Source organism: Nostoc sp. LPT, assembly GCF_017115165.1.
Taxonomy (GTDB): domain Bacteria; phylum Cyanobacteriota; class Cyanobacteriia; order Cyanobacteriales; family Nostocaceae; genus Nostoc.
Genome location: NZ_JABXKF010000145.1, coordinates 1 through 57,671, shown reverse-complemented (window position 1 = coordinate 57,671; position 57,671 = coordinate 1). Strand labels below are relative to the sequence as shown.

General features: G+C 42.3%; 47 protein-coding genes (1 of these 47 running past the window's edge). 21 read left to right on the top strand and 26 right to left on the bottom strand.

The genetic code is table 11. The features are described from left to right. Window positions 1-190: the 3' portion of a DUF2330 domain-containing protein gene (locus HWQ58_RS27695; protein ID WP_292870093.1), read on the top strand. The gene continues 1,187 nt to the left of window position 1, outside the view; only the last 190 of its 1,377 coding nucleotides appear in the window; its start codon lies off the left edge, out of view; it ends in the stop codon at window positions 188-190. A gap of 396 nt (window positions 191-586) precedes the next feature. Here HWQ58_RS27695 and HWQ58_RS27690 read toward each other — a convergent pair whose 3' ends face one another. Beyond that, window positions 587-793 carry a diacylglycerol kinase gene (locus HWQ58_RS27690; RefSeq protein ID WP_292870537.1) on the bottom strand — a complete coding sequence of 69 codons (207 nt, stop codon included), beginning with the start codon at window positions 791-793 and terminating at the stop codon, window positions 587-589. Between the two features lie 15 nt (window positions 794-808). Next, the gene (locus HWQ58_RS27685; protein ID WP_292870090.1) at window positions 809-1,003 is read right to left on the bottom strand and encodes a hypothetical protein; all 195 of its coding nucleotides are present in this window, start codon (window positions 1,001-1,003) and stop codon (window positions 809-811) included. A gap of 406 nt (window positions 1,004-1,409) precedes the next feature. Between HWQ58_RS27685 and HWQ58_RS27680 the strand changes: the two genes are divergently transcribed. The 6 genes from HWQ58_RS27680 to HWQ58_RS27655 all read left to right on the top strand — a co-directional run bounded on the left by HWQ58_RS27680 (window position 1,410) and on the right by HWQ58_RS27655 (window position 10,238). Then, window positions 1,410-1,565 (top strand): hypothetical protein, encoded by a 156-nt coding sequence (locus tag HWQ58_RS27680; protein WP_292870087.1) that lies wholly within the window; start codon window positions 1,410-1,412, stop codon window positions 1,563-1,565. Between the two features lie 70 nt (window positions 1,566-1,635). After that, window positions 1,636-2,286 carry a sigma-70 family RNA polymerase sigma factor gene (locus tag HWQ58_RS27675; protein ID WP_292870084.1) on the top strand — a complete coding sequence of 217 codons (651 nt, stop codon included), beginning with the start codon at window positions 1,636-1,638 and terminating at the stop codon, window positions 2,284-2,286. Between the two features lie 446 nt (window positions 2,287-2,732). After that, entirely contained in the window at window positions 2,733-5,462 is a 2,730-nt protein-coding gene (locus HWQ58_RS27670) for a CHAT domain-containing protein (RefSeq protein ID WP_292870081.1), read from the top strand. A 279-nt stretch (window positions 5,463-5,741) separates the two neighbouring features. Next, on the top strand, window positions 5,742-6,710 hold the full coding sequence (locus HWQ58_RS27665; RefSeq protein WP_292870078.1) for a DUF1822 family protein: 969 nt from the start codon (window positions 5,742-5,744) through the stop codon (window positions 6,708-6,710). 184 nt (window positions 6,711-6,894) lie between these two features. After that, a complete protein-coding gene (locus tag HWQ58_RS27660) occupies window positions 6,895-9,321 on the top strand; it encodes a CHASE2 domain-containing protein (RefSeq protein WP_292870075.1) in 2,427 nt (808 codons plus the stop codon). 116 nt (window positions 9,322-9,437) lie between these two features. Continuing rightward, the gene (locus HWQ58_RS27655) at window positions 9,438-10,238 is read left to right on the top strand and encodes a DUF928 domain-containing protein (protein WP_292870072.1); all 801 of its coding nucleotides are present in this window, start codon (window positions 9,438-9,440) and stop codon (window positions 10,236-10,238) included. Window positions 10,239-10,316: 78 nt separating this feature from the next. Here the strand turns inward: HWQ58_RS27655 and HWQ58_RS27650 are convergent, their stop codons facing one another. Continuing rightward, a complete protein-coding gene (locus HWQ58_RS27650) occupies window positions 10,317-12,422 on the bottom strand; it encodes a M3 family metallopeptidase (protein WP_292870069.1) in 2,106 nt (701 codons plus the stop codon). A gap of 436 nt (window positions 12,423-12,858) precedes the next feature. Between HWQ58_RS27650 and HWQ58_RS27645 the strand changes: the two genes are divergently transcribed. Further along, window positions 12,859-13,533, top strand: a complete 675-nt coding sequence (locus HWQ58_RS27645) for a Uma2 family endonuclease (protein WP_292870066.1) — start codon at window positions 12,859-12,861, stop codon at window positions 13,531-13,533. A gap of 281 nt (window positions 13,534-13,814) precedes the next feature. Continuing rightward, window positions 13,815-14,771 carry a hypothetical protein gene (locus HWQ58_RS27640; RefSeq protein WP_292870063.1) on the top strand — a complete coding sequence of 319 codons (957 nt, stop codon included), beginning with the start codon at window positions 13,815-13,817 and terminating at the stop codon, window positions 14,769-14,771. 322 nt (window positions 14,772-15,093) lie between these two features. On the opposite strand, the gene HWQ58_RS27635 is transcribed toward HWQ58_RS27640, so the two are convergent. The 9 genes from HWQ58_RS27635 to HWQ58_RS27595 form a co-directional block, all read right to left on the bottom strand. Then, window positions 15,094-16,914 carry an ABC transporter ATP-binding protein gene (locus HWQ58_RS27635; protein WP_292870060.1) on the bottom strand — a complete coding sequence of 607 codons (1,821 nt, stop codon included), beginning with the start codon at window positions 16,912-16,914 and terminating at the stop codon, window positions 15,094-15,096. Between the two features lie 87 nt (window positions 16,915-17,001). Beyond that, complete coding sequence (locus HWQ58_RS27630; protein WP_292870057.1) at window positions 17,002-17,802, bottom strand: DUF6816 family protein; 801 nt, start codon at window positions 17,800-17,802, stop codon at window positions 17,002-17,004. 400 nt (window positions 17,803-18,202) lie between these two features. Further along, a complete protein-coding gene (locus HWQ58_RS27625) occupies window positions 18,203-19,033 on the bottom strand; it encodes a peptidylprolyl isomerase (RefSeq protein ID WP_292870054.1) in 831 nt (276 codons plus the stop codon). A gap of 213 nt (window positions 19,034-19,246) precedes the next feature. Continuing rightward, the gene (locus HWQ58_RS27620; protein ID WP_292870051.1) at window positions 19,247-20,263 is read right to left on the bottom strand and encodes an aldo/keto reductase; all 1,017 of its coding nucleotides are present in this window, start codon (window positions 20,261-20,263) and stop codon (window positions 19,247-19,249) included. Then, the gene (locus HWQ58_RS27615; protein ID WP_292870048.1) at window positions 20,263-21,363 is read right to left on the bottom strand and encodes a T3SS effector HopA1 family protein; all 1,101 of its coding nucleotides are present in this window, start codon (window positions 21,361-21,363) and stop codon (window positions 20,263-20,265) included. The genes HWQ58_RS27620 and HWQ58_RS27615 overlap by 1 nt, the downstream gene beginning before the upstream one ends. Window positions 21,364-21,389: 26 nt before the next feature. Continuing rightward, window positions 21,390-22,571: an aminoglycoside phosphotransferase family protein gene (locus HWQ58_RS27610; RefSeq protein ID WP_292870045.1), complete on the bottom strand. Its 1,182-nt coding sequence runs from the start codon at window positions 22,569-22,571 to the stop codon at window positions 21,390-21,392. A gap of 186 nt (window positions 22,572-22,757) precedes the next feature. Beyond that, window positions 22,758-22,982 carry a hypothetical protein gene (locus HWQ58_RS27605; protein ID WP_292870042.1) on the bottom strand — a complete coding sequence of 75 codons (225 nt, stop codon included), beginning with the start codon at window positions 22,980-22,982 and terminating at the stop codon, window positions 22,758-22,760. Window positions 22,983-23,166: 184 nt separating this feature from the next. Then, window positions 23,167-23,397, bottom strand: a complete 231-nt coding sequence (locus HWQ58_RS27600; RefSeq protein ID WP_292870039.1) for a hypothetical protein — start codon at window positions 23,395-23,397, stop codon at window positions 23,167-23,169. Window positions 23,398-23,602: 205 nt separating this feature from the next. Further along, window positions 23,603-23,788, bottom strand: coding sequence for a hypothetical protein (locus HWQ58_RS27595; RefSeq protein WP_292870036.1), 186 nt, complete (start codon window positions 23,786-23,788; stop codon window positions 23,603-23,605). 459 nt (window positions 23,789-24,247) lie between these two features. Here HWQ58_RS27595 and HWQ58_RS27590 point away from each other — a divergent pair, with 459 nt between their 5' ends. From HWQ58_RS27590 to HWQ58_RS27575, 4 genes are all read left to right on the top strand, one after another. After that, complete coding sequence (locus tag HWQ58_RS27590; RefSeq protein WP_292870033.1) at window positions 24,248-24,808, top strand: helix-turn-helix domain-containing protein; 561 nt, start codon at window positions 24,248-24,250, stop codon at window positions 24,806-24,808. An 18-nt stretch (window positions 24,809-24,826) separates the two neighbouring features. Then, window positions 24,827-27,931, top strand: coding sequence for a peptidase domain-containing ABC transporter (locus tag HWQ58_RS27585; protein ID WP_292870030.1), 3,105 nt, complete (start codon window positions 24,827-24,829; stop codon window positions 27,929-27,931). An 88-nt stretch (window positions 27,932-28,019) separates the two neighbouring features. Continuing rightward, a complete protein-coding gene (locus HWQ58_RS27580) occupies window positions 28,020-29,426 on the top strand; it encodes an HlyD family type I secretion periplasmic adaptor subunit (protein ID WP_292870027.1) in 1,407 nt (468 codons plus the stop codon). Window positions 29,427-29,519: 93 nt separating this feature from the next. Further along, a complete protein-coding gene (locus tag HWQ58_RS27575; RefSeq protein ID WP_292870024.1) occupies window positions 29,520-30,266 on the top strand; it encodes a peptidylprolyl isomerase in 747 nt (248 codons plus the stop codon). A gap of 96 nt (window positions 30,267-30,362) precedes the next feature. Here the strand turns inward: HWQ58_RS27575 and HWQ58_RS27570 are convergent, their stop codons facing one another. The 5 genes from HWQ58_RS27570 to ffh form a co-directional block, all read right to left on the bottom strand. Further along, on the bottom strand, window positions 30,363-30,767 hold the full coding sequence (locus HWQ58_RS27570) for a ChuX/HutX family heme-like substrate-binding protein (RefSeq protein WP_292870021.1): 405 nt from the start codon (window positions 30,765-30,767) through the stop codon (window positions 30,363-30,365). A 126-nt stretch (window positions 30,768-30,893) separates the two neighbouring features. Then, on the bottom strand, window positions 30,894-31,847 hold the full coding sequence (locus HWQ58_RS27565; RefSeq protein ID WP_292870018.1) for a PhoH family protein: 954 nt from the start codon (window positions 31,845-31,847) through the stop codon (window positions 30,894-30,896). Between the two features lie 407 nt (window positions 31,848-32,254). Continuing rightward, window positions 32,255-32,689 (bottom strand): KH domain-containing protein, encoded by a 435-nt coding sequence (locus HWQ58_RS27560; protein ID WP_104906786.1) that lies wholly within the window; start codon window positions 32,687-32,689, stop codon window positions 32,255-32,257. Next, complete coding sequence (rpsP, locus tag HWQ58_RS27555) at window positions 32,652-32,912, bottom strand: 30S ribosomal protein S16 (RefSeq protein ID WP_292783039.1); 261 nt, start codon at window positions 32,910-32,912, stop codon at window positions 32,652-32,654. Before rpsP ends, HWQ58_RS27560 begins: the two co-directional genes overlap by 38 nt. A gap of 286 nt (window positions 32,913-33,198) precedes the next feature. After that, on the bottom strand, window positions 33,199-34,662 hold the full coding sequence (ffh, locus tag HWQ58_RS27550; protein ID WP_292870015.1) for a signal recognition particle protein: 1,464 nt from the start codon (window positions 34,660-34,662) through the stop codon (window positions 33,199-33,201). Window positions 34,663-35,117: 455 nt separating this feature from the next. Between ffh and HWQ58_RS27545 the strand changes: the two genes are divergently transcribed. After that, window positions 35,118-35,348 carry a DsbA family protein gene (locus HWQ58_RS27545; RefSeq protein WP_292870012.1) on the top strand — a complete coding sequence of 77 codons (231 nt, stop codon included), beginning with the start codon at window positions 35,118-35,120 and terminating at the stop codon, window positions 35,346-35,348. Between the two features lie 431 nt (window positions 35,349-35,779). After that, window positions 35,780-37,918 carry a peptidase domain-containing ABC transporter gene (locus HWQ58_RS27540; RefSeq protein ID WP_292870534.1) on the top strand — a complete coding sequence of 713 codons (2,139 nt, stop codon included), beginning with the start codon at window positions 35,780-35,782 and terminating at the stop codon, window positions 37,916-37,918. Window positions 37,919-38,001: 83 nt separating this feature from the next. Here the strand turns inward: HWQ58_RS27540 and HWQ58_RS27535 are convergent, their stop codons facing one another. The 6 genes from HWQ58_RS27535 to metH form a co-directional block, all read right to left on the bottom strand. Continuing rightward, window positions 38,002-39,570, bottom strand: coding sequence for an HlyD family efflux transporter periplasmic adaptor subunit (locus HWQ58_RS27535; protein ID WP_292870009.1), 1,569 nt, complete (start codon window positions 39,568-39,570; stop codon window positions 38,002-38,004). A 172-nt stretch (window positions 39,571-39,742) separates the two neighbouring features. Next, complete coding sequence (locus tag HWQ58_RS27530; RefSeq protein WP_292870006.1) at window positions 39,743-40,018, bottom strand: hypothetical protein; 276 nt, start codon at window positions 40,016-40,018, stop codon at window positions 39,743-39,745. 1,040 nt (window positions 40,019-41,058) lie between these two features. Next, complete coding sequence (rpmB, locus tag HWQ58_RS27525) at window positions 41,059-41,295, bottom strand: 50S ribosomal protein L28 (protein ID WP_292870003.1); 237 nt, start codon at window positions 41,293-41,295, stop codon at window positions 41,059-41,061. 156 nt (window positions 41,296-41,451) lie between these two features. Beyond that, entirely contained in the window at window positions 41,452-43,440 is a 1,989-nt protein-coding gene (gene htpG / locus HWQ58_RS27520; RefSeq protein ID WP_292870000.1) for a molecular chaperone HtpG, read from the bottom strand. A 222-nt stretch (window positions 43,441-43,662) separates the two neighbouring features. Next, window positions 43,663-44,304 (bottom strand): methyltransferase domain-containing protein, encoded by a 642-nt coding sequence (locus HWQ58_RS27515; RefSeq protein WP_292869997.1) that lies wholly within the window; start codon window positions 44,302-44,304, stop codon window positions 43,663-43,665. Between the two features lie 354 nt (window positions 44,305-44,658). Then, window positions 44,659-48,180 carry a methionine synthase gene (metH, locus tag HWQ58_RS27510; protein WP_292869994.1) on the bottom strand — a complete coding sequence of 1,174 codons (3,522 nt, stop codon included), beginning with the start codon at window positions 48,178-48,180 and terminating at the stop codon, window positions 44,659-44,661. 418 nt (window positions 48,181-48,598) lie between these two features. Between metH and HWQ58_RS27505 the strand changes: the two genes are divergently transcribed. Next, window positions 48,599-49,228 (top strand): DUF4126 domain-containing protein, encoded by a 630-nt coding sequence (locus HWQ58_RS27505; protein WP_292869991.1) that lies wholly within the window; start codon window positions 48,599-48,601, stop codon window positions 49,226-49,228. Between the two features lie 63 nt (window positions 49,229-49,291). On the opposite strand, the gene HWQ58_RS27500 is transcribed toward HWQ58_RS27505, so the two are convergent. Together HWQ58_RS27500 and HWQ58_RS27495 are read right to left on the bottom strand one after the other, a co-directional pair. Then, window positions 49,292-49,381, bottom strand: coding sequence for a nuclease A inhibitor family protein (locus HWQ58_RS27500; RefSeq protein WP_292870531.1), 90 nt, complete (start codon window positions 49,379-49,381; stop codon window positions 49,292-49,294). 427 nt (window positions 49,382-49,808) lie between these two features. Then, window positions 49,809-50,525, bottom strand: a complete 717-nt coding sequence (locus tag HWQ58_RS27495) for a GUN4 domain-containing protein (RefSeq protein WP_292869988.1) — start codon at window positions 50,523-50,525, stop codon at window positions 49,809-49,811. Window positions 50,526-51,177: 652 nt separating this feature from the next. Between HWQ58_RS27495 and HWQ58_RS27490 the strand changes: the two genes are divergently transcribed. From HWQ58_RS27490 to HWQ58_RS27475, 4 genes are all read left to right on the top strand, one after another. Beyond that, the gene (locus tag HWQ58_RS27490) at window positions 51,178-52,383 is read left to right on the top strand and encodes a leucine-rich repeat domain-containing protein (protein ID WP_292869985.1); all 1,206 of its coding nucleotides are present in this window, start codon (window positions 51,178-51,180) and stop codon (window positions 52,381-52,383) included. 36 nt (window positions 52,384-52,419) lie between these two features. Then, window positions 52,420-52,545, top strand: a complete 126-nt coding sequence (locus HWQ58_RS27485) for a hypothetical protein (protein WP_292869982.1) — start codon at window positions 52,420-52,422, stop codon at window positions 52,543-52,545. 132 nt (window positions 52,546-52,677) lie between these two features. Next, entirely contained in the window at window positions 52,678-53,556 is an 879-nt protein-coding gene (locus tag HWQ58_RS27480; protein ID WP_292869979.1) for a peptidoglycan recognition family protein, read from the top strand. A gap of 275 nt (window positions 53,557-53,831) precedes the next feature. Further along, complete coding sequence (locus tag HWQ58_RS27475; RefSeq protein WP_292869976.1) at window positions 53,832-55,088, top strand: FAD-dependent hydroxylase; 1,257 nt, start codon at window positions 53,832-53,834, stop codon at window positions 55,086-55,088. Window positions 55,089-55,123: 35 nt separating this feature from the next. On the opposite strand, the gene HWQ58_RS27470 is transcribed toward HWQ58_RS27475, so the two are convergent. After that, window positions 55,124-56,647: a site-2 protease family protein gene (locus tag HWQ58_RS27470; protein WP_292870528.1), complete on the bottom strand. Its 1,524-nt coding sequence runs from the start codon at window positions 56,645-56,647 to the stop codon at window positions 55,124-55,126. Between the two features lie 193 nt (window positions 56,648-56,840). On the opposite strand from HWQ58_RS27470, the gene HWQ58_RS27465 reads away from it, so the two are divergent. Further along, window positions 56,841-57,572 (top strand): MBL fold metallo-hydrolase, encoded by a 732-nt coding sequence (locus HWQ58_RS27465; protein WP_292869973.1) that lies wholly within the window; start codon window positions 56,841-56,843, stop codon window positions 57,570-57,572. Window positions 57,573-57,671 lie beyond the last annotated feature (99 nt).

The window sequence follows — 57,671 nt, the reverse complement described above, 5'->3', positions numbered from 1 at the left end:
GGAACTCAAATGTCAGGCTGGTAGACAATATAAGCAGTCTTTACCCAAACGTTTTGAACAAGAGGCGCAAACTCTAGCTAAACTAACCAACTGGAAAATCCAAGATATTCGCAACAAAATGAAGTTGAGTGTAGGTAATTTGCGGTATTCTTGGTGGGAAAATGTCCTCTCCTGGCTGGGATTATATTAAGTAGGGTGGGGAGTAAGATTAATTCAAAAAATCAAATCTGATAATTTCCTTTTCTTACTTTTTATTAGCTAATATCGTGTCCGGTTAAACACTTATAATATATGTAGGTTGGGTTAAGGAACGAAACCCAACATTTTATCCTTGTTCACGTTGGGTAACACTTAAGTTCAAACGCCACTTGCTTCTCCCTTGGCGCTAGCCTCTCCCTTTGGGAGAAGGGGAGACGCTCTTGCTAGCTTGCTTCTCCGTAGGAGTACAAGCAGGTGTTCCCGGACAACGCAGTGGCTCCCCAACCTACATTGATAGATTTTATTAAAAGTAATCACCCGAACTTGATATAATAAGTCTTAGGATATTGTTGAAAATACTCCTCACACTATCTCGAATAATTGATAGTCAAATTTTTAGCAATTGCCAAAGGTGACTTGCTTCAAGAATGAGTGTGACAGCCCACACAAAGATACTGATGCCAGCTGCGGCGGCGGCAATATCCTTAATCATCCCAATCCGGATATCCTCTCGTTCTTCCACAAAATCACATAAGATTTCGATCGCACTGTTAAATAATTCGGCAACCAGCATCATCCCCGTTGCTAGTAAAATCAGAGTGACATCAACTCATTGCCGAAAGAAAAATGAGAAGCCTAGAACTGGAACTGATAAAACAAGTTTGTAGGCAACGCTAAAGTCAGAGATAACAGCGACATAAAGACCTGTGAGAATAATCTTGAGCTTTTGGATGGGATGATAACCCAGTATGCGGTCTTTTTTATATTTTTTGCGATCGCTCATAGTTTTGTAACGAGAACACATATATTTCACTTTCAAACTATTGTGTCAGAAGTCAGACGTTTACTAGTGTAGTAATACTTGCGAAATAACTGTTTTATAGTAAGTAAGTCGGTACAATAAAACCAAACTGTGTGAAGAAAAGTAAAGAAGCCTCAAACTCTTTCTCCCCAAGCTTTGAGCTCCCAGCAAGAACTGCCTTATCCCAACAATAATTATTTACGCCGACCTACTTAATCTGCCGGAAAAATTCTGATTTTTATCTAGTAGTGAACTCCTTACCCTGAATGTACTTATAGGGTAGAGATGAATCAATTCAAAATTCACGCATTCAAAATTCAAACATTTTATACAGCCACCCACAAGGGGCAAGGTTTTGAACAAGTGCTTTTTTCATAAAAGCGGTAAATTGAGTGTATCACCAAGCTCTATGAGCAAACGTGGTGAGTTTGAGAACCTGAGCAATCAGGATATTAAGGCGCTCGGTGTCTTAAGAATCTCCGTCGCTGAAGCCAGGAAAGTGTCAAATCTCCCAATAGTTTATGCCCGTTCCCCACTTCCTTTTAAAAAAGATCCAGTATCTTAAGGAAAGGTAATTCTTCAGGTGTTGTTATACGCAATACTAAGATATTCTTGCTTTCTTCGCCAAGATTGTCATGGTTCAATTCGATGAACAGCTACGCCGCTTAGTTACAGAAGCCTGTAGACACCAACATGGAAGCCCTCAGCGTCAGAAGCTGCTCACGCAAATTATTCGCTTGACAGCAAGTAGACTCTGGAGGGAAACTACTCCCTACTATCAAGACGCACTACAACAAACTTGGTTGTATTTCTGTCGCAATGTTTGTGAAGGTAGGACAGGCCAAACCTACGATCCCAATTATGGCAGTGTGATCACCTGGCTGAATGCTTACCTAAAACGGAGACTACAAGACTTTTACCTTAACCAGAACCGAGAACAAGCCACAACAGTCCCTCTGAGAATTCGTCAGTCTACATCCGGTGGAACAAGTGAAACTATCGATCCTGTAGATAACCTACCGGCTAGCCCCCAAGCACCTCCGATTTTGGAAGACTTGGAGATATGGGCGAAGACAGATTCGGATGGGGAACTGCGCGGTACTTACATTAAAGGGCGTCCAGATGTGAATTGTCAGGTGTTAATTCTCAAACGCTTACCCCCAGAAGTTAGCTGGAAAGATTTATCTGAGGAATTTGGGTTGTCAATTCCGACATTAAGCAGTTTTTATCAACGCCAATGTTTACCGCGTTTGCGTAAGTTTGCAGAATTGGAGGGATTATTGTGATCGGTGCTGATAGCGAATAGCTAGGGTTGAGCCAGTGCTGAGTCAGAAGTAGTACCGCAAACATAATGCGGAAAGTAGAGACACAATTAGGCTTGTGCCTAGTCAAGGTCTGTAGGCAAGTTTTGACCCTTGCTACCAGGTTTCGTATCTGGGAAACCAAAACTAAAAAGCAGAACGGGACAGCAATAGATGCTCGCGTGTAGCAACAGTTTAGAATCCATTCGGCTTTAGCCAGGAGAGAGGTCAAGCAGCACTATTTCGGTGGGTTTTTGTTTAAGGTTTGCGATCGCCTTTTAACCATACTTTGCTAATCAAGTTTCACAGCGATCGCAACAAATAAGAAGATTGTGGAAGCTCAAAGATTGGTGAGGGATGGGAATGGTAACATTACCCTGTTAACCTAATAGTTGATCCTATGTGTTTCTGGTTATCACCTACCTCTCGTCATGCTTATGGCTAAAACAACTAGGATTTTTGGCGCGAATTCTCTAAAGTTTAAAAGCAGGGGTCGGGAAACGGCAAGGACGCGCTGGCTCACCCCCCTAGCTCGCTTTTTACGTTTGCCTTTGTACTTCTTGGTCGCTTTGCTATGCATTGTCGGTTCACCAGTACTAGCAAAAGTTCCTAGCTCAATCAATTCTTCATCCCAATTGCCAATAAACAGTCTGATATCGCTGGCTGTGCCCACTGATGCCGCCTCACTCCTACAGCAGGGCAAAGCTTTATACAGTAATGGCAACTTTGGCAAAGCTATAGAAGTGTTACAACAGGCTGTCCAAATATATAAGCAACAAGGGGAGAGCCTTGCATTAGCAGTGGCACTGAGTAATCTTTCCCTAGCTTACCAGCAACTCGGTGCATGGAGTCAGGCGCAGCAGGCAATTAGAGAAAGCTTAAATTTACTCCAAAGAGCGGATAAAAACCAAAATCTGCAAATATTTGCCCAATCATTAGATATTCAAGGTCGTCTGCAATTGGCAATGGGACAGTCTGAGGCGGCTTTGGCAACTTGGCAGCAGACAGAAGAAATTTACAAACAAGCAGATGATAAAAGTGGCATGGTGCGATCGCTAATCAATCAAGCACAAGCGTGGCGCAGCCAAGGATTTTACCCGCGGGCGATCAAAACACTCGATCGAATAAGTCAGACGTTAAAATCTCAACCCGATTCTATAGAAAAGACAGTGAGTTTGCGATCGCTCGGTGATGCCCTTTTGGTATTGGGCGATTTGAAAAAGTCACGCCGAGCATTAGAAGAAAGTCTGATAATTGCTCAAAATCTACAATCAAGCACTGATATTGGGGCTAGTCTGTTCAGCTTGGGAAATAATGCCCGTAAACAAAACCAAAAGGAACAGGCGATCACCTATTATCAACAAACAGTCGCAGTATCTCCCTCACCTCTAACAAAAGTTCAAGCACAACTCAATCACCTGGGACTACTGATTAAAGATAAAGAATGGGCAAAGGTTCAAACTTTTTTGCCATTAATTGAGTCTCAACTCGACCAACTCCCACTCAGCCGTGCGAGTATTTACGCCCATGTTAATTTTTCACAAAGTTTAGCAAAAGTCAAGAGTGGGATATTGCAAGCGTCTAGTCAGAATCTTTACTCAGGATTAAGTACAAAAGACTCAGCAAAATTACTCGCTAGTGCCATCCAGCAATCACGCAGTTTAGGAGACAAGCGGGCAGAGGCTTATGCTCTAAAGAGTTTAGGCGGCTTGTACGAACAAACCAGACAGTGGTCAGAAGCGCAAAACCTGACCAGACAAGGATTAGCTTTGGCACAGAGTAGCAATGCACCAGAAATTACCTATAGCTTGGAGTGGCAGTTAGGTAGATTGCTTTGGGCACAAAAAAATATTAATGGTGCGATCGCCGCTTATGATGCTGCTGTAGATACTCTTGAGTCTCTCCGCAGAGATTTAGTAGTCAATAAAGATGTAGTCAACCAGGATGTACAATTTGACTTCCGCGACAGTGTAGAACCCGTCTACCGCGAGTCAGTAGAGTTACTGCTGCAATCTCAAAAAGGAAAACCAAATGAAAAAATATTGGAGAAAGCACGCCAGCGGATTGAAGCACTCCAACTAGCAGAATTAGACGACTTCTTTCAGGAAGCTTGTCTGCAAGGTCAGAAAGTAGCCCTCGATCAAGTAGTAGACAAAGATAATACCAAGGCTGCCATCCTTTATCCAATTATTCTTCGTGACGAACTCCAGGTAATTGTCAAAATTCCTAAACAACCTCTGCAAAGCTACAGTACCAAGATTTCCCAAAAAGAAGTAGAGAAACTCTTAATAGAACTGCGAAGAAATCTTGTCGATCCAACTGCTACTAAGATCGTCCAAACCCAATCGCAAGAAGTTTACAGCTGGCTGCTTAAACCCATTGAGTCACAACTGCAAAAAAGTGGCGTCGATACGTTAGTGTTCGTCCTAGATGTCCCATTACGCAATTTACCAATGGCAGCTCTCTACGATGGTAAACAATACTTGGTAGAGAAATATGCGATCGCCCTGAGCGTCGGTCTACAACTCCTCGACCCAAAACCGCTGATCAAACAGCAGCTTAGAGCGCTAACCGCAGGACTGACTCAGCCGCCACCAGGATTTCCCAAGTTTGCACCATTGCTGGCGATCAAATCTGAATTTGACGGTATTGCTAAAGCAGGAGTTTCGACAACCAGCTTACTGGATGGAGATTTTAAAAAAAAGAATTTGGAAAGTGAAATTGATGCTGTTTCATTCAACATAGTGCATTTGGCAACCCACGGTCAGTTTAGTTCCCGCCTTGAAGACACTTTTATTTTAGATTTCGATGGTCAGATCAATGTCAAAGATTTTGATACTCTCTTCCGCAGTCAGGGTAAAACCGTAGTAGAATTATTAGTTTTGAGTGCTTGCCAGACAGCAACAGGAGACAACCGTGCAGCACTCGGTCTAGCAGGAGCATCTGTCCGAGCTGGGGCGGGTAGTACTATAGCTTCCCTGTGGCAGATTGATGATCAATCAACAGCGATGTTTGTTAGTGCCTTCTATCGAGAACTCAAGAGTGGCAAAATCACCAAAGCCGAAGCAGTCCACCGCGCCCAGCTACAACTACTGAAACATCCCAACTACAGATCGCCAAGCTTTTGGTCTGCCTATGTATTGATTGGTAATTGGTTGTGATTTGAGGAGCCAATCTTCCTAATTGATTGCTCAAAATTTGGCAAACTATCTGCTAGTTGATAAGCCGCTTTTAGCAGCTTGAAGCTATCTTGATAAAAGTATAAATACTCAAAAACTTTATTTCCTATATCATCTTAATATACAATCTTTTAATTTTATGGGATATTTTTACCTAATCGCCAGTCCCAATTTTCTTTTTCCAGTATTCAATTTTGTGGCATAAATTTATTGCATTCGGGTGATATATACATAGCAGCATTGAACCCTAGAAATTGACTTATGAATAACTCCACCTATCAGCTAGACGATTTCGCTTTGATATTGCCGATTTCCCAAACAGCTCGCATAACTGCCCAGCAATTTGCTAACCAGCAGCCAAATCCTGAAAAAGCAGAGCAAGTCCGGCTGAATACTTTAGCTGTATGGGTGGTGAATGATTACTTACAGATGATGGATATTCCTACCGATCTTCAAGCTAGTGACAGTTGGAACCCGATTGTGCGCCTTTGTGGGGATGTCGCTGATTTACAAGTGCCCTCAATTGGCCGTCTGGAGTGTCGCCCCGTGCATTTGCATCAGCAGATATGTTCTATTCCTCCAGAAACTTGGGAAGAACGGGTGGGTTATTTAATAGTTCAATTTGATGAATCGCTCGAAGAAGCAAGGCTGCTTGGTTTTATCCCTAGTGTGGCAACTGAAACACTGCCTTTAGGGCAACTGCAACCATTGGAAACGTTTATTGACCACATCTGGCAACTGCGCCAATCCCCAGTTAATTCATTAGTGAATTTGAGTCAGTGGTTTGCTGGTATATTTGAGACGGGCTGGGAGACTATTGAATCGCTGTGGAACGTACCGGAACTCAGACCAACTTATGCCTTTCGTGGTATTGAAACTTTAGAACTAGATGTTCTCAAACAACCAGAATCAATTACTAAACGGGCAAAAGTGATTGATTTAGGTATCCAAATCCACAACCAACCTGTGATGTTGATTGTGGAAATTAGTCCCGAAAAAGATCAACAAACTAGTATTCATCTCCAATTGCACGCCACTGGAAATCAAATCTACTTGCCACCAGGAGTTCATCTCACTGTTATAGATAGTTCAGGAGCAATATTTCTCGACGCTCAATCTAGAAAATCAGACAACTACATTCAGTTACAGTTTCGTGGTGAACCTACAGAGCAATTTAGTGTTAGGGTAGCCTTGGATAATACCAGTATTACCGAATATTTCCGAATTTGAAATATGTAGCTATCTTCCTTCTTTGTCGGGAATTTATTAAGTGATAATTCATTAATTAAAGATTAAAAATTAAAAATCCAAGCCAGCTTTTGGGGATTTTGAAAAAAAATCTGTAGACACTTGTGAAGCTTGCGATCGGACATTAGAACAGGGCACGATCTTGCACAGGGAAATAGCGACGGTTATGGGTAAATTAGTGGCGATCAAATTTGGAGAGGGTAGTTTTGAGCAGGGGTTTGCTGTCACCCTCCAAATTGGTGAAGAACACGAGCGTGCTGCAACAGAAATCACTGGGAGGCTACCTTCATTCCCGGAAATGCCGCTCTATTATAGTCATTGGCAGTCTAGTTATCGGCAGATAGGCAATCGTTATCGCCTCCATGCTGACCAAATGCAGGTGACGAATGTATCGATGGTTCAAGACTGCGAAAACGCTTCTCATATTTTGCGGGCACGCTTTAATACCTGGCTGCGAGCAGAGGAGTTTCGCCCTTTGAGGGAAAAATGGTTAGAAAGATTATCGTCCAGCGACGAAGTACGGGTGATTCTGCAAACAGAAAATAGCCAATTGCAGCTATTACCCTGGCATCTGTGGGACTTGTTAGAACGCTATCCCAAAGCTGAAATTGCCCTTTCTTCACCATCCTACGATCGCATTCACAAGCCAGGCGCTCTCAATCAATTAGTCAACATTTTGGCAATTGTGGGGAATAGTAAGGGGATTGACACCCAAGCCGATCAAGCTTTACTGCAACAGTGTAGTAACGCAGAGGTGAGCTTTTTAGTAGAACCACAACGTAAGGACTTGACTGAGCATCTCTGGGGAAAAAACTGGGATATTCTTTTCTTTGCTGGACACAGTTCCAGTCACGGAAATGGAGAAAGCGGACGAATTTACCTAAATAGAACTGATAGTCTTACGATTGGCGAGTTAAAGTACGCTCTCAGAAAAGCTATTGAAAATGGTTTGCAATTAGCTATATTCAACTCCTGTGATGGATTGGGATTGGCGCGAGAATTGGCTGATTTGCAAATTCCTCAAATGATCATCATGCGCGAACCTGTCCCAGACCAGGTTGCAAAGGAGTTTTTAAAGTATTTTCTCCAAGGCTTTGCCGGTGGTGAGTCTTTATATCAAGCGGTACGCCAAGCGCGAGAACGCTTGCAAGGACTTGAGGATAGATTTCCTTGTGCAACTTGGCTACCAGTGATTTGCCAAAATCCGGCGCAGATACCACCGACTTGGGATGAATTAAGGTCTGCAAAATCTGAAGATGAAGATGAAGTAAATTTACCTTTATCTAACAGACGCAGATTTAAAAGAATTTTGTTATTCAGCTTGGCAGTTACAGCTTTGGTTTGTGGCGTGAGATTGGTGGGATTGCTGGAAAACCTAGAGATTCCAGCCTTTGACCTGATGATGCGATCGCGCCCCGCAGAAGGACTCGACCCCCGACTGTTGATCATCACAATTGACGATGAGGATCTGGCGACTCAAAGACAAAATAACGAGTCCTTGATCGGAGCTTCTATTTCCGAAAAATCTCTCAATAAACTCTTAGCAAAACTGAATCAATACCAACCCCGTGCGATCGGCTTAGATATCTACCGTGATTTTAAGGCCAAACAGCCAGATTTAATTACTCGTCTTCAGAAAACTCAGAACTTGATTGGCGTATGCAAGGGGAGTGATAACACAGTAAATATTAAAGGTACTAAGCCACCGCCAGAAATCCCCCCAGGAAATCTGGGATTCAGTGACTTTATTTACGATCGCGATGGAGTTATTCGTCGGCATCTTCTGTTCATGAATCAGGAGACGACATCATTGTGTTCTGCTCCATATTCCTTCAGTTTACAACTAGCATCCCTTTATCTGCGCCCTTTAGGAATTCAAACAAAGTTCACCCCTGAAGGAAATTTGCAGTTGGGTAAGACTATTTTTCCGAATCTGAAGTCTCGTACTGGTGGCTATCAAAATATTGATGCTAATAGCGGTCAAATCTTACTCAACTATCGTTCTTCAAAAGAAATAGCCGAACAGGTAAAGCTAACGCAATTTTTATCATCTAGTTCAATTAACCCCAACGCCATCAAAGACCGGATTGTTCTCATTGGTGTGACTGCAAAGGGGGATTCTCCAGACACTTGGCCTACACCTTATGGCATTCCTTTAGATGAGCAAATGCCAGGAGTACTGGTACAAGCTCACATGGTCAGCCAGATCCTTGGTGCAGTCCAGGATGGGCGACCTTTGCTGCGCGCTTGGTCATGGTGGGCGGAGGTCGCCTGGATTTGGGGCTGGTCTTTAATTGGAGGAGTCTTGGCTTGGCGCAGGCTTTCCTTACCCTGGTTGGCATTGGCAATCGGTGTTACTTCTAGCGTTTTGTATGTACTTTGCTTTGGTCTGTTAATTTCGGGTGCTTGGGTGCCTTTCGTCCCGTCGGCTTTATCACTGGTAGCTATGGGGGGTTTGATGTCAATTTATAATAATTCAAAAATAAAAGTGCGGGTGGGAAATGGGGAAGAAGCAAGGGGGCAGGGGGCAGGGAAGCAGGGAAGCAGGGAAGCAGGGGAGCAGGGGGAGATGAGGGGGAGCAGGGGGAGATGAGGGAGAATTATTGAATAAATCTCTCCCTTATCTCCCCCCTCTTCCTTGTCTACCTTGTCTCTTCTCAATGCCCAATCTAAAATCTAAAATCTAAAATCCTATGAGGTCAGGTTTCTATGAATTCAAATTTACAACCGATAAAACTGTTTTTAGTAGTAGCTTTTAGTTGTACAAATTTATTAGTTAACCTGATTCCAGTACTGGCGAAACCAACCCCTAATCGCTCTAATACTAAAACGAACCCTGCTCAAACTACAACCTTTACTCAACCTCCAATTCCACCTGGCTCCCCTCCTGGGGGTCGCGTTCGTGGTGGAGCAAAGCGCGGGGAACCTGCATGTCCTACATCTAAAATTGACTTGACTGCTTTAGTACCCTTTACTCAGGAAGCTAACTCAGTGATTAATGTCTGGGGACAAACAACAGTAGAACATCCAAGTTGGTTTTTCTATGTGCCATATACTAAAGATTCGCCATATACAGTTGAATTTGTGCTGCAAGATCCAGACGCTAACGAGGTATACAAAAAAGCGATCGCTTTATCGGATAAGCCAGGAGTTATCCGTGTTTCTTTGCCTAACACTGCTCCCGGTTTAGCAGTAGATAAACAATACCGTTGGTTTTTCACCATTAACTGTGACAAGCAAAAGAACTCGCCTCCAAGTTTTGTTGAAGGGGTAATAAAACGAGTTAATCTGAGTCAACCAACACTCAAAGAAATAGAAACGGCAGAACCTATAAAGCGCTATGCTATCTATGCCCAAAATGGGATCTGGTACGAGGCACTGACGACGTTGGCTGAACTGCGTCAAAAAAATCCTCAAGATGCAGCCCTGAAAGCAGAGTGGCGAAATTTGTTAGGTAGCATCCGCTTAGATGATGTTGCCGAAGAACCCATTCTTCCAGGAACACCTTAAACTAGGAAAATAATATTTAGTTAAGCAAAAATTTTGATGTAGAGAGGTTGCAATACAACATCTCTACAAAGGTGTTGTTTAGTTTGCAGCAGCACTTACTAAACCATTGTGCCTGAGCAAAGCGATCGTACTTGGTTTGCGACCCCGGAAAGTTTTAAACACCTCCATTGGATGCTTGCTACCACCGAGTGCTAGCACTGTATCCCGATAACGCCGACCTGTAGCTTTTATAGCTTCTTCATTTTCAAGCCCAGCTTCTTCAAAAGCGGCAAAAGCATCAGCACTAAGTACTTCAGCCCATTTGTAACTGTAGTAGCCTGCTGCATAACCACCCTCAAAAATGTGCCCAAAAGAACATAAAATTGAATCTTCTGGAAGTGGTGGTAAAATAGTAGTAGTCTTGGCTATGCGATGACGCACATCTGCTGGAGTTTCATTGCTACCGGAACGATAGCGGTAGTGTAGTTCTAAATCAATACTGCTAAGGTGAATTTGGCGTAACATACCAGTACCACTCATATAATTACGCGCCGCTAGCAGCTTTTGATAATAATGCTCTGGCAGGGCTTCTCCAGTTTCGTAATGTTTAGCCATGCCAAACAAAGTGGGTCGCTCATAACACCAGTTTTCCATAAACTGACTGGGTAGTTCCACTGCATCCCATTCCACATTATTAATACCTGCGGCTCCAGCATAGTCAACCTTGGTGAGCATGTGGTGCAATCCATGACCAAACTCGTGGAACAAAGTCTCTACTTCATAGAAAGTCATCAAACTTGGCTTGCCATCTACTGGAGGAGTTTGGTTGCATATCAAATAAGCCACAGGCAACCGGATGGCAGTTGCACCATTTTCAGTTTTAGCACGATTGATGCATACATCCATCCAAGCACCACCGCGTTTTTCTGCTGGACGGCTATAGGGGTCTAAGTAAAAGTAAGCGATGGGAGAACCAGTTTCATCGGCTATTTGGAAATAACGGACATCCTCATGCCATACTGGGGCTTGACCATCGGCAGGGGTAACAGTAACACCAAATAGCCGCTTAACAAGCCCAAACAAGCCATCTAGCACTTGGGGAAGGGGAAAATAGGGACGTAATTCTTCAGCGGTAAAGGCAAATTTTGCTTCTCGTTGGCGTTCTGCCCAAAAGCTGATGTCCCAATGTTTTAAATCCTGATATTCTTCTCCATAAGATGCAGCAAAAGCTTGGAGTTCTTTTAAGTCTTTGACAGCAGCATCATAACTGGCCTGGCGTAGTTCTTCTAATAGTGCTTCGACTGCCTCAACATTAGGAGCCATTTTACTTGCAAGGCTTAACTCGGCAAAACTCTTAAAGCCAAGTATATCGGCAAGTTCTTGCCGTAACTCCAAAATACGCACAATTAACGCCTTATTATCTAAATCGCCACTAGAAGCGCGAGTGATATGAGCTTTGTAGAGCTTTTGGCGCAAATCTCGACGGGTGCTGTGTTGCATGAAAGGACCGTAACAGGGAAAGTCTAAAGTAATGCGCCAAGGGCCATTTTCTGGTGTGGCGTTCTCTTCTTTTGCCGCACGTGCAGCTTGGGCAGCTAAACTCACCAAACTTGGTGGTAAACCGTCAATTTCGGCTTTTGTTGTCAGGGTTAAGCTAAAGGCTTTCGTGGCATCAAGTACATGGTTAGAGAATTTAGTAGAAAGTTCTGCCAACTCCATCTGAATGGCGTTGAAACGCTCCCTTGCTTCTCCTTTTAAGCCAACACCAGAAAGTTCTGCATCTCGAATGGCGGCTTCCACAATGCGTTGTTGGGCTAATTCTAAAGTTGCCCAACTATCACTGCTACGGAGTGCCTTAAAAGCATTGTAGATGGGTTGGCTTTGACCGAGTTTGTTGATAAATTGTACAACTAGTGGCTGTACGATTTCATGAGCTTCGCGCAGTTTTGGGCTATTTTTAACACCCATTAAATGATTTACCGCCCCCCAACTCCAGGTAAGCCGTTCTGTCAGCTTTTCTAAGGGTTCTACTAAACCACTCCAAGTGGGCTGTACACTAGCCTCTAAGGTGGCAAGTTGCTGGTCAAGTTCTGCTAGCAACTGATTGAAGGCTGGTACTACTCGTTCTGGTTTAATCTCTGCAAAGGGAGGTAAACCAGTGCCTTGGAGTAAGGGATTATCGGAAATAATGGTACTTGCACTCATAGTTTTGTGTGAACTGCGGATGAATAAAAATCAACAATGATTTTTATGTATATATCTTCTAATGTAGCGATCGCTGTGCTATTTAGTATTGCCATTCTGGCAAAAAGGTAAAAAAAACGATAATTCCTCACAAAAGTATCCCGATACGGCTCTTTTGTCTGGTATTTGAACAATAAGTTGGGGTATTGGGCATTGGGCATTGGTAAAAGACAAGGAAGACAAGGAAGACAAGGAAGAGGGGGGAGATAAGGGAGAGATTTATTCAATAATTCCCCCTCATCTCCCTTATCCCCCTGCTCCCCTGCTCCCCTCTGCCCCTCTGCTCCCCTTGCTCTTCTGCCCCCTTCATTTACTCGGCATTTCTAGAAATAAATGTTAAGGAAAGTCTCTAAGATAATATAATCATGCACCCATCCTCTCAACCAGGTGGCTAATTATGACTAGCCTCTTACCCAGTTCTGAATCAACAGAAGTTTTTTATCCAAGCTCGGATGGTGAACCTTTGGCAGAAAGTTATGTTCATTTATGTGCTTTACTGGCAACTTTAGAAGTATTGAGGCAATATTTGCTGGATCGGCAAGCAACGGTTTTGAGTAACCAGTTTCTCTATTATGCTCAGGGTTTTCCGAGGTTACGGGTAGCTCCAGATGTAATGGTAATTTTTAATGTCGCTCCTGGAGGTCGCGATAATTACAAAATATGGGAAGAGGGACAAGTGCCTGTAGTAATCTTTGAAATGACCTCGGAGAGCACTAGAAACCAGGACACAGGTTTCAAGAAGACGCTGTATGAGCAGTTAGGAGTCCTGGAATACTGGTTATTCGATCCCAAGGGAGAGTGGATTAAGGAGCAATTGCAGGGCTATCGACTGCGAGGTGAAGTGTATGAGCCAATTACAGATAGTCGATGTGAACCTTTGCAGCTGCGTTTGCAAATAGAAGGGCAACTGATTGGTTTTTATCGAGAAGACACTGGAGAAAAGTTGCTGATTCCAGAAGAGTTGGCAGAGGCGCTGAAACAGGAAAGGTTGGCGAGGGAACAAGCACAGTCGCAGGTGGAAAGGTTGAAAGAATATTTGCGATCGCTTGGCGTTGATCCTGATACTATCTAGCTAACTAAAGGCGATCGCCAAAAGACACGATCGTGTAATATGTCAAACAGCTAACTCGTCCCTCAGCATAGGCGTTACCTTGAAAGCGCAGTTTCAGCCCAAGAATTCCACCTTTTCAAGGCGTGGAAGCATACAAATTAACTGAGCGTCAGCGAGTGTCCTTACCAAACCAAAAAGGAAGGCTCCATATTTCCATATTTATGATATTATTTGGCAACTCATCTTTTTACTCGTAAAATCGAAGACAAGATCAAGGTCAGTAGAAAAGAGTCCCTAAATTAATGAATACGTTAATCAGTCAGGGTGGAAGAGCTATCACTAAATTTCAGGTGGTAGACCGGATAAACGATATCGCGTGGCAAGCTCACCAAGGCAGCGTTGCAGCGATTATTCAGCTATTGAACGAAAAGCTAGCCCAGTCTTGTGTCAGAACTAGAGCCATTTTTTCTGATGGTGTCTTACAAATTCTGTGCGAGGCAGCTAAAGTAGAGCAACTAGAGCAATCTCCCCTGGTAGAACAAATCCAGCAAATTCTTGAGTCTATCGCCCCGCGTCACATTCGCCGTGTCAAGATCAACAGTCGGATTGTTCGAGAACAACAATTGCTGTGGTTAAAAGAAATAGACAGCGATCGCGAGAATCAATTGCTTTGGTCACAGGAAATTACATTAATTCAGCCCAATATTGTAAAGCAATTAATTAAAGATTTCACAGAAGCTCAAGCTGAACTAGGAAAACCAAATTATCCTAAAACTCAAGTCTCTCGTCCTTTAGTACTCATTAACAAAGAAAAATACAAAAATAAACCTAAAACAAAGATATTAGCAGCAGCTGGTTTATGCTCACTGTTGTTGCTTAGTTGGGTTGTTTATGCCCAGCTAGGTAATAAACTGAAAAGCCTAATACAACCAGAAACTTCCAAATCTTTAACTACAGAAAATACTAACCACAGGAAAGCCCAAACACCATCTCGCTCTCCTAACAATACCTTTTCTGAGCCATCTGACGATCCATTCCAAATATCTGTGCGAATTGCCAACCAAGCTTCTGCATCTGGCAAAACGGCTACAACCTCAACTCAGTGGTTAGAGATTGCTGCTAAGTGGCAACGGGCTTCAGATTTAATGAGTACTGTACCACAAACCCACAGCCGTTATCAAGAAGCCAAGATTCGTACTCAACTTTATAAAAAATACAGTGAGGCGGCACAGAAAGAAGCCGATAAGAGCAAATCTTAGTTTTTTCTGATTGGAAGACTTCGATTAGTGATTAGTATTCTAGCAATAGGCAATGGATTGTTTACTTTACTTCTCACGCTTCACCCAAGCGCGTAAAACGAATTTCAATGGCTAAGGTTTTTCTTGGGGAATAGGAGCAAATTCCCCACTTGATAATATTAGTTGTACTACCGAATAGGCGCGAAAGGGTTTTAGATAACACATATTTAATTTCTGGATATGTCTATAAAAAAATCGACCTTATTGTGAATAAAGTCGATTGAATCAAGCGGATTCATCCTGTGGTCAATCTAAAATTTAAAATCTAAAAGGTGTATATCCCTTAACTCAGGAGTTCTCCTGTTTCTTGCAGAGAGTGCAAGCGGCGGTAAATACCTTCGTGACGCAAGAGTTCATTGTGGCTACCCACTTCTACAATCTTTCCTTGCTCTAGAACGACAATTTTATCAGCTTCCCTTACTGTGCTTAAACGGTGGGCAATAACGATGGTAGTGCAAGTGCCCTGAATCGATCGCATCGCTAGCTGAATTGAACGCTCAGACTCATAATCTAAACTAGAGGTGGCTTCATCAAAAATCAGTACGTCTGGTTCCACTAACAACGCCCTAGCAATTCCCAAGCGTTGTCTTTGTCCTCCAGATAACCTGACACCTCGTTCCCCGACGACGGTATAATAACCTTTAGGTAAATGCTGCACTACTTCATCGACTCTGGCAATTCTACAGGCTTCTTGAACCTGCTCCAAACTAGCATCCGGTCTGCCATAAGTCAGATTATCCAAGATAGTACCGTTGAAAACGTCTACTTCTTGGTGAACGATCGCTAACCTTCGTCTATACTTACCTACATTCAAAGTGCGAATATCTTGACCATCAATCAGAATTTGACCTGCTTGAGGTTCAAAATATCGCAACAGCAATTTTACTAAAGTAGACTTACCAGAACCGGAACGCCCCACTAATGCGACTGTTTGGTATGGCTCAATCAACAAGCTGATATCTTGCAAAACTTGATGGTTGGCATCATATCCAAAACTGACGTGTGACAACTCAACTTTTCCAGTAAATTTATAAGGTGATTCTGTCTGGTTGCTCTCTTCTAAAAGACTAGCTGAATCAGATGCAGTTGGCTCTTGGAGAAATTCGTGAAACCGCAGCATAGAAGAATAACGACGGGCGAAAACTTCTGCCAAGTTAGTAATTGGTTCTAATTCGGCATAAGCCATGCTAGAAAGAGTTAAGGTCATGACAAAATGACCCAGAGAAATTCTCCCATTTACTGTTGCTGCTAAAGTCAAACCCAGAATTGTAAACACACAAAACTGAATTACAGTCCTTTGCCAAGTACCCAGTTTCACATAACCTTTGTGGATGCGATAATCAACCACTATTAATTCACGATCTAAACGTTGCTTTTGCCGTTTCAGTTCCCTAGCTTCTGTAGCAAATGCTTTCACCGTTTTGATATTGGTGATCAGTTCAGAATTGCGGCTTTCGGTATTCTCTGCATATTTATTCAGACGACTTTCGTACCTAATCAATTGCTGTAAATCCTTCAAGCTTAAGCTGAGAATAATTACAAAGGAAATTAGATATAAAATCGCAATTCGCCACTCAATCACCAAAATAAACACAAAAATTCCCAGTACACGAACCAGTTTAGGAATCAACTGTCCGGCGATTTCGGGATACGCCCAAGCGTGGTTCTCAACACCTCTAGCTACTCTTCCGGCGATGCGTCCGGGGTTATTTTCGTCATAAAATTCCAGTGGGAGAGTAAGAATTTTGGCGATGGCTGCTTCGGTTTTCTTTCGACGCGACCTGAAAGTTATATCCCAGTGAAACCAACCAGTCAACCAGGGCTGTGTTGGCGCTCTCACTACGGTGACAACGAAAATTAAACCCAGTAATACACTCAAAGATAGAGTTTTATTAACTGGGTAATTGGTAATATCTGAAAAACTTGCGATCGCACTTTGAATTGGTTTATCCAAAGCTTGACCAGACAAAACATTTAAAATCTGCCCGATCGCATAAGGAACAACCAAATCAATAATTTCGTAAATGCCGGATGCTGCGATACTAAAAACACTCAGCTTCCAATCAGAGCGAAAGTAATTGACAATATCTTGAAATTTGGCCATGATGCACACCGTCCAAGAGCGCGATCGTAAACTTGGAATTTATATACTACAAATGTATTACAAAGTAGTCAAGAGCTAGATGACAAATCACTCTTTGGGAGTAGTTGGTAGTTCTTGAGGGAAAAATTCAAGGCGATAGTGGTAGAGAGCAACTGGTCGAGAACCACCTTTAAAGTAATCTGGATCTTGGGGTGAAAGATAGACTGCAGTAACTTGATCTGCCTCAATCGCCGGATTGGATGTTGGAAGTTTATGATAAGCCGTAGTAGATTCTACAGAGTTGAAGTAGGGGCGTGAACCACCTTTAAATAGTTGTTGAAACACTTCTGTGGTGATAAATTTACAATCAGAGGTAGTTTCTGTAGCACGTGCAGTCACAATGGAAACTAGTTGGCGACTGCTACGCAAGAACGTAATTTGACGATTAGGTGAATCTGGATCTACTTTGACTAATAACACTGCTTCATCCCCTAAATAAGCTCTTGCCAAATTCAAGCTATTAAATGCTCTATCTGCTACTAAAATGGAGGATTTGTAACCTATCTGAGGAAGTATTTTTAACCCAGCAATAGATGGTTGCCGTTTTACAAATCTTACTACAAAACTCACAGGCTGATTTAATTGTCGGCGATTACCTTCAAACCCTGGTGTTACAATCTCTGGTGCTAAAGGCGCAGCTAAATCTACTAAGGTACTTGTAACTTTCCAAGTACCAGCCATCCATTCAGGGTAAACTAAATCACCCGAAGCGAGTTGTACTGAAGTTAATTTTTCCCATTGGGGAAAATTTGCTAACCGTTCAGACAACTCTCCTGCAAAAGCTTCACCACCCCATAGAAGGAATAAAAACAGCAAGCAAAAACTCCAAATTCCCTTCATTACAAGCATTAGCAGTTTTGTATTTAATGTTTATTATTTATCGATTAAAAAATAAGTAAGTTTGTGTAAAAAATTAAAAATTTGTAGTAAGATGATTAGCCCTATCCCAAATTTATAGTGAGTTTCTCAAGGTAAACGCAGAAATTCTCAGCTTGTTTAAGTCGTTTCGGCATAGTTGATCGTTTTTATTCCTACTTTTATCATAAGTGATTATCCGAACATGATATAACACAAAAAACTTGCCTCTAATTAGACCTAGAGGCAAGCGTTAGCCAAGTGCGGTTTAACGACAAGTACAGGACTTATGCTAAACAGCTTTTTTGTTAACTATTCTGAAGCAAAAGCTTAAGTAGCAATTTTAGTTCAATTCAAAATGTCAAGTCAAGAATTCTGTTAGACATTGACCATTTTATTGATGCCGTTCAGCATGATTAACAGAGACGTTTCCTGCTTTTAGCCAAGCTTGAAAGAGAGTTTCTAAAACTTGCTCTCTGATTTCGCTTAATTCAGCAGGAAACCATTTTTCAATTCTCAAGATGTGATAACCCAGTTTTGTTTGGACAGGTTCAATCACTTCGCCTTCTTTTGCTACAGTAATAACCTGTGCAATCTCCGGCATCAATTCTGACAAAAAGCGAATACCAACAAAGCCACCATTGTCTCTTGACTGCTTACCTTTCGAGTGTTCCAGTGCTAACGCACAAAATGAAGCATTTTCCTCTCGAATGGTATAGATTATTTTCAGTGCATCTGTTAAGTCACTAACTAATATTTGGGATAGGGCAACACGTTTATAATGATTACGGTTGCTTAAATAATGAGAGTCCACACTATCTCCAAACAAATGTTCTTTTAACTTATTTGTAAGTAGTGCCACTCTGATACCTTGAGTCCAATCTTCTACAAAGATTTGCTGCTTTTGAAGCCATGCTAAAGTTTCAGAGGCTCCCAGTAACTTGTGTTCCAAGCGAAATGTATCTCCTGCTGCTTGCAATTCCTGATCGGAAATAGTGATGTCAAACTGCTCGCAAAGACTCAAAACCAATGCATCACGTTCAGCTAAAACTGCAATTTCAGCAATTTTATGAGAACGGCGCAGATAAGCAATAACATCTTCATTTGTTGCAAGATAAATTTCTGGCAGTACAAATTTATCTGTAGACTCCAAATCAGAAGCCACTTCTTTGTGGGGTTTGCCACCGTTGAAGAAAGTAGCGTTTTTTTCTAAAGTTTCTGTCATCTATTTATTGTTCCTTAAAATTAAAAATGGCTATATCTTTGAACAATTGAGAACCAGCAGAGTATAGGTTATAAATTTTAATACTTGCCATTATAAATTTCTCCTAAATTAAAGCTATTTAGATTGCGATCGCACTGTGTCAGTTTTTGCCAAACTTTAATTTCATGCCTTTATTCTCAAGACATGAGTTGCTTATTATACTGACATTTCCTCTTAAATTTGGTAAAGTAGTTGTTCAGGTGAAACTTCTTGGATTTTGAGCTTGTTACGATGTAAATCACCATAAAGGTTTAGGTATTCAACTTCAGTGGCTGTTAACTTACCTTGCTGAACTCCAAATATTGCAGCATCGATTTCTTCGCGTTGAGTCAAACCTGTTAAGCAAACATCCACACAGTTCTGCGTTAACGAGTATCGGTATAAGTCAGGAACAGTAGGTCGCCAGCATTTTTCTGGTAAACCAACTGGAATATTCCAGAGAGACCCTGAGTGAGAACCTGTCGATTTGAAGGTGACGATACCTGGTCGAGAAGGGTCTTGCACATCCAATTGATTAAATATCTGACTCTGAGCAGAGCGATGAGCGACATTGTGTCTGACCATCACCACATCTAATAGGTCGCTATGCAAGCACTGTTGCGCCAAATTAATATCGTGAAACGAAGCACCAATATAGCGGACGGCTCCCATCTTCTTGAGTCTATCAGAAGCGCCAAACATTTTTTCAATGGTACGCTGATAAACAGAATTAGTGCCTCTTAAATCAGGAGAAAGCTGCAAGCAATTCTGTAAAGCTGCCCCATCATTCTCACCAATCCAGCCCCAGAACAACACATCAATATAATCAATATTTAGCTCTACGAATTGATCTAATAGAGCAGCTAGCGCCATTTCTGGACTTTTGATATAAGTCACAGTTGCTAGCACTACTTTCTCTCGCACTGAGGAGCGACGGCTAGATATCTGACGCAGCGCCTCAGACATGGAACTGTAAATATAGTGGTGCAAATCGCTAGAGTAGAAAAAGTAGTTAATCCCACGCTCGAAAGCATAAAGCGTATCCTCACTTGAGATGCTACCACCACCACCCAAGCCAAGACAGCTAACGGTTAAATCTGTCCGTCCTAGTTTGCGATAAAATGGTAAATTCGACTCTGGGAAATTATTTGTTACATAACTAACTTCGCTAGCTGAAGCTACTTTAGGCGATGCAAGATTGGTTAGTTTCATTAGTCTAACGGGGTGTAGATGTCTTCAGAATTGGCATTCAGATAAGAACGCTGCCAATCAATTCCTAGAAAAGAGAAGTGCTGATAGATAGATGCCATCCGGTTCTGGGGCGATTCATCACCTGTAGCCCGTGCTTCTAGTAAACCATTAGCAACAATTTGACAGCGATTCATCCCAAAACTTTCTTTAGCAGCAAATTTGCAGTCTGGTTCTTCTGCTAAAGCAATTCCAGGCGCAAGTAATTTTGTAAACAAGGGTACTTCTGTGTGGAAATGCGATTCGTTTTCTGCATAAACACTTTTTAGCACTTGTCGAATTGCTTCATAATTGCTTTTCTCAAAGTAGAGAACTCCACTGTCATAGCGTCCGTAATCAGAAGGGTTATATAGTACTTTAAAGGTGAAAGGAATTCTGATTTGGTTTAATTGCCGTGTTAAGCTTTCCACGAGTGCGATCGCACCTTCAGGGCTTAAATTAAAGTAGACTCTCACTGTTTGAGGATGAGTGTCCGGCCCTGCATTGCTTACCGCCATGTAAAATCCGTTTTGAACTAGATTACGAGGCATACGGATAGCCACTAAGCTACCAGCGATCGCTGATTGTTCGATAGGTTGTAAATGGCGATCGCGCTCAATATGCAAAGTCAAACCGCCTTTGGTAACAGCAAGACTCCCATCACTTTCTTGGCGCAGCACAGACCAACCTGGATCGAAGTAACCCTCACCAAGATTACTTTTATGTAGGCGATCGTAAAACTCTACGTCTACTCCAAGAAAAGTATTGTTCTCTAGATTCTGATGAAGTGCTAGATTATCTGAACTTGCATTTGCTGCTAGGGCAGTTTGCATACAGCCATTGTAATAAATACCGTAGAGAAAACTTTGCAGTTGTAGACTCAGGTATTTATTTTGAAGCTCCAGAGGTATTCGTTGAAAACGAGTTACTACCTCAGCAGGAATTTCAAAAGGTTTGTAAGCTGGATGAGTAATACAAAAATTAGACTGGATTTGAACATTGTTGACAATATCTTGAAGAGAATCCAACACTCGAACTGCTGTATAAATTGGCAGTTGGCTTTGAACAGAATCTAGTAATTGCATAATGTTTAGGTGTAACTTAAAATTACTTAAGCAAGAGAACGTTTGAGGCAAGTAAGCTCAGATTCTGCCACTCCAAAAACAGTCGGGATTGATTGTTCTGAGCGGCACAACAAAGTCTTGGCAACCTGAAGCATACAGATACCCGTATTACCAAAGGATTTTTGGTACTGGAGCATTCCTTGAATTTGTTGAATCAATGCAAGACCAGAGAACTGCACGACTCGTCTCAAAAAATCAGGACGGTGCTTGATAATTTCTGGAAAATTAGTAAGATAAGCTTTAGTCAGGGCTGCAATAGAAGGTTGAATTGCCTCAAGCGGTGTCATCGCCAGACGTAAAGACTCTTCAATATCTATAGACTTACTAACAACTAAGCTGCTTAACCAGATTTGCAGGTAGCTGCCAATTAGCATTCCTAAATCAGATGCAGGATCTCCCCAAGTACCTCGCTCCCAGTCAATGAGGCGGATAATACTATTAGTCGATTGCTCTGTATCAGAGAGGGCTTGCTCCCAATCGTTGTGCAAAAGGATGTTGTTCAGCTTGAGGTCATTGTGCGTTAGACAACAAGGCTCGAAAGCATCTGTTAGTTGTGCGATCGCTTTTCCCAAGCTATCGTAACGTTGATAGAGAGCAAAGAATTTTAGACCGTCTGCTGGAACCTCCCCGAAAACTTCCGGGCTAATCCGTTCTAGCCCACGAGCAAATTTAGAAGTTTGGGCAATGGGTATATCTTCAGAATTTTGAGAGAAGAATTCCTGGTATTTTTGACGGTTGAATGTAGCGCAATGGATTGTAGCTAGAGTAGCTCCGATTGAAGTTGCGATCGCTGTGGGAAAAACATTTTCCTTAATATAAAAATCAACTAGATCGCAATAGTCATTGAGGTAGTTAAAAACAATAACAGAATGCTCCCCATCAAAATGTAAAGCCTCTGAAAGCATTTGGCTGAGGTGACTGAGTTCAGGAGTTTGTTGAAGGAGCTGATGAATTCGCCATTCACTCAAAAATTCACCCGCAGTTTTTCCTTCTTGATCGTGACGCTCCTGTTTTACGAGGAGTTGGCGACCATCTTGTAAACTTAGTAATAAGTTAAAATTTTTGGCAGCCTTTAGCTCGATTTGGCTTAAAGCTTGCTCTTTCTGAAAAAATAACTCTTGCTTAAGTAAATACTCGAAAACATTTTGAGAGCTTAATAAAAATGTCATGGTCAAATTTTCCTTGAATTTTGCTTAATAATGCTTATTGCTTCTTGCGGTTCTTGATCGGATGAGGTACATCCTCTATAAGTTGATACAATAAATTATAAAAGTCCTTCTGAAAAAGGCTTATAACGCCTGAATAGTTCAAGGCTGAAACCTTTTTCAGAAGAATTTTCTCGTATTTTTTTCAGTCTATAGAGGCGAGAATATCCCCCAATTAGCATCATGAACTTGTCTGGCTGAGACAGATATTGCGAGAGATGCCGCAATTGATTCAAGTATAAGAACGACAGCAGGAGATGCTCCCCCGCGAGTCAAATTAAACTCATCGTTATTTATCTCATTGAGATAGCTTTCTTCGTCTGAAAGCAGAGCAAATCCAGGCACTTCAAGATTGCTGATGTGAATAGTTGTCATGATACACTCCTTTAAAGTATTTACGTTAATTCATTGATTCAGTTGTCAGACAGCTTTAGTACCAACAGTAGGAGATAGCCTTCAAGAGGCACAAAACTGCTTGTAATTCTATTTTTTGACAGATGTGAGAAGTTGTTTTTAAAGACCCCAAATCGTAGCTAACTGGATAACTACAGTTGCTGTACTATTTACCAGCGGTGAGATAGCCAACAACGCCGCCGACAACAGCACCAGCTGTGGCAATACATGCAGCTGATGAGGTAACTGCATAGTAGCCTACAGCCCATATCAGGAATGGCAGCCCACCATAAAGGTGGTCAAATTCGCTATCAGCTAAATCTCTCATGTAACCTTCAGAATCAGAAAATAGTTCGGAACCAGTAGGACGCAAATCAGAAATGTTGATAGTAGCCATTGTTTTTCCTCTTAAATGAAGTTGCTTGAAATAGGATTAGCTATAGGACTTACGCACAGGTAACGAAAAACGAACCACAGAGAAGCCAGTGCGTTGGGCGGGTTCCCCGACTTGAAGCAACTGGCGCGACGCAGAGGTCACGGAGAAATGAGAGTTTGAGAGGGTTTTTGCGTAAGTCCTAAGCTATAAACTGCTTTATTACAGGTTAGTAAGCTTCTCCTGCACCAAAATATAAGGTTGCAAGAACGATGGTTCCCACAACAATCAAACCCAGTAAGCCACCCTTAATAGCGCCAATCTCGCTATCAACTAAATCATCCATATAGCCTTCAGAATCAGAAAATAGCTCCGAACCAGTAAGACGCAAATCAGAAATGTTGATAGTTGCCATTGAAATTTTCCTCTTAGATGAAGTTGTTTAGAATTGGATTAGCTGTGTATTGCCTAATCACATTTCAATCATCAAAGATTCAATCTATAATTTCAAGACTTAAAAACTTCTTATTTACACATAATTCAATGAGTTATGTTTTACTTATTAAAATATTTAATATTCAAAAATAAAAGTACTTTTGTCTGAAAAATTACAGTGCAGTAGCGCGCCACTACTCCGAATCACCTAATTTGAAACTGAGGCTATGTTTTTTGTTGTATATAGTGCTGTTTTTACCCTGTCACACCACCACAGCCTGAAAAGCCACACTTGTAACTGTTTACCAGCTTATTATAAAGTTTTGTAACGAGTTGTGGAATTCCCGGAGTTTTGATTCAGAGAAGTAACAGAGGTTCTCAAGGATGATCCAGATTAATTTCTATCTGGGCATTGCAAGTTATACCAGGAGGAATTGCTGTGGACAAGCAAGGTCTATATTTAACAGCGTTTCAGCACAAGCTTCTATTGAAAAGTCTAGAAGCAGATTTACGTCCAGAATACCGCCGTCGCATCGAAATCATGTTATTGGCAGATGCAGGCCAATCTCAGACTCAAATTTGTGAAGCTTTAGGATGCTCTCAGGAGACAGCGCGGCACTGGATTACTATGGCACAAACAGGTCAAGCTCACCATTGGAGCGATCGCCCGATGGGTCGCCCCAAAGCTGTTAATGAGCAATATCTTCTTCGTTTGCAAGAACTGGCAAGTCATAGTCCACGTGAGTATGGCTATCCATTTCAACGCTGGACAGGGCAATGGTTAAGCAAGCATTTGGCTAAAGAACTGGGGATTAAGGTTAGCAGTTGCCACATCAACCGTTTGCTCAAGGAAATGGGGCTTTCTACTCGACCAAAAGACAACACCACTGACAAATATTCCTCAACTCAACAGGATTCCGGCATTAAGATTGGCGATTTGCCATCGAACGTCGAACCTAGTTTCTTGTGGCAATTCAGTTTGATGAAAACTAACAATTAATTCCGTACCTGGAAAGCTATGATTCAGAATAAATCTACGTTTCAAAAGCAACAACTAGGTCAACAACTCACCCAAACTTTGGGTCAACCTCTGTTAGAACAGGAACTTTCAAATTGCCTTCAACAAATTGAAATCATAGAACCAAATGCAGGTAAACTGTTTTGGCAGGCATCAGATGCTACAGTTGGTATTTATATCATCCTGGCAGGTAAAGTCAGACTGCTCAATAGCACAGATAACTTAATCGCATCTGTAGGAGTGGGAGCATCATTTGGTGAGATAACCTTGTTTCCAGAGTCAGGCTTTCAGCCTTATACTGCTAGAGCTTCAGTAAATCTCAAAGTTTGCTATATTCCGGGAGATTATTTGCGATCGCTCATCCGCAAATATCCCTCCATTGGGCAGCATTTTAACCGCCAAGCAGTACTTTGGGATCTACTGCTGTTATGTCGTCAAACTCCTTGCCTTGCCAATACTTCTGTAGAAGGATTGATGCAAATATTACCATTACTCGAACAGCATAATCTCCAAATTGGCAAACTCCCATCTTTTCTGCTCAAAGACCAGCAACTTTGGTTACTGCGGCGAGGAGAACTATTGCACACATCAGGATGCAAGCTTACCGTTGGAAATATTTACGCTCTTGAGCAGTTACCCAAAGAACGTAGTTGGCAAGTGACTCAACCAAGCCAAATCTACAGCCTCAGCCGTCAAGATTGGGAAACAGCGATCGCAAAAGAGCCACAACTGGCTCAACTGATTAACTCTGACACCGCAACACTAGGAACGGGGAGTACAAGGGTAGCAGGGGAAGAAAACAGAACTCCCCACTCATACGGGCACGGTAGTGCCGTGCCCCTACCTACTCGCCACTCTAAAAATCCAAAATCCCCAGAAAGCAAGAGAAAAATTAGTAAGGCTTACTTCCCAAATCCAACTGTAAAAATCGGTCATTTTTGGCAACGTATCACCCGGCGATATCCATACTTTGAACAACAAAGCGCCGCTGACTGCGGTGCAGCTTGCTTAGTGATGGTTGGGCGCTACTGGGGCAAGCGTTTTAGCGTCAATATTTTACGAGATATTGCTAATGTTGACCGCAATGGGGCATCACTGCGAGGTTTAGCGGCTGCGGCTGAAAGTATTGGGTTTTCAACTCGACCTGTAAAAGCCAGCCTCGACAAACTTGCTCTACAAAGTCTACCAGCTATCGTGCATTGGGAAGGAAAACACTACATTGTTGTTTATGAAGTGACAGGCGATCGCGTGATCGTTGCAGACCCTGCTATTGGTCAATGTACCCTCTCTCATGCAGACTTCAAAGCGGGTTGGACTGGCTATACTTTATTAATACAACCTACCGCCCTACTTAAAGATGCAAAGGAAACCAGCACTCCTTTTTGGCAGTTCTTTGAATTAGCTAAACCTCACTGGCTGGTGTTGTTAGAAGTGTTCATCGCTTCCATCCTGCTTCAGATTTTTGGACTGATCACACCGCTATTTACTCAGCTATTGTTAGACCGAGTGGTTGTACAGCGCAGTGACCTGACATTAACAGCTGTAGGGATAGGATTACTCATCTTTAGCCTATTCCGAGTCGCCATGACTGGACTGCGGCAATATCTTTTAGACCACACAGCTAACCGAGTGGATCTAGCCTTAATTGTAGGTTTTATTAGCCATACCTTCCGCTTACCCTTGAACTATTTTGAGTCCCGCTATGTGGGAGACATCATTTCCCGTGTACAGGAAAACCGCAAGATTCAACGTTTCCTCACAGGTGAAGCACTGTCTATCGTTCTTGATTTACTGACAGTATTTATCTACGTAGGATTGATGTTTTGGTACAGTTGGAAGATGGCATTGCTTGTATTAGTAATTGTGCCGCCATTCGTATTACTAGCACTGATTGCTACACCCTTTTTACAGCGTGTTTCTCGTGAGATTTTTAGTGCTTATAACGAAGAAACTGGTTATTTGATTCAATATCTCACTGGTATTCGCACTGTCAAATCTATGGCAGTTGAGCAGTCTGTGCGCTGGCATTGGGAAGAACTTTTTGGCAAGTCAATTAAAAAGAACTTTTCCGGGCAGGTTATTGGCAATAGACTGCAAATATTTAGCTCTGCCATTGAAGCTGTAGTCACAACAGCATTATTGTGGTTTGGAGCATGGCAGGTGATACAAAACGAACTCACAATTGGGCAACTTGTCGCTTTTAATATGTTGCTAGGTAATGTAATTAATCCTTTTCAGCGACTAATTTTGCTATGGAATGAATTGCAAGAGGTACTGATTGCTGTTGAACGCATCAATGATGTGATTGACGCTGAACCAGAAGAAGATTTGCACTCCTCATCTCGGCAATCTTTACCACCCATTCGCGGTTACATTGTCTTTGATAAAGTTACTTTCCGCTACCATCCAGAAAGCGATGTCAACACACTAGAAAATATTAGTTTTGAAGTGCAGCCGGGACAAATGATCGCGCTGGTTGGGCGTAGTGGTTCAGGAAAAACGACCATTTCCAAGTTGGTATTAGGGCTGTATCCGCCTACAGAAGGGAAGATTTTGATTGACGGCTATGATGTCACTACCTTGTCATTGCGATCGCTCCGTTCTCAAATTGGTGTTGTTGACCAAGATACTTTTCTCTTTGGTGGTACGATTCGGGAAAACATTAGTCTAGGTTATCCCGAAGCAACTTTAGAAGAAGTGATAGAAGCAGCGCAACAAGCAGGAGCGCATGAATTTATTAAAGAATTACCGATGGGCTATGAAACACAAATCGGTGAGGGGGGAGGAACCCTGTCTGGTGGACAAAGACAACGGGTAGCGATCGCCCGCGCCCTTGTCGGAAATCCCCAACTGCTGATTTTAGATGAAGCCACCAGCAGTCTTGACGCTGAATCTGAACGTATTATCCAGACTAACCTCAACAAAATTCTTCAAGATAGAACAACACTGGTGATTGCTCATCGCCTTTCAACAGTACGCAATGCTGACAAAATTTTGGTGCTAGATAGAGGTCTTTTGATTGAAAGTGGAACTCACGATGAATTAATGGCTAAACGCGGTCACTACTTCTACCTCAATCAACAGCAACTTACCATAGCAATTTGAACTAAAATGCCTCTTCAGTTTTCGTTTCTTAGCTTTGCTAAAAACCAGAAAAATCCAATATTTCAAATCCAAAATGGTATGACCAATTATGCCAAATGAATTTACTACCCAAGAGCAGTTCAGTCAGAACGGTTACTACCCTAGTAGTCAACTGGACTTGAATGACTCCAAAAAAACACCATCATCACGAGAGCCAAAATCCTATGCACCTCTAGGTGAAGACTGGTCTTCTTTAACAAAAGAACTGATTGATACCTTACCACGGATTTGGACACGCGGCTTGTTGTATTGGCTAGTAATATTTGCTGCGATCGTCTTACCTTGGGCAATGCTATCCAAAGTAGACGAAACAGGTAGCGCCAGAGGACGACTTGAACCTCAAGGGAGAACTGTGAGATTAGATGCACCCGTTACCGGAAAAGTTACAGCCATCAAGGTAAAAGAAGGCCAAACTGTACTTTCAGGACAAATTTTACTGGAATTGGAATCAGAATTAACTCGTACTGAACTGCAACAAACTCAGGCAAAACTTGAGGGTCAACAAAATCGAGTTAATCAGCTTCAGTTATTAAAAAATCAACTGGAAATGTCTTTACGCACTCAGCAATTACAAAATCAAGCTCAAGAATCAGAGCAACTTGCTCAACTTGACCAAATACGGCAGCGGTTTAGTTCCAGTAAACAAGTATATGCCCTAGAAGTCGGTCGTCTCAAATTAGCTAAAAACGAGGTACAACGTTATCGATATCTTTTGCAAAAGGGCGCTATTTCCAAGAGTAAATTAGAAGAAATAGAAGGTGCAATGTTTGAGCGGCAAGGACTTTTAGAACAAGCTCAATCAGATATTCAACAGGCTAATACTGAGATTGGCAAACAACAAAGCACTAATCAACGTATTAGACGCACAGGTGAACTTGCAGTCTTGGATAGTCAGAAACAACTTAAAGAACTCCAGGCTCAAGCTGTAGATTTACAATCAGAAATTTCTCAAACAAAAAAACAAATTCATTCTTTGCAATTTCAATTACAACAGCAAACACTCCGCGCTCCAATTGATGGCACAATTTTTCAGTTGTCTATCAATAACGCCGGGACAGTTGTACAGCCAGGACAGATGGTTACTCAAATTGCACCTAATGGAGTACCTCTAATATTCAGAGCACAGATGCCTAGTCAAGAAAGTGGTTTTCTGCGTGTAGGAATGCCAGTCAAAATTAAATTTGATGCTTATCCTTTCCAGGATTATGGAGTGATAGAAGGCAAACTCCACTGGATTTCACCAGACTCCAAAGTTGTAGAAACTGCCCAAGGTAAGATAGAAAACTTTGAATTAGAAATTGCAGTGCCACAGACTTATATTCAAAGTGGAAATAAACGTATTGCTTTAACGCCTGGTCAAACAGCAACTGCTGAGGTAATTGTTCGGCAGCGCCGTATTGTTGATTTTGTGCTAGATCCGTTTAAAAAGTTGCAAAAAGGTGGTTTTAAACTATAAAAAGGAAGAAATTTCCAAAAGTTATTCTTTGCTGTTTCATTTTTAACATTTCCAAATTCAACTTCAATTTATTTATCACTAAGGAGTTTTACTATGTTAGAAGTGCCAACTGTTTCTCTAGACGAAATTCTCAACCAAGTCAAGCTTTCATGCCAAATTCCTTCTGTGATAAAAGGTATTCTTACTCGCAAGATTATTTCACATACGGTAGAAGAGGTTGGTATTAAAGTGGAGCCAGAAGAATTACAGCAAGCGGCAGATAGCTTGCGTCTGATGAACAAATTGATTAGCGCTGATGTTACTTGGTCATGGCTACAAAAACACAGTTTATCTTTAGACGAGTTTGAAGAATTAGTTTATTACACAGTAATCTCCTCAAAATTAGCTCAACATCTGTTTGTAGATAAAGTTGAACCTTTTTTTGTAGAACATCAGATTGATTATGCCCAGATAGTTATGTATGAAGTGGTTTTAGATGATTTTGATTTGGCTATGGAACTGTTTTACGCATTGGGTGAAGGTGAGATAAGTTTTTATGAAATTGCTCATCAATATATTCAAGATACAGAACTACGTAGAAAAGGAGGATATCGAGGCATATTAAACCGTGCAAATTTGAAACCAGAAATTTCTGCTGCTGTCTTTGCGGCAACTCCACCGCAAGTTGTCAAACCAATATTGACATCGATTGGGGCGCATCTGATTTTGGTTGAGGAACTCATTGAGCCACAATTGGACGAGATGTTGCGCTTAAAAATTATCTCAGACTTGTTTTCTGAATGGTTAAAGCAACAAATTGAGCTAATTTCTGGTTATTCCACTATTTTTATGGAGAATTAATAGTAAAATACCAGTATATGGCAACGCGAGAAGCGTTAATATCGAGCAGTTCAGTACAGATATCCGATTTCCTCCACCCCTATCAGTTTAGCTGTATTAAATTTCTGCTGGTAAAGGTTCCCAAACTTCCCCATACTTCTCTTTTAGAGTTTCCCAAGCTTCTACTTGTCCTGGTTCATATTCTCCCGGTTTACCCCATTGTAAAAAGAGGCTTAAAGCAGGCTCCTGTTTATCATCTAAAAACCGGATGGCATAGGTTGTAAAGTTACCTCTCTTCGCTTCACCTGTTTCAAATTTCACCTGAGTGATTTTATCCATATTCAAGTGAAACTCAAAGCCTTCAGTATGCATATTCGCATATTTACCTTTAGGCAATTCTGCATAAAATAACTTTTCTACTTTGCCTCGTGCTTCTAATACAGCAGCGCTGCTAGTAACAATTAAACGCAAAGTTCCAAGAGTCTCGCAAGCTTCTAAAAATTCTTTCAATGTTGTGGTCATTTGTTATTTGTCCTTTGTCATTTGTCATTTGTCATTTGTCATTGGTTAAACGATGATTCCTAACTAATGCCCCATGCCCCATGCCCAATGCCCAATACCCCATGTCCAATGCCCCATTCCCAATCCCTATTTTTCATATTGTTCATAAGCGGCGACAATACGCTGAACTAGAGGATGGCGCACAACATCTCTTTGAGAAAATTCGCAAAAGGCAATGCCTTCAACGTGTTTTAAAATTTGTAAAGCCACTCTTAAACCTGATTGTTGGTGAAGTGGCAAATCAGTTTGTGTCATGTCGCCTGTAATCACCATCCGCGAACGGAAGCCCAAACGAGTCAAAACCATTTTCATCTGAGCGGGTGTAGTATTTTGAGCTTCATCGACAATTATAAAGGCGTTATTGAGAGTACGTCCCCGCATATAGGCGAGTGGTGCGACTTCAATCACACCGCGTTCCATTAAACTGGGTACTTTTTCTGGGTCGATGAATTCATAAATAGCATCGTAAAGTGGGCGAAGATAAGGATTAACTTTCTGCTGTAAATCTCCAGGCAAAAAACCGAGTTTTTCACCGGCTTCGACGGCAGGGCGAGTTAAGATCAGCTTTTCAAACTGGTTAGCAAGGAGTGCTTGCACGGCGACAACAACAGCGAGATAAGTTTTACCAGTACCAGCAGGGCCAATTCCAAATGTGAGATCGTGTCTGCGGAGTGCGTCGATATATTGGCGCTGGCGGAAGGTTTTGGCACGGACTTGTTCACCCCGGCGACTTTTGGCGAGGACATCTCGCTGTAAATCTTGCAGTTCCCCTTGGCGATCGCTATCTATGGCTTGACGAGCTGTTAAAATATCGGCACTGGAAATAGTATTGCCTTTAATCCAGAGGTCTTCAAGCGATCGCACTAATCGAGAAGCTAGATCAATTTGCTTTTCGGTACCAGAAATCACTAATTCCTGTCCGCGTAGCACTAAGGTGGCTCCTGTTTGCCGAGATAGGATTTTGAGATTTTCTTCTCCATCTCCGGCTAAAGCGATCGCACTGGTAATATTCGGCAGCTGAATTGTTAAGGCACCTGCCATAGTATTTCTTAATTGGTGAGGATCTGTATTTGACAAAGGTTAATTTTTTCTCGCTAATGGCGAAATTATGCTTTTATTACCTACATTTTGGAAAAATTTTTGTAATAAATTAATCGGTTGTAGGGGCGTACAACTTGCCCTCATCCCCTAACCCCTTCTCCCATTTTGGGAGAAGGGGAACTGGAGAATTTACTCCCATCTCCCGTGTTGGGAGAGGGGCTGGGAGTGAGGGCAAAACTCATGCACTCAGAAGATTTCATCTGAAGTTGACACCAATGCAAAGCTGTACGCTCCTACTGGTAAAGAGTTCAAAAAAAGATTTAAAAATCTTTTTGCTACTTTCCATCTTTATAAAAATTCTGAGCGGAGGTAACAACAACCGCTCAGATTTGCTCTTTAGTTTCAACCTAGCGGAGGCGTGGTTTAACAATGGGTTTAGGCCCATCATTTGCACGCGGTTCTCTCTTAGTCGGCGGTGGCGATCGCTCTTCTGTGTCTTCATCAAAAGACATACCCTCGCGGCCCGGCGTGGTGCTGCCGTAGATATCCAGGTATGTTGATTGCCCAGCTGCGGCTGCGGCTGCGGCAATTACTGTACGAATCGCCTGAATATTGCGTCCCCCTCGACCAAACACTTTTCCTTTATCTGTGCTTTCAAAGGCGATGCGAACCCAAACCCGGTTGAGGGCCTGAGAAATTTCACAATCGACACTTAATGTCTCTGGAGATTCCAAAAACGGCTGCACCAAAAACCGAACCAGCTCAACATAGTTGGGGCTAGCTGTTGGGAGTTTTGTTCCGAAATTATGATGCGGCTGTTGCACTGACCTGCTCAAAAACATTAGCTTTTACTAGAATGCGACGAACGGTATCAGTGGGTTGAGCGCCTTGTTGTAGTCGCTTGACGATGGCGGGAACGTCTAGTCGCACTTCATCAGTTCTGGGGTTATAAAATCCCAACTCTTCTAAGGGACGACCATCGCGGCGAGCGAGGTTGTTAATGGCGACAATGCGGTAACTTGCTTCCCGCTTTTTACCGAATCGTTTCAAGCGCAGTTTGATCATGATTGAAGAATCATTCTCCTAATTGGTAAGTATGCCGAAATGCTAATTTTAGCACTCGTCTAGCATTTGCTGCTATTAGTCGTTTGTCATTTGTCATTAGTCATTTATCATTTGTCATTAGCAAACTACCCATGCCCCATGCCCTTCAGGAGTGCTGAGTGCTGAGTGGGGAATCTTACGGATGACTCAGCACGGGCCTAAACGCCCCGCTTCCGCTAACGGAACTACGAAACGGGCTAAACGCCCCGCTTCCGCTAACGGAACTGTTTTGCCCCATGCCTAATGACTAAAGATTGCCAAAGCCTTTTTTCTTTTTATCTTTGGGTTTTTTCTTTTTCGTGGCTGGGGCACCATCATAACCTCGCCATCCTGGGGCTGGGGGACGATTACCAGCACCAGCAAAGGCGTTGCCCATGCCGCCACCGCCGAACATTCCCGGCATTCCAGGGAAGCCACCTTGACCCATTTGCTGCATGAGCGATCGCATTTTTTGGAAATCACCCACCAGTTTGCTGACATCTGACTCTCTATAGCCGGAGCCAGCAGCAATCCGCCGCCGCCGACTGGGAGAACTGGCTAATAAATCGGGGTCGTGGCGTTCTTGGCGAGTCATGGAGTTAATCATCGCCTCACAGCGCTTTAACTGAGTTTCTCCCTGTTTGAGTTGATCGTCTGAAAGCTTGTTCATCCCTGGAATCATCTTGATCAAGCCTCCCAGAGAACCCATGTTCTTCAGCATCCGCAATTGCTTGAGAAAGTCAGTAAAGTCAAACTTCGCTGACAAGATTTTCTCCTGCATTTTCTCAGCATCTGCTAAGTCAAACTCTTCCTGGGCTTTTTCTACCAGGGTCAACACATCGCCCATACCGAGAATCCGCGATGCCATGCGATCGGGATAAAACGGTTGCAGTGCCTCAACTTTCTCACCCACGCCCACAAATTTAATCGGCGCTCCCGAAATCTGCCGCACTGAAAGCGCAGCACCACCACGGCTATCACCATCTAATTTGGTGAGAATCGCCCCAGTAATGCCGATCTGTTCGTGGAAGGTACGGGTAAGATTTGCGGCCTCTTGACCAGTCATCGCGTCCACCACCAACAGAGTTTCATGGGGTTGGACAGTTGCTTTGATGCGGGCTAATTCCGCCATCATATCTTCGTCAATTTGCAGGCGTCCAGCAGTATCAATAATTACTGTGTTGACACCTTCTGCCCTAGCCCGTTCTACACCTTGCCTTGCGATTTCTACGGGATCGGCGTTGCTTCCTAGTTCAAATACTGGTACGTCAATTTGCTTACCCAACGTCACCAATTGGTCGATCGCTGCTGGGCGATATACGTCTGTCGCCACTAACAAGCAGCTACGCTCTAATTTACGAAGATGTAAAGCTAACTTAGCAGTAGCTGTGGTTTTACCAGTACCTTGCAACCCAGCCATCAGCACAATGGTAGGCTGCTCCTGGGCTTTTGCTATGGGAACATTTTCTTCTCCCATCACCTGCACCAGTTCATCGTGAACAATTTTGATGAACTGTTGATCGGGTCGCACGCCGGTAATCACCTCGGCTCCCTGTGCCTTGGCTTCGACTTCGCTAATAAAATCTTTTACTACCTGGAGATTGACATCTGCTTCCAACAAGGCGCGGCGCACTTCGCGCAATGCATCTTGAATGTTGGATTGAGAAATTTTGTCCTGTCCCCGCAGTTTTTTCCAGGCTGATTCTAAACGGTCAGATAGAGCATCAAACATAATGTAATTACAGGTAGTTCGCCAATGGAGAATTTTAAACCGCCGATGAATGCGATTTGGAATTTCCGCTAAAGTTTAAACGTGCTATCTACCAGCTTAGTATTTTTCACCGCGACTGTAGCAACCAGACACGGATTGGGGAAGAAGCAGGGGAGCAGGGAGCAGGGGAGAAAAGTTTTTCCCTCTGCCTTTTTTCAATAGTGGGGATTGGGGACTCTGATGATTGAATATTGGCTACTGCTGCGATCGCTAATTCGTAATATTGTTAGTTAGGTAGCTACGGTAGCCAAGATGTCGCAGCGAATCAAAGTATACTCATACTCGATATACCACTCGTCAAATTCATATATTGGTATCGCTCTTGCCGAAAAAGCTTTGCAGGGAAGGAGCCTCTGCTTGATGCCGCGTTCTTTCGAGCGACGTATATTGACCTACTTGATGTCAACGATGAGTCTGTGATTAAGAAAGTTGCAAATGATGTTGGGCTAAATGGCGATCGCATTCTTGAGTTAATCCACGGGGAAGCAGCAAAACTTGCAGCAATGGCAGCTTTGGCAGAATACGAGCAGTTTGGTTGTCCTGGAGTACCAACCTGGGTAGTGGAAGGCGAAAGATTTTGGGGAAAGGATCGTGTCGATTGGGTAACTGAAAAGGTAAAACAATTACAGCAGACTTCAAGTTTGTGAGGTACAAAAATACCCCACCCGCGCTGTCGCACACCCTCCTCGAACTTGCGGGGAGGTTTGGGGAGGGGTGTACTTAATTTACTTGCAAAGTCCTGTATGTAGTACTGCCATGACGCAAATAGTACTGAGTGCTGAGTAAAAAAGTGATGATTTTTGCAGGTGAACCTGCAAAAATCATCACTAGTAGAACTTACGCATTGACAAACTAGACAAATAATGCATTAAGAGAAATTAGGAAAAAATAAGCGATGGCTGCGCCAACGTCTTCTCTTCGAGACGCTGTGCGAACGACGAACGTTAACTATTAGGGGATTGGAAAGACGAATCGCATTGCTCCCAGTGCGTATGGCGGTGGTAATTAGGGGAAGCGTTATGTTAATTTCAGAACCCAATTGGGAAACATAAAGTACAAAATTGGGTATTTTTCTGTGATGAAAGCGGTTTTACAACACAGTGAGGAAGATTGTGGTGCTCCTTGTCTTGCAACCATAGCACAATACTATGGTAAAACTTTCGGTATTAACAAAATGCGGGAATTAGTAGGTACAGGTAAGCAAGGTACTACTTTGCTTAGTTTAAGACGAGGGGCGGAAAACTTAGGTTTTAATGCCCGTCCAGTGAGAGCAACTCCTGAATTAATAGAACGCTTGGATAGAATTTCTTTGCCTGCCATTATTCACTGGAAAGGATATCACTGGGTTGTATTGTACGCACATAAAGATAAGAAATATGTTATTGCTGACCCAGCGGTAGGTATTCGCAAGCTCAACCATCAAGAGTTATTAGAGGGATGGGCGAATGGTGTCATGCTGTTATTAACTCCAGATGAAACTCGTTTTTATCAACAGGAGTCGGATAATATAGACGGCTTCGGACGTTTCCTCAAAAGAGTTTTACCCTATAGCAAAATACTTGCGGAAGCGATCGCAATCAATATTGTCGTTGGACTTCTTTCTCTGGCTGCTCCTTTAATGATGCAGCTCCTCACAGATGATGTTTTGGTAAGGGGAGATATCCAGCTATTAACTACCGTAGCCATTGCGGTTATTACTTTAAATATTTTTCGAGCTGCTATTGGTATTGTTCAATCTCACTTGGTAGGACAATACGCTCAAAGGCTAGAGTTGGGATTAATTTTAGATTACGGGTATAAACTCCTCCGCTTACCCTTATCTTATTTTGAAGCCCGTCGTAGTGGGGAAGTTGTCAGCCGCATTGATGATATAGAAAGGGTTCATAATCTAGTTTCTCAAATTGTTTTGGGTTTACCCAGTCAATTTTTTATCGCTGTCATCTCTTTGGGAATAATGATTTTTTATAGTTGGCAGCTTTCTTTAGCTTCCTTATTTGTCTTTATAATAGTTATGGGTATTAATTGGCTGTTTTTACCAGCTTTACAACAAAAAACCCGTGCTTCTATTGTTTTAAATACAGAAATTCAAGGTTTTCTTGTAGAAACTTTTCGCGGTATCCAAATACTTAAGACTACCCAAGGTACTCCTCAAGCTTGGGAAGAGTATCAAGCTAATTACGGTCGCCTCGCTAATTTCAAGTGGAGTACCCTGAAGCTAGGATTTTACAATACCACCGTTACAACTCTATTCAATAGTTTAACAAATATTGGTTTACTTTGGTTAGGCAGCTACTTTGTAATTAATCGCACTCTAAGTATAGGTCAATTACTTGCTTTTAACGGCATGAGTGGAAATTTCTTAGGCTTTTTGAGTTCGGTGGTAGGCTTAGTTAATGAATTTATTACTGCTCAAGTAGTAATTCAGCGCCTTACAGAAGTCCTAGATGCTACAGCAGAGGATGAGAAAGATCGTAAAAAACCTTGGGCGGAAATTACTGCTGATACAGATATTGTTTGTACTAATCTGAACTTTCATCATCAAGGTAGAGTTGATTTATTAAAAAATTTCTCTCTCACCATTCCTGGGGGAAAAGTAACAGCCTTAATCGGACAATCAGGTTGTGGAAAAAGCACTTTAGTCAAGTTAATAGCCGGATTATATGACTTGCAATCTGGTAATATTCGTTATGGAATTTATAATCAGCAAGACATCTCTTTAGAATGCCGCCGTCAACAAATAATATTAATTCCTCAAGAACCGCACTTTTGGAGTCGTTCAATTATTGAAAATTTCCATTTTGCCTATCCTTCAGTTAATTTTGAACAAATCGTTAGAGCTTGTCAGATAGCTGGTGCCGACGAATTTATTAGCAATTTACCTGATAAATATCAAACTATATTAGGAGAATTTGGTGCAAATATTTCTGGAGGACAGAAGCAAAGATTAGCAATTGCCAGGGCAATTGTTACTAATCCACCAATATTAATCTTAGATGAATCTACAGGCGCTTTAGACCCAGTATTAGAAACTAAAGTTTTAGATAATTTATTAGCGGAGCGTCAGGATCAAACAACTATTATGATTAGTCACCGCCCTAGAGTAATTGAGCGGGCTGATTTTATTGTTTTGTTAGAAACAGGAGAGTTAAAGCTGACTGGTACTCCCAATGAATTACGTCAGCTACCTGGTCAGCACTTGAAATTTTTAACTCCTTAATATTATCAAGCAATTTTTATTTTATATGAGTTATGAATGATTATTATTTATCTTTTATCCTTCTAACTCATGCCTTATATTTATCATATATTCGTTATTAATCTCGCTTTTCTCAAAATAAATTGCAATACAGTTTCCTCTTGAGAGATAATATCAGCGCTTCCTTCCATTCCTAATTGGATAGCACATTCTTTCCCTGCAATCTTCAATATATAGTTTTCTGGTTTAATATTCACCTTGTAATTACCTGCTTGTGAAATTCCCCCCATCCCTAAAGAAGAGTTAGAAGAATTTAAATTAGATTGAGGTTCTATTGCATCTGGAGAAATGCTGCTCACTGTACCTTGTAAAGAGCCATAGTCGGGATATGGACAAGCAGATACGCGCATATACACTTTTTGTCCCAGCCGAATTTTACTGATTTCCTCAGAAGGAATATCGGCTTTGATTTCCAGTGGTGCTTCACTAGGAGCAATTTGGGCAATCATCTCTCCAGAAGCAATGACTTGAGAGATATTTCGTAGATTGAGTTGTGCTATTGTGCCAGAGGCAGAAGCACGAATTATGATATTTTGAAGTTCAATTTCTATTTGTTTGAGTTCTTTTTTGAAGCTGTTTAATTGGTTTTCTAATTCTGTTTGTCGTTGAATAAGCTGTTCTCTTTCTTGCTGAAGTCTAGATAAAGTTGCTCCCCCTCTAGCTTTTTCTTGAGCGATTCTTTCACGAGCGATCGCCACTCCTGCTATAGAGTTAAGGGTAGTTTTGGCTTTGTTTAACCTTGCTTGGGCTGCTTCAACAGCTCTTTGTTGCTTTTTTACAGTTTGCTTGTGAGCTTCTACTATTGCCAATTGAGATAAGAGTGCTTGTTGTTGTTGTTGAACTGCGAGAGTTACTTCTTCGTATGCGTCTTGAGAAAGCGCACCAGATTTGACTATCGGTTTATAGCGATCGCTTTTGACGATCGCTGCTTTGAATGAAGCTTGGGTTGCAAGTGAATTCGCTTGAGCCGACTTTAATTCTGCTTTGGCTGTTTCTAAATCATCTTGAACTAATTTTAAGTTAGCTACTGATTCTTCTACTTCCGTAGTGGTGCTAATTTGACTATTGCGATATTCCGTTTGAGTGCGTTGCAGTTCAGCTTGAGCAGCAAATGTGGCACGGTTTGTTAGTTCACTTTCTGCTTGAATCTGTCTATCTAAAGCAGAAATTTGAGCAGTTATTTGAGTTGATTGAACGGTAGTTTGTTGAATATTCCCAAGAAGTTGACTTTTCTTAGTTTGTAGGCGAGAGCCATCAAGTATAGCGATGATATCTCCTTGTTTAACTTGCTGATTTCCTTTTACTAAAATATCTTTTACTATCCCTTCTGTTGCAGCTTGTACTAAGCGCAGTTCTCCAGCTGGACGAATGGTAGCAGCTACTTTAACTGTGGTTTTATATTTGAGGATACTTGCAAGGGTAACGCCTGCAACAAAGGTAGCTATAAGTACCAAACCGCCAATAGTTGTCCATTTACCGATAGGAGGTAAAAAGTCTTCTGGAGTAGCAGCAGCTAGAGAGTTAAGATTAATTCCTTCTGGGTGAGGTATTGCTTTTTCTACCTTGGGTAAGGAATAAGAATTTGGGACGAGAGAGATATCGACATTAGTCATAGTTAAGTAGAAGAAGAAAAGTTTGAGAAGTTATAAAATTTGCAGTTGTACTTGAAGTGTAGTAAGCAAAAAGCTCTGCCTTTAGTTGTTTGAAGGAGGCAGAGCTTGAGTAACTGCATTTCTCGGCTAGAGTTGAGAAATAAGGTAGATAAGTTGTTTAAGTTTTGTTAGTCTAATTTCCGTCTATTTGGTTTTCTCCCACCATTCCAGTTGCTTCTAAAGCTAGCTCACCTGCTGTGTAGAGTCCAAGTGCTGTCATGCCTCCGGCCTGAGTCACTGCGCTGCCTGCATTATTCAAAGTTTTTATTGTGGCATGTGAAACTGTTTTTGTAACTTTCTTCCACCAACTCTTACCTCCTGTTAATTGTTCGCAGCATTCATCTGATAAGACTTCAAACAATTCTTCTTGGTTTTCAATTGTCAAGCTTTCATTTTTGTTTATAGACATGTTTAGTTATTCTCCAAAATCAAAAAATACAAAAGTTTACTTGTTAGGTATTGAGCCAGGAAAAATATAATTTTTTGGCTCTAACTATTAATTAGATTAATCTCAAATAATGTATCTGCACAGACTTGACAATTTACATTCTGAAAGATAGCAGCCACCATGACAACTTTTTGGCTCTTTATTCAGTATTTATCTGGCTCATTTTTCTGCTCTAAGTTTAGTAAGTAAATATCTATAATTTAATCGGGTATATAGCCTTTATCACTAGAACTATCAAGCTTTCAATATGCAAGATTTTTGACGTGTTTATATATTTAAACAATATTTATAAAAGAATCATGAATTAGTTATAGTATTACAGGATTTCTTTAAAGTTATTAATAAACTTTCTAAATTGTTTCTACCTATTTCCCCTGAAATTGATTGTCTAAGCAGGTATCAATTGGCGTAGATATAGCATAGCTGATATCAGGGGCAAGATAGGCTAAGAGTAGTACTTGAGTTTGTTAGAACCCAATCACCGAAACTACCTGACGCTTCTGCTCTGGCGTGACCTCCAGATAACGCTGCAACGTCTTGGGGTCGCTGTAACCTGAAATTTCTTGAATAGTTCAAAATAAATATCCTCGCGCTCTTCCATCTGTGTGAGAGCAGTTCACCTACTGGAGGACGGAAGCGAGGACTTTTCTAATGTCGTGTAACTACCATTAACCGACTCATACCAATTCACAATTCGCAATTCGCAATTCGCAATTAAAAAACTTAGATGCAGCAAAGCTTTCAGAGGTTACATCTGTATCAGATTTTTTGTGAAATGGTATCATAGGCGAGGCGATCGCCCGTAACAAGGTATTTCTACAGTTAGATTTTCAGCACAACAATGCAATGAAAACCCCTCAGCAGTTCTTAAGATTGCGTGAAAAAACTTACCTGCTACTGAAGATGTAATAAACATAAGGGGCGCACAGCTGGCTATGCACCCCTATGAATCACCTAACATTTCACCTTGCGAAAGTTTTGGGTTATGAAATCCACATTGCTTAGTAATGATTTAGGTTAATGCCAGCTTCTTTTGCCATTGCTTCTAACCCATTAATTTGTAAGGTTTTGATTGCTTTGGTAGACAGCTTTAATTTCACCCAGCGATTTCCGCCTTCCCACCAAACACGTTTGTTTTGCAGATTAGCGTGCTGAAGGCGTTTAGTACGGCGGTGAGAGTGGGAAACAGAAAAAGCGTTATTTGCCTTTTTACCAGTTAGTTCACAGCGACGGGACATAGCAAGTATCTCCAGATTGTTATTTTAATACAACCTTTCCATTTTAGGTCTTAGGCAACAGAAGTGGGGAGATGAGGGAGATAGGGGAGCAGGGGAAGCAGGGGAAGCAAGGGAGAAATAACTCCTAACTCCTAACTCCTAACTTCCCACTCAGCACTATTTACTTGCTTGTTCCGTCAGCTTGGTGAGTACCTCATTTGAACGCTCGACGAAGGATTTCATTCCCTCAGCGTCAAATCCTTTCTGAGACATCAGCGCTAAATCGTAGACATGTTGGCAAATCAAGTTGACTAACTGATCTGTAGACGATTCACCGTCACCTTGAATGATACTACCTTGGTTAATATTTGCCAGATTTTGAATCAGTGGGTGAGCAGTATTCACCAGCAAAATGTGATCTTCGGGAAACTCTGCTGACTGCTGCTGCATCATGGCGTTCATTTCCCGCAGGCGGCGGAGAATCTCTGGTAAAAGCACGATCGCAGGAGGTGTCCCTTGAGGATCGTCTGATTTCAAAGCTTCGGTACGGATGTTGAGTTTGGGTTTGTTGAGGGATTTCTCAAATAACTCTTTGATCGTCTCACTCCGAGTTTTGTTCGTCTTGGGATCAACAATTTCCGTAGCTTTGTCTTGCTCTAGCAGGGTATTATCTAAGTCTGAGTCTACCCGCGTAAACTTGACATCCTGATATTCCCGCTCTAGGAAGTTGATAAAGTGGGTGTCGATGAAGGAGTCCATAAACAGGACTTCCAAGCCTTGATTTTTGTGCAGTTCTATGTATGTAGCTTGGGTTGCTCCATCGGTGCTGTAGAAAACCCGGTTTTCGTGACGTTCTTTGTTACGTTCTAGATACTCTTTCAGCGTAGTATATGGGGCGCTGGGTGCTGAGTTCTCAGAACTGGGTGAAGGAGTGACATCTTGCCAAGCATCCCCGTCTGAAGATTGGACTTCAACCACTGGCGTTTCAGCAGCAACTTTTTCTGTCAGCTTGGCGGTAGTGCGGAAGACGATGATATCTTCGATTTGCTTTTTGAATTTCTCGTCGTTGAGAACGCCGAATTTTACAAAAGTGCCGAGGTCTTTCCAGGCGCTAATGTATTGTTCGCGGTTATCGCGGAAAAGTTCTTTAAGGCGATCGCCCACTTTTTTGGCAATGTAGTCGCCAATTCTCCGCACGGTGCGATCGCCTTGTAAGGCACTGCGCGATACGTTTAGGGGAATATCGGTGCTATCAATCACACCCCGCATCGGCATCAGAAATTGCGGGATAATTTCTTCGCAGTTGTCGCTAACAAAAACTTGATTACAAAATAGCTTGATCTGCCCTTTCGTAACATCTACATCCGGTTTCATTTTCGGGAAATACAAAATCCCATTGATGATAAAGGGATAGTCTGTATTTAGATGTACCCATAACAAAGGTTCTTCTTGAAAAGGATACAGATAGCGGTAAAACTCTAAATAATCTTCTTGAGTAAGATTACTCGGAGACTCTCGCCACGGCGCTTTTTGCTTATTTACTACTTCACCGTCCAGTTTAATTGGGACTGGCAAGAAGTCGCAGTAGGTCTTGACAAGATTCTTAATCCGTGCTGATTCGAGAAACTCCTCTTCTTCTCCTTGTAGGCTGAGAGTAATAGTAGTACCGCGAGTTGTTCGGGGCGAGTCTTCTAGGGTGAATGCTGGGGAACCATCACAAGACCAGTGAACCGCCTGCGCCCCTTCTTGATAAGATAAAGTATCAATTTCTACCTTTTGTGCCACCATGAAGGAAGAGTAGAAACCAAGACCAAAGTGACCGATGATCGGTTGATCTGATTTGCCTTCATACTTATGAATAAATTCTTCAGCACTAGAGAAGGCAACCTGATTGATATATTTCTTAACTTCATCTGCGCTCATCCCGATACCATTATCGGAGATGGATAGGGTTTTCTTATCTTTGTCAATGGCAAGTTCAATTTCTGGTTCGCCGATATCTCCAGCATAATCTCCGGCGCGGGATACCATTTTCAGCTTTTGGATGGCGTCTACAGCGTTGGATACCAGTTCCCGCAAGAAGATTTGGTGATCTGAGTAAAGCGACTTCTTAATGATCGGGAAAATATTCTCAGTATGAATACTGATAGTGCCTTGTTCTAGCATAATTGGTAGTTTTCGATGTTAGTATCTGAAACGATGATAGTAGGTAATACAACTTAGCCATCTGTTTTCCAGGATAAACCCGGAGAACATAGAAGGGTATGATACTAATTAGGATTTTAAAAGCATAACTTAAGCGACCGCACCTTTTTTGAGCATTGTTTACCACCATTTTCTGATTCGGATTTCCCTACTGCCGACTCCCGACTCCCCATAGATTGCTGTTTAAGTATTACTAGAATTCTTCTCCAACACCAAAAAATAGTGGTATGGATAACTGGGATCGATAAATTCTTGCTTAACTGTTAACCCAGCTTTGGCAACAGAGTTTAAAATCCGTTTTTTAGGATAACCTTTCAAACCCATTTCCCAGCAGTGTTCGTCACAGACTGGCGTTGTACTCCAGAATTTTGGGACATTGAATAGTAAATACCTTGGTCTACCAGAGAAAGAGGTTTTCACCTGAATCGAGAGGTATTGAGTGCAATAGGGAATCGAAATCACCAAAAATTTCTTAGTTGCTTTGGCAAGTTTTCTCAATGCTTTTTCTGACTCAGGGTAGGGGAAATGTTCCAGCACTTGAAACAGGACAATCGCATCAAATTTATCTTTTGGTAATGAAAAATCTGTAGTCAAATCCAAAATTATTTCTGGCTTGAGGCTGGAGTCAACATCAGCAGTGGAGACGTTGTATCCATTATTCTTCAAGATGTCTGTTAACAGAGAATTAAAAATCCCAATTTCCAGAACGTTTTTTACCTGATTACCCAACGAAAAAATTAGACGCAACTGGTGATGGTAACTGATGAGGCGATTTTTTGATAAATATTCTGAATTTCTAATATCTAACGAGCTGATGAGTTGCATAAATAAGCCTACCTAAGCTGAGAGATTAATAAATTTGGTGCGTATACAACTACAGGATTCCCGGAAAAATCATGAAAGTAACAGTACTTTGTTTCGTTTATATACAATACATCTCCTAGAAGGCTACGGTGTACACCATCTTGGTAATGAAGCCCAAACCTTGGATTTACCCCCCTTAAACCCCCCGATGCTTTGGGGGGAAATATCCGGTTCTCCCCCTTACTAAGGGGGAGTTAGAGGGGGTGAGAAGGACTTGTGTGTACACCTTAGCCTAGAAGGAGAGAGGCTTTGAAGGGGGATTTTCCAGGGCAAAATATCACTAACACCTAGCGTATTGGGTTAACGAGTAGGATTCTACGCGCTAAAGTATTTTGCTAATGGGTGATAAGCAATAATCGCAGTGGTAGACTGTTCTGGATAAAGTTGTTCGCTTTCATCCATATACAAGTTAATCCTGTCAGTCTGCAATAACTCCAGTTGTTTGTACTGATCCTGAATATTTGGACAAGCTGGATACCCAAAACTATACCGTGAGCCACGATAGCGTTGTGCTAATATATCCCGAATATTATCGGGTTCATCAGCAGTAAAACCTAACTCTCGGCGAATTCTAGCGTGTGTCCATTCAGCTACAGCTTCCGCTACCTGTACCGCTATGCCGTGGAAATACAGATAATCGGTGTATTGATTGGCAGCAAACAGCTTTTGGGCGAACTCTGTGGCAATTTCCCCTACAGTCACCGCCTGCATTGGGAAGACATCAATAATTCCCGACTCCTTCGGTGCAAAGAAATCTGCTATGCACAGCCGCCTTAAAGACTTCTGTCTGGGAAACTCGAAAGTTGTAACCTGCTGTGATTGGTTCCATACATGTAGAGAATTCCCCTCAGATTGACAAGGGAAATACCCGTAAATCACCTGGGGATGCAACAGATTCTCTTCAATAATTCGCTGTTTCCAAGTTTCTAAAACTGGGTAGACTTTCTCAGCTAAGAAAGCCTGATATTCTTCCTTAGATTGTTCCTTTGGTTTGCGGAATTGCCACTGTCCAGCAATTAAAGCTTGTAAATCCAAGTGCCAGAATATTTCCTCGATGGGAATATCACTAGGCTGCAATAACTTCGTTCCCCAAAAAGGCGGTGTGGGACGTTCAATATCTATCGCCACAGCATCAGAACGCCGCGTATCTACTTCTTTTGGTTCAGTAGATACTGTTTCCTTAGGAGTTGTGGTTACTGGTTCTTTATTACCATTAGTCGAAACTTCAGCGGTTTCGATTTCATTCAAAAATCCCTGCAAATCTTGCCAGTTATCAGCAGCTTTTGCTGGCATTAATTTATCCATGAAGTGCAAGTCAGAAAAGGCATCTTTGCCATAAACAACTTTACCTTTATAGGTTTTTTGGCAATCTTCATAGACAAACTTGGGAGTCAACGCCGCACCACCTAAAATTACGGGGACACTAATTCCCTTTTCGTTGAATACCTCCAAGTTCTCTTTCATGAAGGCGGTGGATTTTACCAGCAAACCACTCATGGCAATACAATCAGCTTTGTGCTGTTCGTAAGCGTTGATAATGTTTTCTACTGGCTGTTTAATTCCCAAGTTAATCACCTTGTAGCCATTGTTGGACAAGATGATATCTACCAAGTTTTTACCAATGTCGTGGACATCGCCTTTGACTGTGGCAATGATAAAGGTTCCCTTGGCATTGTTGCCTGATTCTGATTTTTCCATGAACGGTTCTAGAAACGCCACCGCCGCTTTCATGGTTTCCGCAGATTGCAAGACGAAGGGTAGTTGCATTTGTCCAGAACCGAATAATTCCCCGACAACTTTCATGCCATCTAGCAAGAAGGTGTTGATAATTTCTAAGGGGGGATGTTCTTCTAAGGCTTTTTTCAGATGTTCTTCTAAGCCAATGCGTTCGCCGTCGATGATATGGCGTTTGAGACGTTCTGGAATGGGGAGACTTTCATCTAAAGAGCGATCGCGTTTTGTCGTTACCCCAGCAAACACTGTAGTAAGCTCTCCCAAGGGATCGTAAACGCAAACATTACCCTCAAATTTCCGCTCATCATAAATCAACTGGCGACAGATTTCTTGATGGCGTTCCTCAATCTTGGAAAGCGGTAAAATTTTGTTAGCGCTGACAATGGCTGCATCCATTCCCGCCGTCGTCGCCTCGTGCAAAAACACTGAGTTCAGCACCATGCGCGACGCTGGATTTAAACCAAAGGAAATATTGGAAACACCCAAAATCACATGACATCCAGGCAATCCTTCACGAATTCGCCGAATGGATTCAATTGTGGCCTTACCGTTTTCTCGGTCTTCTTCAATCCCGGTGGAAATTGGTAACGCGAGGGTATCAAAGAATATTTCTGTGGGAGGTATGCCGTATTCTACAGCTTGACGGTATGCACGCTCTGCGATCGCAAATTTTTTGTCTGCTGTCCGCGCCATCCCGTCTTCATCGATAGTACCAATGACTACACCAGCACCGTACTTTTTCGCTAAATCCAATACTTTCAAAAAGCGCGGTTCCCCATCTTCGTAGTTGGTAGAGTTCAGCAAACACTTACCACCAGCAATCTTTAAACCTGCCTCCATCTTTTCCCATTCGGTGGAGTCAAGCATTAAAGGCAATGTCACATTATTAACAATGCGCGAAACTAATTCGTGCATATCCCGTACACCGTCGCGTCCCACATAATCGACGTTGACATCAAGGATATGTGCGCCTTCTTTTACTTGCGCCCTCGCCATTGAAACCAGTCCATCCCAATCTTCCGCGTTTAGCAAATCGCGGCACTTCTTGGAACCACTGGCGTTCAGACGTTCGCCAACAATCAAGAAGGAATTATCTTGGTCGTAGGGCTGAGTGGTGTAAATTGATGCTGCTGCTGGTTCTAAACTTGGCTGTCTAACTTTTGGCTTCAGGTCTTTAGCGACTTCTGCCAATTGTTGAATGTGTTCTGGACGCGTCCCACAGCAACCCCCAATCACTTGGACACCCAAATCTTCAACAAAGTGCATCAGCGCCATCCGTAATTCCAACGGGGTCAGGCGGTAGTGCGCTTGACCGCCGACGTTCTCAGGTAAACCCGCGTTGGGAATACAGGAAACAATGAAAGGCGAATGTTCTGCCAAATACTTGATATGTGGTTTCATCAAGTCTGGGCCTGTGGCACAGTTTAGACCGAGAATATCTATTGGGTAATGTTCCAGAATTGTCAGCACAGCGCTGATTTCCGAACCCACTAACATTGTGCCCATGCTTTCCATTGTCACAGACACCATCAACGGCCGGCGATCGCCTTTTTTGGCAAACACTTCTTCAATTCCATTCAGCGCCGCTTTAATTTGCAGCACATCTTGGCAAGTCTCCACCAGAAATAAATCGACACCACCATCCCACAGGGCTTCTGCTTGTTCAGCAAAAGTAGCTTTCATGGTGTCAAAGTCAATATGTCCCAAGGTAGGGAGTTTGGTTGTCGGGCCGATGGAACCTGCCACAAACCGGGGTTTTTCTGGCGTGGAAAATTCCGCAGCGACGCGCTTCGCCAATTCTGCGGCTGTCTTGCTGAGGTAGTAGGCTTGGTCTGCCAAGTCATATTCTGCCAGCACCAGGGACGTACTGCCAAAGGTATCCGTTTCAATGACATCAGCACCAGCAGCGAGAAAGTCGCGGTGAACCTTAGCGACAGCTTCGGGTTTCGTGTGGACTAAGTATTCGTTACAACCTTCATACTGTGGGCCGCCGAAATCTTCGGCTGTCAGGTTTTGGGTTTGCAGGTTGGTTCCCATCGCCCCGTCGAAGACGAGGACTGGGCTATCTGGACTACGCAGGCGTTCAAGGAAAGAATGAGTCATATTTTCCTAGAAGAAATAAGGAAATCAAGTGAGTCTTGTGATACTCCACTTACTTTATTATTTTCCCAAATTGTGATATTTTCGGCATCTTTTAATAAAGTCTGTTTTGCTGAAACTCACCATCCGCTCATTTTGACCTGATTTATCAAGGTTGGCGACGGCAGAATCAAGATTTCAGCGTGCTACCTCAAACTGGCCGACTTAAGGCGACTGGTATGAAAAGTTCTGAATCGGTCAACTAGTGTACGAATGACCTTCACTATTGTTCAAATTGACATAGGTGGGGTTTCACTGATTCTACACATAGTCAGATGAAATCTTTTCGCCAAGTTTCTTATCTTGGGATCACAGCTGAGAGTTGTCACTCAGTTCAGCTCAAAGATGGAAAAAACATCAGGAGTATAACTTGAGTCTTACTATGGATTTAAATTCTTTGTTCAATCTAAATACATTTATTGAATTATTACTGGGGATTAGTTTGAGCGCGGCGGCTGGCTTTCGAGTATTTGTACCACTGCTAGTATTGAGTGTGGCTTCAGTTTTTGGACATTTAGATTTGCCAACTAACTTTGATTGGCTGGAAACACCTCAAGCTGTAATTGTATTTGCCGTCGCTTGTTTGCTGGAAATTACTGGTTATTACATTCCTTGGTTGGATCATCTGCTGGATATAGTTGCCACACCTGCGGCATTTATCGCCGGGACAATTGTAACAGCATCTGTTGCTCCAGAGATGAATCCACTGGTGCAATGGACGTTAGCTTTAATTGCAGGTGGTGGAACCGCAGGATTAACTCAGGGATTAACGAATACATTGCGGATAAGTTCTACAGGCGTTTCAGGTGGATTAACCAATCCTATTGTGTCAACCATTGAGTTGATCATGGCAATCGCACTATCTGTGCTGGCGCTAGCTTTCCCAGTGGTAGCAGGAGTGATTGTGATTGGTTTTCTAATAATAGCTATTCAAAGAATCTGGAATTTCTTCTTCAATAAACCATCTTCTCAAACTAACGAAACCGTCTCTCCATCAAGAGAATTGGGATGAGTATTTATATAAACAGGCTGCAATTTAAATTGATTTAGAAAAGATAAAATTCTGTAAGAGATACTAAGTTTCGACCAGCTTTGTTGCAACTCCAGCTAAACCACCATCTGGAGTTTCTCCAACAATATAAACATCAATATTTGTTTGTGCAATACGATAAACTTAAACTGCATTGAGATTGTCTCGAAGGGTTTGCACAAGTCGTTGAAATTTAGGAACATCTTGCTTTTGTAATTGATTATGCTATTCTTATTCTTACGGGAAAGCGCGATCGCTGTATTTATTTTGGGCAGAAAATAGCGTTTACTAACTACAGCTATGTTTAAAGGATTTGGTTGCCCAAAGAAAAGGGTAGTGTTTGACGAGAATGAACTGACCACACGCGGTTCAATTAATGTTAGTACTTGTGCAAGAATCCACTTTTAACAATACAATAACAAAAAACTGCTTTGGGGCAGATCAGAGCAGTTTGAGCAGCATAGGTAGTCGAGCTTTTGTCGTTGGATTTGTAGAATGCTGATTCTGTCGTATAAAAAGTGCTGTAATAATTAAAAATTCGGAAACGCTTATAGGGTAGACTTTACAAGCCGCACTCACGCGAACGCAAGAGAAGACGGTAAGTCCAACGTATCCACCCTCTCCAAAATGTATATGCAATACGATCTGTGTCAAAGACTGGTAAGCTCCCTCTCAGATTTGGATCATTTTTTATACGTGAAGTTAAGTCGTCGATACCAATGTACTCGCCTCTTGTCGTTTCATTGTCTTTTACCGACGCCCACCCAACTGACTTAGCGAACCGTAAATAGGTTTTATAATCATTTTCTCGCGACTCAACTATCGCAGGGTTTGCTTTTATATCGAGTGGATTTCCCTGTTTAATCCATATTTCCTTTTGCACACTAAACCCAAAACGGTTATGTGAATTGGCGACCCAAAGTCTGTCTAGTCTTTGCAGGTCTCGACAAGAAAAACTATTAATATCGTCAGGAGTTAAATATTGTTCTTTTTCTTTTTTAGCAATATTGAGCATCAGTTGGGATGTTTGGGTATTTGCTGCTAACCAATTTTGAGACTTCAAAGAATTCTCAAGCTGAACATATAAATCTTCAGTAAGAGGTTTCTTAACCTGTTTTCTCAATTCTGATTCTGTATTATTTTTCGACAGCAGTTGTACAGCTTTAACTTCTGTTCCCATTTCTTCAAATGGGCTTTTAGTTAATGCCCCTAGAAATATTGTTCCTATGACTGTTAAAAGTAAAACAACAACTCCAAGCCGAATTCGTTTTTTTTTCATACCTTAGTCTATCGTTAAACTATTGAGTAAAGACAATAGCCGCTTTGTCACGAATCGGCTGATTCTCAACAAGATTGAAGAGTTATAAAGCTTATTTATCTGGATTATAGACCATTGTGTCACTTCACTATGGTGTAGAACCAAGAATCTGCGATCGCAATTATAAAGCGATCTTCGGGTGTGTTAGCGCGAAAGCGTAACGCACCCTTTGAACTCCGTTAATGAGTCTTTGATACTCGTGAGCGAGTCTTTTATACTCGCCGACGAGTCTTTGATATTCATGAGCGAGTCTTTGATACTCGTGAGCGAGTCTTTTATACTCGTGAACGAGTCTTTGATACTCGCCGACGAGTCTTTGATACTCGTGAATGAGTCTTTGATACTCGCCGACGAGTCTTTGATACTCGTGAACGAGTCTTTGATACTCGCCGATGAGTCTTTGATACTCGTGAATGAGTCTTTGATACTCGTGGATGAGTGAATGTTATTGCAAGGGATGCCATGTCTACAACGGGCTATGCCTATGCACCCTGCTAATTTAAATATTACAGCCGTTTCTACGCAGATAGAATACATTAATCTAGCCCCATTCTCCATAACCTGCAATACACTAATCTGGTAAATATCGCTACAGAGTTGGTGAGATTTGCAGATGACAAACGAAGAATTGTTGCAAGTTATTGAACAAGCTGCCAGGGAAAAGGAAACGGTGCTAGACCTCGATAGCAATCAACTCAGCAGCCTGCCGCCAGAAATCAGCCAACTCTCCAACTTGACTTGGCTATCCCTCAATAACAATCAACTCAGCAGCCTGCCGCCAGAAATCTGCCAACTCTCCAACTTAACAAGGCTAGACTTCTCTGCTAATCAACTCAGTAGCCTGCCGCTAGAAATCTGCCAACTCTCCAACTTGAATTGGCTATCCCTCAATAACAATCAACTCAGCAGCCTGCCGCCAGAAATCAGCCAACTCTCCAACTTGACTTGGCTATCCCTCAATAACAATCAACTCAGCAGCCTGCCGCCAGAAATCTGCCAACTCTCCAACTTAACAAGGCTAGACTTCTCTGCCAATCAACTCAGTAGCCTGCCGCTAGAAATCTGCCAACTCTCCAACTTGGATTGGCTATCCCTCAATAACAATCAACTCAGCAGCCTGCCGCCAGAAATCTGCCAACTCTCCAACTTAACAAGGCTAGACTTCTCTGCCAATCAACTCATCAGCCTGCCGCTAGAAATCTGCCAATTCTCCAACTTGACTTGGCTATCCCTTGATAACAATCAACTCAGCAGCCTGCCGCTAGAAATCTGCCAACTCTCCAACTTGACAACGCTATATCTCAATAACAATCAACTCAGCAGCCTACCGCTAGAAGTTTGCCAACTCTCAAACTTGACTAAGCTATCCCTCGATAACAATCACCTCAGCAGCCTGCCGCCAGAAATCTGCCAACTCTCCAACTTGACTTGGCTATTCCTTGATAACAATCAACTCAGCAACTTGCCGCTAGAAATCTGCCAATTCTCCAACTTGACTTGGCTATCCCTCCATAACAATCAACTCAGCAGCCTGCCGCCAGAAATCTGCCAACTCTCCAACTTGACTGAGCTATCCCTCTATAACAATCAACTTAGCAGCCTGCCGCCAGAAATCTGCCAACTCTCCAACTTGACAATGCTATACCTCGCTAATAATCAACTCAGCAGCCTGCCGCCAGAAATCTGCCAACTCTCCAAATTGATAATTCTATTCCTCGATAACAATCCACAATTAAGCTCGCCGCCGCTTGAAATTGTTGAGCAGGGAACGGAGGCAATTTTGACTTATCTTCGAGCCAGGTTAGAAGCTAAAGAGTAATATCTTTCTAAACTGCTAGTCGTTGGTGAAGGGGATGTGGGTAAAACATCATTAAGAGCGCTATACGATGAAGATTTTTACACCCACGAATCCACTACCCACGGCATTGAAATTAAATGGCTTTTAACAGAACTATTGCAGGGATTATCAAGGTATATTTGACTAGAATTAAGGTATTATAGCGATTATTATTTGGATACCATAAGCGGTAGGGGTTTACAGAAGTGCGCCTCTACGACTGACACGCCAGTTTAGCTATAAATTAATATCTACGGTTTTACGGGTATTAGAAAAATGAAGTTTACAGACTGGGTGACTAGAGTGCTACTAATCTGGCTGATGTTCGCCACTCTAATAGTAGTGCTGCTAATTGGACGAGCAACAAAATTACACAACAATCCGACAATATCCCGTACATCCAATCCACAGGTTACAGCTTTCAGTCAATATCCTCAGGCGCAATTCCAATTAGCGAAAGAGCCAGAGAAGAAATTTCAAAATGTTATCAAGTCCCCAGTCAAGACTAACAAATCTGTAGCAAAGTATGTAACCACTCAAGCTTTTGCACAGTACAGACCTAATTATCAAGTTGCTTCGGTTGATCCAAGTAACTATGGAGAACGGTACGTTCAAGATGTTAACGGCGTAACTCTCCACAATCAACCAATTATCGTCCTCCATGAAACTGGTTATTCTGCTTCTAGCGCAGTTAATTTCTTTCAAGTAGCCCATACTGATGAAAGTGTGCAAGCAAGTTACCATGCTTTAGTCAAGTTAGACGGAACAGTGGTTTATCTAGTACCGCCAGAAAAGCGGGCTTTTGGTGCGGCTAACTCAGTATTTGAGAGTTCCGAGGGAGTGGAAACTGTGCAGACTAATCCGAATTTGCCAGCGTCTGTGAATAATTTTGCTTATCACGTTTCTTTAGAAACACCGCCAGATAGTTATGACGCTAGCAGCCAACAAACCCATAGCGGCTACACGGAAGCTCAATATCATTCTCTTGCTTGGTTAATTGCTCAAAGTCAAGTCCCAGATCATCGCATCACTACGCACCATTTAGTAGACCGTTCTGGTAAAAAAGTTGACCCGATAAATTTTGATGGTCAGAAATTTCTCAGCTTGCTTAATACTTATCGTCAGGTTAGACCAATCTATCGAGTCAGCAAATAATTCAGGGTTTTTGCAAAATTAAGAAGAAACGAACTGCAAACGACGCAAAGGAATAGAAGCAAGAGAGAGAAGAAATGCTTAGTACAGCTTTGCGTAAAATCGTGGCGAATTGAGGGTTGAAATTTAAACGCAAAGGGGCGCAGAGGTAAGCGCAGAGTCACGCAGAGAATTCGCTACGAATTAATGAAATGCTGTACTTAGTTTAGCTTTTAAAGTTGCTCAAGGAGGCGCGATCGCGTCAAAATAAGAGTTAGACGCTGTAACCTAACTTAATAATGACCCCAACGCAGCTTGAGCAAATTTCCCCTCAACCAACACCGCCAAATGAGCGGGGATATGAATATGATTTGGCAATTGTCGGCGGTGGGATTATTGGGTTAACTCTAGCCTCTGCTTTAAAAGATTCTGGCTTGAGTATCTTGCTGATTGAGGCTTCATTGACATCAGTGGCGGTAGCGAAGGGACAAGCTTATGCAGTTCATCAGCTTTCGTCGCTAATTTATCAAGGAATTGGCGTTTGGGACAAAATGCTGCCGCAAATCGCCAAGTATTGCCGAGTTCGTCTTTCAGATGCCGATTATCCTGATGTGGTGGAATTTACCACAGATGATATAAATACAGCAGAGTTGGGTTATGTGGCGGAACACCAAGCGCTGTTGCAGCCGTTGCAAGATTTTGTCCAAGATTGTCCAAATGTGACTTATTTGTGTCCGGCGGAAGTGGTAAATACGCAGTACCAGCAGAATATAGTCGCCATTGATATTAAAATTGCCGATCAACTAAAGACAGTCAAGAGCAAATTAGTTGTAGCAGCAGATGGATCGCGATCGCCAATTCGGCAAGCGGCTGGAATCAAAACCTCTGGCTGGAAATATTGGCAATCTTGCATTGTCGCCATTGTCAAACCAGAAAAATCCCACAATAACACGGCTTACGAAAGATTTTGGTCTAGCGGCCCCTTTGCGATTTTACCTTTACCGGGGAACCGTTGCCGCATTGTCTGGACAGCCCCCCACGAAGAAGCAAAAGCTTTGTGTGCTTTAAATGACGAGCAATTTTTGGCAGAACTAAGCCGCCGCTATGGCGATCAAATGGGGAAACTGGAATTACTAGGGGATCGCTTTGTTTTTCAAGTGCAACTCATGCAAAGCGATCGCTATGTTCTCCCTCGACTAGCATTAATTGGTGATGCGGCGCACAATTGCCATCCCGTCGGCGGACAAGGTTTAAATTTGGGTATTCGGGATGCCGCAGCTTTGGCGCAAGTAATTCAAGCCGCGCATAAGGCGGGTAAAGATATTGGCGATATTCAGATTCTCAAAGGTTATGAACGCTGGCGCCAGTTAGAGAATCTGGCGATTTTAGGTTTTACCGATTTGTTAGATCGGATGTTCTCTAATAATTTCTTCCCTGTGGTGGTGGTTCGTCGTCTGGGTTTATGGTTATTGCAGCGAGTACCTATATTAAAAGTATTTATGCTGAAATTGATGATTGGCTTAAAGGGGCGGACTCCAGAATTAGCAAAACGATAAAGCTTGAGAACGCGATCACTGATATGTTTACTTGATTAAATTTGCAAAAAGTTAGCGATCGCCTGCGGTAATGGCAGAATAATTACAATCAACAAAGCCATTGCCAGTAACCCCCAAACGTCACGTTTGTTATCCAATTCAGTGACATCATTCAGTGCAGGTTCATCAATCAACGGCATAAATAATAAGATAATCGCCCACACCAAAAATTCTTCTCGAACTAAAGAAAGTAACAGCAACAACACACGAGCAATTTGACCAATTACGATCGCAGTTCGTTGTCCAAACATCGCATGGACAATGTGACCTCCATCTAATTGTCCCACAGGCATTAAATTTAATGCCGTGACAACTAGTCCTAAAAAACCTGCTACTGCAACTGGATGCAAGTCAAGGGCTGATTTTGCTGTTAACTGACTTCCTAAAGCTAACTTCGAGAGTAGCGCCAGTAAAATTGAATACTTGGGATTGAGGGCATCAGGATTTAAAAGTTGGGTTTTTTCAGTCAGGGAAACTATATCAGAATGAGCCAAACCCCATATTAGTAATGGCAAGGTGACAACAAAACCTGCAAGTGGCCCAGCGATACTAATATCAAATAAAGCTTTGCGGTTGGGAATGGGACTACGCATCTGAATAAATGCGCCAAATGTTCCCAAGAAGAAAGGTACGGGGATAAAGTAAGGCAACGTCGAGCGAATCTTGTAGAATCTAGCTGTCAAATAATGTCCAAGTTCGTGAATGCCTAAAATAGTCATCAGTCCTAGAGCATAAGGCAATCCCTTGAATAAGACATCTGAATTAGATAGAAGTTTAAACAAAGATCCAATTTGCCAGATAGGCGGCAGAGTAACACCAGCATTTTGCACTCCCACCAAGGTAGTAGTGATCAAAGTAGCTGCTAGTAGCATCAGCGCTAATCCTGGTCGAGTTAACCGTTCTTGGTTGCGTCGTGGTGTATTTGTTTGTTTCGCAGCTTGAGTGTTAGGAACCAGCACAAAGAAAGGTTTGCCATTGAAACCTTCTTGAAAGATTAGCAAGAAGCGATCGCCAAATTGTGCTTCAATATTAGTTTTAATCTGCTGGTAAGCGTTGCTGGCTTTAGTTCGCAACTGACCCCGGCAAATCACAGATTGTGGTCGATACTCAATATTTTGAACGTAGTATACAGACCAAGGAAAACAATTTCGTAGTTTGGTTTCTTCTGTTGGTTCAATGGGACGCACTATTGGTTCTGGGGTAGGCTGGATAGTCCGCTGCGATTCTGAGGCTTGGGTTTGGGCTTCGTTGGTCTGTGTATCTCTTGGTACTTGACGCCCCCATTGAAACAATACCCAGTACAAGACTGTGCAGACAAATACCGACCACAGGATCAGCCCTGGCGGTGGAGATTGTTTCGTACCGTAGATTAGCGTCCATCCACTCAACAGGAATGCTGGTGTCATTAAAACCAGCCACAACAACCATACTGGTGTGCGGGTGATGCGAGCAACGCTGCGCTGCACCATTAGATAAGTAGCTAGCCCCAGCAGCAGGATAAACAGAAACCAAAATGCCATATTATCTTCAGTAATTTTAACAAAACGCCCCACCAGTAGCTTCAGCACCATAGCATTAACTACAAGGCAGACCTCAAATCCCAATTTTTTTCACAACGGTTAACAGTGCTGGTTAACGCTCAAGTTTCAATTCTTGAGAATTTCCGCACTGTAATCAAATTGTCCACGACTCCTCAGTTTCGGTTCTTTGATTATGTGCCCTTTACCTCAACAGCCAAGTCATACAACTAAGCCGCCACGGGCTGTCTTCCCTGACGAAGTTCTCAGCACAGGTTCTCTGCAATCGAACTTCGCACAAGAGAGTATTTTTGCCTTTCCACCCAATCGGGACACATTTGGGGGAACCTCTTATTTTATTGTAAGAAATGAAGGCAATATCCTCATAGATTGCCCTGCACTAGAAAAAACAAATCAAGATTTTTTGCGATCGCATGGAGGCGTGCGTTGGTTATTTGTCACCCATCGCAGCGCCATTGGCAAGACTGCTGAATTTCAGCAAGCCTTTGGCTGCGAGGTGCTGATTCAAGAGCAAGAAGCGTATTTATTACCAGGCTTAACCGTAACTACCTTTAGGCAAGAATTTAATCTTGATACCGCAACACAAGTAATTTGGACACCAGGGCATTCTCCTGGCTCATCATGTCTCTACTACAGTGAACTTGGAGGTATATTATTCTCTGGTCGCCATTTACTCCCTAACCCGCATGGTCAAGCAGTACCATTACGGACAGCTAAAACCTTTCACTGGCCAAGACAAATTCAGAGCCTTCGATTATTGTTAGAACGTTTTACACCAGAAACTCTCCAGTATATTTGTCCTGGAGCTAATACAGGCTTTCTTAGAGGTAAGCGGCTCATAGATCGAGCTTATCAACACCTCGCCTCTCTGGATTTACCAGCTTTGTTGGGGATACAACCCCTTTAGGGACTTCCAAATAATAAAAATATCCCATCGCTTTTAGGGCAGGGGGCAGGGAGCAGGGAGCAGGGGGCAGGGGGCAGGGGGCAGGGAGCAGGGAGCAGG

Coding starts and splice junctions, on each gene's coding strand:
- HWQ58_RS27605 (WP_292870042.1), bottom strand. CDS start 22,982: ATGACAACTATTCACATCAGCAATCTTGAAGTGCCTGGATTTGCTCTG.
- HWQ58_RS27600 (WP_292870039.1), bottom strand. CDS start 23,397: ATGGCTACTATCAACATTTCTGATTTGCGTCCTACTGGTTCCGAACTA.
- HWQ58_RS27470 (WP_292870528.1), bottom strand. CDS start 56,647: ATGGCATTTTGGTTTCTGTTTATCCTGCTGCTGGGGCTAGCTACTTAT.
- HWQ58_RS27660 (WP_292870075.1), top strand. CDS start 6,895: ATGGGTAAATTAGTGGCGATCAAATTTGGAGAGGGTAGTTTTGAGCAG.
- HWQ58_RS27465 (WP_292869973.1), top strand. CDS start 56,841: ATGTGCCCTTTACCTCAACAGCCAAGTCATACAACTAAGCCGCCACGG.
- HWQ58_RS27585 (WP_292870030.1), top strand. CDS start 24,827: ATGATTCAGAATAAATCTACGTTTCAAAAGCAACAACTAGGTCAACAA.
- HWQ58_RS27645 (WP_292870066.1), top strand. CDS start 12,859: ATGACTAGCCTCTTACCCAGTTCTGAATCAACAGAAGTTTTTTATCCA.
- HWQ58_RS27565 (WP_292870018.1), bottom strand. CDS start 31,847: ATGGCAGGTGCCTTAACAATTCAGCTGCCGAATATTACCAGTGCGATC.
- HWQ58_RS27570 (WP_292870021.1), bottom strand. CDS start 30,767: ATGACCACAACATTGAAAGAATTTTTAGAAGCTTGCGAGACTCTTGGA.
- HWQ58_RS27680 (WP_292870087.1), top strand. CDS start 1,410: ATGAGCAAACGTGGTGAGTTTGAGAACCTGAGCAATCAGGATATTAAG.
- HWQ58_RS27505 (WP_292869991.1), top strand. CDS start 48,599: ATGGATTTAAATTCTTTGTTCAATCTAAATACATTTATTGAATTATTA.
- HWQ58_RS27490 (WP_292869985.1), top strand. CDS start 51,178: ATGACAAACGAAGAATTGTTGCAAGTTATTGAACAAGCTGCCAGGGAA.
- HWQ58_RS27540 (WP_292870534.1), top strand. CDS start 35,780: ATGAAAGCGGTTTTACAACACAGTGAGGAAGATTGTGGTGCTCCTTGT.
- HWQ58_RS27665 (WP_292870078.1), top strand. CDS start 5,742: ATGAATAACTCCACCTATCAGCTAGACGATTTCGCTTTGATATTGCCG.
- HWQ58_RS27635 (WP_292870060.1), bottom strand. CDS start 16,914: ATGGCCAAATTTCAAGATATTGTCAATTACTTTCGCTCTGATTGGAAG.
- HWQ58_RS27480 (WP_292869979.1), top strand. CDS start 52,678: ATGAAGTTTACAGACTGGGTGACTAGAGTGCTACTAATCTGGCTGATG.
- HWQ58_RS27620 (WP_292870051.1), bottom strand. CDS start 20,263: ATGAAACTAACCAATCTTGCATCGCCTAAAGTAGCTTCAGCTAGCGAA.
- HWQ58_RS27655 (WP_292870072.1), top strand. CDS start 9,438: ATGAATTCAAATTTACAACCGATAAAACTGTTTTTAGTAGTAGCTTTT.
- HWQ58_RS27625 (WP_292870054.1), bottom strand. CDS start 19,033: ATGACAGAAACTTTAGAAAAAAACGCTACTTTCTTCAACGGTGGCAAA.
- rpsP (WP_292783039.1), bottom strand. CDS start 32,912: ATGATCAAACTGCGCTTGAAACGATTCGGTAAAAAGCGGGAAGCAAGT.
- HWQ58_RS27575 (WP_292870024.1), top strand. CDS start 29,520: ATGTTAGAAGTGCCAACTGTTTCTCTAGACGAAATTCTCAACCAAGTC.
- HWQ58_RS27535 (WP_292870009.1), bottom strand. CDS start 39,570: ATGACTAATGTCGATATCTCTCTCGTCCCAAATTCTTATTCCTTACCC.
- HWQ58_RS27675 (WP_292870084.1), top strand. CDS start 1,636: ATGGTTCAATTCGATGAACAGCTACGCCGCTTAGTTACAGAAGCCTGT.
- htpG (WP_292870000.1), bottom strand. CDS start 43,440: ATGCTAGAACAAGGCACTATCAGTATTCATACTGAGAATATTTTCCCG.
- HWQ58_RS27615 (WP_292870048.1), bottom strand. CDS start 21,363: ATGCAATTACTAGATTCTGTTCAAAGCCAACTGCCAATTTATACAGCA.
- HWQ58_RS27530 (WP_292870006.1), bottom strand. CDS start 40,018: ATGTCTATAAACAAAAATGAAAGCTTGACAATTGAAAACCAAGAAGAA.
- HWQ58_RS27640 (WP_292870063.1), top strand. CDS start 13,815: ATGAATACGTTAATCAGTCAGGGTGGAAGAGCTATCACTAAATTTCAG.
- HWQ58_RS27630 (WP_292870057.1), bottom strand. CDS start 17,802: ATGCTTGTAATGAAGGGAATTTGGAGTTTTTGCTTGCTGTTTTTATTC.
- HWQ58_RS27685 (WP_292870090.1), bottom strand. CDS start 1,003: ATGTGTTCTCGTTACAAAACTATGAGCGATCGCAAAAAATATAAAAAA.
- HWQ58_RS27650 (WP_292870069.1), bottom strand. CDS start 12,422: ATGAGTGCAAGTACCATTATTTCCGATAATCCCTTACTCCAAGGCACT.
- rpmB (WP_292870003.1), bottom strand. CDS start 41,295: ATGTCCCGTCGCTGTGAACTAACTGGTAAAAAGGCAAATAACGCTTTT.
- HWQ58_RS27560 (WP_104906786.1), bottom strand. CDS start 32,689: ATGTTTTTGAGCAGGTCAGTGCAACAGCCGCATCATAATTTCGGAACA.
- HWQ58_RS27475 (WP_292869976.1), top strand. CDS start 53,832: ATGACCCCAACGCAGCTTGAGCAAATTTCCCCTCAACCAACACCGCCA.
- HWQ58_RS27595 (WP_292870036.1), bottom strand. CDS start 23,788: ATGGCAACTATCAACATTTCTGATTTGCGTCTTACTGGTTCGGAGCTA.
- HWQ58_RS27670 (WP_292870081.1), top strand. CDS start 2,733: ATGCTTATGGCTAAAACAACTAGGATTTTTGGCGCGAATTCTCTAAAG.
- HWQ58_RS27580 (WP_292870027.1), top strand. CDS start 28,020: ATGCCAAATGAATTTACTACCCAAGAGCAGTTCAGTCAGAACGGTTAC.
- HWQ58_RS27515 (WP_292869997.1), bottom strand. CDS start 44,304: ATGCAACTCATCAGCTCGTTAGATATTAGAAATTCAGAATATTTATCA.
- HWQ58_RS27610 (WP_292870045.1), bottom strand. CDS start 22,571: ATGACATTTTTATTAAGCTCTCAAAATGTTTTCGAGTATTTACTTAAG.
- ffh (WP_292870015.1), bottom strand. CDS start 34,662: ATGTTTGATGCTCTATCTGACCGTTTAGAATCAGCCTGGAAAAAACTG.
- metH (WP_292869994.1), bottom strand. CDS start 48,180: ATGACTCATTCTTTCCTTGAACGCCTGCGTAGTCCAGATAGCCCAGTC.
- HWQ58_RS27495 (WP_292869988.1), bottom strand. CDS start 50,525: ATGAAAAAAAAACGAATTCGGCTTGGAGTTGTTGTTTTACTTTTAACA.